The organism is Mesorhizobium bavaricum, from assembly GCF_056781655.1.
Genome location: NZ_CM165566.1, coordinates 6,454,952 through 6,512,092, shown reverse-complemented (window position 1 = coordinate 6,512,092; position 57,141 = coordinate 6,454,952). Strand labels below are relative to the sequence as shown.

Here is a 57,141-nt window from a genome sequence, read left to right as displayed (position 1 = left end):
GATCGGCGAGTGGCCTGGGTAGGATCGCGGTCACACCGGTGCGCACTGGTCCCTTGCCGACGACGAGCGCGCCATCGCCCGAAATCAATGTTGCATAACCGACCGTTACACCGGGCACATCGGTGATCGCGTTGAACGGCCCGGGCCTCCCGTCGAAGCCGATGCCGAAACGTCGCGCGCGCGGCTTGCCGGAAGGCGTTGCCTGATGGTTCGGATTGTCGGTCATCGTCTCAGAACAGCGATCCCTGATTGCCGGGCGCCTTAGCCTTGGCGGCTGGCTTGGCCACGGTTTTCGGTCTTGCCGTGCCGCTGGTTGCAATCGCATCGGCGGTGCCGTCGGCGAACTCCAGCGAAAGTGCCATTCCCGACGCCACCTCGGCCGCATGTTTGATCACCGCCCCGTCGGCGTCCTTCACCAGGGCGAAGCCGCGCGCCAGAACAGCCTTGTGCGAAAGCGTGGTCAGCAGGCGGTCGGCCTGGCTCAGCTGTGCGCGCAGGCGCTCGAGCCGCACGGAAATCACCCGATCCTGCCGCCGTGCCAATACTGCCAGCGTGTCGCCTTGCAGTTTGTGGCGTCTTACGATCGGCGCCGGCGACAGCCGCTTCGCGGTGCGCGAAAATCGCGCCCGACGTTCGCGCACCATGGCAAAAAACGCTGCCTGCGCGCGAGCGAGGTCGCGCCCGGTCAGCGTGCGGGCTTCATTGATGCGCCGCGACAGCGTGGCCGGCGTCAGCCTTTGGCCTTGAAGCCGCGCCCGCTTGCGATCGACGCTGACAGACAGCGCCCGGCCGAGCCGGCTTGTCGCCTCGTCGAGGCGGCGGCGCGGCAGCGCCAGCAATTGATCGGGCGAGGGCAGCGCGCGGGCCGCCGCACGGGCTGCCTGCCGCTTGCGCTCGAAATTGCGCAAGACCGCCGCCTTGAGCCGCGCGCCGAGGCTGACAAGCGTCGCTTCGAGGTCGGCCTTAACCGGCACGGCAATTTCAGCGGCACCTGTCGGGGTCGGCGCCCGCACATCCGCGACGAGGTCGATCAGCGTCCAGTCGGTCTCGTGGCCGACAGCCGAGATCACCGGAATGGTGGAAGCGGCGACGGCGCGCGCCAGCGCTTCGTCGTTGAAGCCCCAAAGGTCTTCGAGGCTGCCGCCGCCGCGCGCCACGATCAGCAGATCGGGGCGCTGGATGGCGCCATCCCAGGCCAGCGCGTTGAAGCCGTTGACCGCGGCGGTCACTTCCGCGCCCGCCGTCTCGCCCTGCACGCGCACCGGCCAGACCAGCACATGCAATGGGAACCGGTCCTTGATGCGGTGGATGATGTCGCGGATGACGGAACCTGTCGGCGAGGTGACGACGCCGATGACGCGCGGCATGAACGGCAGCAACCGCTTGCGGCCGGTGTCGAACAGACCCTCGGCCTGCAGCCGGCGCTTGCGCTCTTCCAGCAGCGCCATCAGGGCGCCGGCGCCGGCGGGCTCCAGATTGTCGATGACGATCTGGTAGTTGGACTTGCCGGGATAGGTGGTGAGCTTGCCGGTGGCGATCACCTCCATCCCCTCTTCGGGGCGGAATTTCAGCCGGCCCATCGTGCCCTTCCACACGACGGCGTCGAGCCGCGCGCGGTCGTCCTTCAGCGCAAAATAGGCATGACCGGACGAATGCGGACCGCGATAGCCGGATATTTCGCCACGCACCCGCACATTGCCGAACACGTCCTCGACCGTGCGCTTCAGCGCGCCTGAAATCTCGCTCACCGTGTATTCGGTGGCATTGGTGCGTGATTCGGATGCTGCCTCGCTCATCGGCTGATTGAGCGGCTGTTGCCCGTCCGCGTCAAGGCGGCAGCCCGCGTTCGACTCAGAACGGATTTCATAACGCGATCTTAAGCCTGCTTTGATTGAGTAAGCGATCCCGGAGATAGCCACTACGCATGAGCATACGCGCGCACCGCAGCCCATTGACGTTTCAGGTTACCATGACCGTGCTGGCGCTTGCCGTCTTCGCACTCGCCATGGTTGTCGGCTTCGGCTTCTACGCCACGATGCAGGCTGACCGGGTTTCGCTTGAGCGGCAGAAGATATTTCTCGCCGATGGCCTTCAGGATCAGATCTCAGCGGTGGAGCGCGAGCAGGAGAGCATCACCGTTTGGGACGATTCCGTCATCAATGCAAAGGCCGGCAACGAGCAATGGATGGTCGAGAACATCAGCGTCTGGATGTACACCTATTACGGCCATGACCGGGTCTATGTCCTGGATGCCGCCAATCATCCGGTCCATGCGATGCGCGAAGGCAAGGTGGTGGCGTCGGCCGTCTACGACGAGGATGAGCCCGTCCTGCGGGCAACGGTCGAAAGGCTGCGCGGGCTGATCGCCCAGCCGTCGGATGCGGACCAGGCCGGCGGCCCGGCCAAGATGGTCGCCGAGGACCTGGTGTCGCTTGGCGGCAAGCCCGCCATCCTCAGCATCGCGCCGCTGGTGCCGAGTTCGGACCGTGTCACCCAGGCGCCAGGTAGCGAATATCTCCATGTCGCGATCCAATTCATCAACGACGCCGTCATCGGCAAGATCGCCAAAAAATATCTGCTCGATGGCGCACACCTGCTGCCTCTGTCGCAACCGGTCGGCGCGGCCTCCATTCCGCTGATTGACTCACATGGCCTGATCCAGGGCTATATCGGCTGGGATCAGGAGCGTCCCGGTCTGACGCTCGTGCGCAAGGCCGCTCCCGCCCTGATCCTTGCGGTCTTGGTCGCCGCCAGCATGCTTGCGTTCCTGCTGCGGCGGCTGCGCCGCGCATCGTCGGCATTGCAGACCAGCCAGAGCGAGGCCCAGTATCTCGCCTTTCACGATACCCTCACCGGTCTCCCCAACCGGGCTCTGTTCGAGGACCGGCTGCGTCGTGCGCTGCTGACGGCCAGCCACGAGGCGGTGAAGGTGGCTCTGCTCTATCTCGATATCGATCGCTTCAAGCATGTCAACGACACGTTCGGCCATCCCGCCGGCGACGAACTCGTGCGCCAGACGGCCGCCCGGCTTCAACAGACAATTCGTGACGTCGATACGGTGGCTCGGCTCGGTGGCGACGAGTTCGCCATCATCCTGATCGATGTCCGCAACATTCGGGATGCCGAGGATGTCTCGGAAAGGGTGCAGCAAGAACTGCAGCAGCCCTTCAAGCTGATGGACGACCAGGTCTTTGTCAGCGCCAGCATCGGTATCGCCTTGTCGACAGGGCCCGAGGCCGACGCCGACGACCTGCTGCGCAGGGCCGACATCGCGCTGTATGAAGCCAAGAGGAATGGCCGCGGCCGCTACCAGGTGTTCGCCGGCGACATGGACGACCTGTTGCTGCGCAAGCGCAAGGTCGAAAGCGAACTTCGCAAGGCCTTGGCCGGTGGCGGCGGCATCAAACTGGCATATCAGCCGATCTTTGCCGCCGACGGCAGGACGATCCTCGGTGCCGAAGCGCTGATCCGCTGGGCGCATGAAATCCATGGCGCCTTGCCGCCGCAACAGTTCATCGCCATTGCCGAGGAACGCGGTTTGATCGGCGAGCTCGGCAAATGGGTGCTGCTCGAGGCCTGCCGCTTTGCGGTCGGCACGCAATTGCCCTGGGTGGCCGTCAATGTCTCGCCGCTCCAGCTGCGCGACGCCGGCTTTGCCGACAAGGTGGCGTCGATCCTTGCCGAGACCGGGCTGGCGCCGGCGCGGTTGCAGCTCGAGATCACCGAAAGCGTGCTTCTGGAAAACAACGACACCACCAGGATGGTTCTGGCGGCCTTGCGCCAAACGGGCATCGGCGTCGCGCTCGATGATTTCGGCACCGGCTATTCATCGCTGAATTACCTGCGTCGCCATGCCATCGACAAGCTCAAGATCGACCGTTCCTTCGTGCGGCTTCTCGACGATGACCGTAGCTCTGCCGCAATCGTCAAGGCGTTGATCGACCTTGCCATCGCTCTGGATGTCGAGGTCACCGCGGAAGGCGTCGAGACCGAGGAGCAAAAGGCATTGCTTGTCGGCATGGGCTGCCATCAGTTGCAGGGCTATCTGCTGTCACCGCCGCTCGAGCCCGTTCAATTGCTGGCCCTCGCAGGCCCGTCGCGCGGCGAGGATGAGCCGGCTTCGGCGCTTGGTTGACCTCCCTGGCAGGCAGGATCCGGCCTACCATCCCGGCAGGATCTGGTTCGGCTTGGTTCGCCTCATCTTGGCAAAGGCCAGTGCCGCGAAGTCGAATGTCCCCGCCTCTTCGCCGATCGGTACCGAGATATTGTCCAGGCTTTCCGAAATATGGCGGGCAAGCGCATCGACGATCTCCGGTCGCGACGTCTGGCCGCGCATGATGCCGATGCGGCAATCGGGCAGGGCACCGAAGCCGTCGGCTTCACCCAGCACCCGCATGCCGGGCCTCAGCGCACATTCCGGCAGCACCGAGATCGCCAGGCCGGAAAGCACCGCGGCGGTGATGACGGTTGCCGAGAAGCTGGTGAACAGGATGCGATAGTCGCGCCTCTGCTGGTCGAGCACATCGACGGCAGCGCGCCGCCAGATGCAGTTCGGCCGGCCAAAGGCCATCGGCAGCGTCTGCTGCTCGTGCGTCGCATGGTTGGCCGAGGTGACCCACAGCAGTGGCTCGCGCCGCACCACCTCCGACTGGCCACGTACATCGTTGTGCGTCACCAGCGCCAGGTCGAGATTGCCGCGCTTGATATGCTCGACCAGCCCCGGCGTCGGCTCGCAGATGACGGTCAGTTCGACGCGCGGATTGGAGCGTGTGAACCGTGCCATGATCTCGGGCAGGAAACGGTCGGCATAGTCGTCGGGCGTGCCGATGCGGATCGTGCCTTCAAGCCGCCGGTCGTCGAAGGCGGCCAGTGTTTCGCGGTTGAGATAGAGCAGCCGCCGCGCGTAGGAGAGCAGCTTGTCGCCTTCCTCGGTCAGTCGGTTGGTGCGCCCGTCCTTCTCGAACAGCGGCTTGCCGATCCGCTCCTCCAGCCGGCGCATCTGCATCGATACCGCCGACTGGGTGCGGTGCACCTCTTCGGCCGCCCGCGTAAAGCTGCCGGTATCGGCAATCGAGATGAAGGTCTGCAATTGATCGAGATCGAGCGGCGCTTTCATCGGTCCAATCCATCACTAGTGTTGATGCTAAAGATTAGAAACATTCGTTGGATTAATCAATCGGCTGATGGCAAATTGCGCTTGTCCACATGAAGGCATGTGAATCGAAGCCGGAACGGCCGCTGTATGCAGCGCCGATCGCAAGGCTTTGCCCGCCCTACAGCGCCGCGCGTCCTTTGGACGCGCAAAGGACGCTGTAGAAATTTGAGTTTGCGCATGATCCTTTTCCGAACCTTCGGTTCGGGGTCATGCGGCAGTCTGAAGGAGACCGACATGACCACGTTTGATTTCGCCACCGAGACCTCACGCATCACCTCGCGTCCGGCCGTTGCGACGCGCGTGGCAAACACCGTCTCCAACATCTACCGCGCCTGGAAAAACCGCCGCGCCTTCTATCGCCTTGGCGAGATGTCGGATTCCGAACTCGCCGACATCGGCCTGACGCGCGCCGACCTGCATGTCGCCATCGATGTGCCGTTTGGACGCGACCCGACGGCGATGTTGCGCGAAATCGCCAGCGATCGCGTCGAAACGATCGAGGATATCGCCCGCAAGGTGGCCTGATCGTTTGGCTTGATTGCTATCGTTCCGTTCGCCGTGAACCTTTTTGAGGTTCGACGCGACTGACGAGTATGCGGGCCCCCACTCCCTGCCGGATCCCCGCCGGCCGGCCTGCAGTCTGCCCGGTCCTCCCAGGACCGGGCTTTTCTTTTTCTGCTTGGCCGAAGGTCCGCTGCCAGCTACCGCCGGTCCATATCCCGCTTGAACTGGTCGAAGATCGTTTCCACGCCCTTCTGGTACTCGTCACGCTGCTGGGCGCCGGTCTCGAACATCTTGCCGAACAGGTCGTCGAAAGGATTCCTCGGCCGGCCACTCGGATTGGTCTGCGGCTGCGGCGCCTGTCGCTGTGGCGGCGCCTGTGGCTGTTGCGGCGCCGGCTGTCCGCCCCCGCCGAAGCCGCCACCACCGCCTTGCCGCAGCATTTCCTCGAAGATCTTTCCCAGAGGATTGTCGCCATAGGGGCTCTGCGTCTGTTGAGGCTGTGGCTGTGCCCGGCCTTGCGGCTGCGGCGTGCCACCGCCGAACATGTCCTGCAGCACCTTGCCGAGCGGATTGTCGCCGTAGGGATTGGGCGCCGGCTGTGGCTGGCTTTGCGGCTGCGGCGTCCCGCCGCCGAACATGTCCTGCAACACCTTGCCGAACGGATTGTCCATCGGGTTCTGCGGCTGCGGCGCCTGGCGTGGCTGCGGAGCCGGGGCCTGCATGCCGCTCTGCCGCATCATCTGCTCGATGATCTCGCCGAGCGGATTGTTGCCGCCGCCGCCAAAGCCGCCGGCGGCCTGCATCTGGTTTGTCGTCTGCTTGAACAGCCCGCCCATGACCATCGAGGCGATGGCCGGCAGCATCTGCTGCAGGATCTGCTGGCTGACGCCGCTCGCCTGCGCCGCCTGGCTGGCCACGGCGCGCGACAGGTCCTTCGAGCCGAACAGATGTCCCAGAATGCCGTTGCCCTCATCGACGCCTTGCGGCGAGAAGGCTCGGGTAGCGTCCTCGAAATATTTGGCGTGCTGGCCGCTTGCCATCGCCGTCATGAAGGCGCCGAGCCCATAGGGGTCGGCAGTGTTGCGCTGCAGCCCCTGCGAAAAGGCCGGCAGTAGAGCGGCAACGGCCGCCTGTGTCTGCTGCATCGAAAGCCCGTATTGTTGGGCAAGGGCCTGCATGCCATTGCCGTTCTGGGCCTGCGCCAGCATATCGAACAAAGTAGGCATCGGCTTCTCCTCCGGGAAATCCTAGGGTGGAGAGCCTAATTCGTTTCGATGACCGATTGAAGCGGCTTTTGCCAATCACTTGGCCGCGCCGACTTCGCAGGATCAATAGGCGTATTCCATGAACACCGGCTCGATCGAGCCGCCCCAGCGCGTGTGATACGCGGAGAGCATCTCCTCGGCGCTGGTGGTGCCGCGCGCGACAACTTCGTCCAAAGTGTTGAGGAACGAGGTCTCGTCATAGCCGTCGCGGTTCTTGCGGCCACGGTTCTTCAGCCCCATGCGCGAGATGACCATCACGTCGCGGGCGATCTCGCGCAGCGTGGTGTTGCGGAAGGGCGCGGAAATGCCTTGTTCCGGCACCGCGTTGCGCATCGCCAGCACTTCCTTGTAGCTCCAGCTTGAGGTCAACGCCTCCGCCGCGTCGAGCGCGGCCTCGTCATAGAGCAGCCCGACCCAGAAGGCCGGCAGCGCGCAGATACGCCGCCACGGCCCGCCGTCGGCGCCGCGCATTTCCAGAAAACGCTTCAGCCGCACGTCCGGGAACAGCGTCGACAGATGGTTCGCCCAGTCGCCCATTGTCGGCAGCCCGTCCGGCACTTCATTGCGCGCGGCCCCGGCCATGAACTGGCGGAAGGTGATATGCGTCATGTCGTGATAGTGGCCGTCGCGGATGACGAAATACATCGGCACGTCGAGCGCCCATTCGACATAGTCGGCGAAACCGAAATCGGGCGAGAAGCAGAATTCGAGCAGGCCCGAGCGCTGATTGTCGGTGTCGCGCCAAATGTCGCCGCGCCAGCTTTGCAAGCCGTTCGGGTGGCTGTCGGTGAACGGCGAATTGGCGAACAATGCCGTCGACAGCGGCTGCAGCTTCAGTGACACCTGCATCTTGCGGCGCATGTCGGCTTCGCTCTCGAAGTCGAGGTTCACCTGGATCGTACAGGTGCGGTACATCATGTCGAGGCCTTTGGTGCCGACCTTGGGCATGTAGCGCGTCATGATCTCGTAGCGCGACTTCGGCATTTTCGGCGTCTCGGCCAGCGACCATTTCGGGCTGCCGCCGAGGCCGAGAAAGCGGATGCCCATCGGCTCGGCGATCTCGCGCACCTGCGCCAGATGCGCATTGCCCTCGCGGCAGGTCTGGTGGATCGTCTCCAGCGGCGCGCCGGACAGCTCGAACTGGCCGCCGGGTTCCAGCGAAATCGCGCCCTGGCCGGTCGGCTCGACCAGGCCGATGATGCGCCCGTCATCGATGATCGGATCCCAGCCGAGCTTTGACTGCATGCCTTCGAGGATGGCGCGGATGCCGCGCTCGCCGCCATAGGGCACGGGCGCGTTACCGTCGACATAGAATGGGAATTTCTCGTGCTCGGTGCCGATGCGCCACTTGTCGCGCGGCTTGTTGCCTTCGGCCAGATGCTCGACGAGCTCATCGACGCCTTCGATCGGGCGGAAATCGGTTGTGTCGCGCGCCATTTACAAGCCCTCCGGGACGGTTGGACAACCGCCGGCGCTAAATGGACGAAATGTCAGCAGACGATCAAGCGAAAAATCCTGAGCCAGAGGTCAAGAGGAATTGAACGGTACAGTCCTGTCCGTCCCTTGCGGGAGATGAAGTCTCACCAGTCTCCGACCGTTGCCTGGATCACCGCAAGGGCGGCCACCGCCGCCGTGTCGGCGCGCAGGATGCGCGGGCCAAGCGGAATGGCTGTGACGAAGGGCAGCGCCCGCAGCGTCTTGCGCTCGTCGTCGGAGAACCCACCCTCCGGCCCGACCAGCAGCCCAAGCCTCTTTTCTTTCACCGCCTGCAATGCGGGCAGCGGATTGTTGGTCGAGGCGTCCTCGTCGCAGAAGATCAGCCGCCGCTCCCTGTCCCAGCCGGCCAGCAGGCGGTCGAACTTTTCCGCTTCGCGCACGTCCGGGACCGCCAGGATGCCGCATTGCTCGGCGGCTTCGACGACATTGGCGCGCAGGCGATCGATCGAAGGCTTGGCCACTTGCGTGTGCTGGGTGATGACCGGCTGCAACATGCCGGCGCCCATCTCGACCGCCTTCTGCACGAGATAGTCGAGCCGCCCCTGCTTCAGCGGCGCAAAACAGTAGATGAGGTCGGGCAGCGGCGGCTGCGGCCGTTGCAGTGCCAGGACCTTCAGCCGCACCGCCCTTTTTGATTTCGTGGCTATGGCCGCCGACCACTCGCCGTCGCGGCCGTTGAAGACAAGAATTTCGGCGCCTTCGCCGAGCCGCAGCACATGCAGCAGATAGTGGCTCTGCTGCTGACCGGCATCGAACTCGACATCCGTCCCGAGGTCGTCGGGCACGAACAGGCGTTGCATCTTGTAATTGGCGCGCATCGCCGAGGAATGGGCGAGCCGGCCGCCGCCGTCAAGCCTCGGCGGATGGATGCCACGCCGGTCGAAAGCCATGCCGCAGGACGGCGAGCGTCGTGGCCGGCGTCAGCAGCGCAAGCGGCTTGCCGTGCAGGCCAACGGCGGGTGGGCCATATCCTGCGAACGACCAGCGCAGTGCCTTGCCGGCGCGCAAGGCATAGGCATTACCGCCATCCGCAACCATCGCGCCATCCGGCAGGCCGGCGGGCACTTCAAGGGTCACCATCGACGGCTTGCCGCCCGACGCCAGCCGCTCCCTATGCAGCCGCTTGTCGACCTGCGGCGCGCGCGGTTCGGCAATGCCGAAGGCTTCGCCGAAGCGGCCGACGAAATCCTGGGCCCGTTCGCGCTGGCAAAAGAAACAGGGGCGATGCCCGGCAGCCAGCGCCGTCACCTCGTCGAGGAAGAACAGCTCGGTCCAGCTGGCCTTGCCGCCCAAATGGTCGTCGCTTTTCCGGTTGCGGCCCATCGGATCGCGCCGCACATTGCGGAACTGGCAGACGCAGATGATCCAGGCCGGAAGCGTCCACCGCTTTCTCAGCAGCGTCTTTGTCTCGGGATCGTGGATGATGCCGCGATTGCCGGTGAACAGGCCGCGCTCGGGCACGGCGTGGATGGCACCGAACGGATCGACCCGGTTCTGCAGTGGCATAGCTTTCTCCCGCAACACGCATCTTGGCTGCAATGCAGGCGGCATGATATCGCTCGTCGCATCATTTTCATGTCAGCAGGGTTTTTCATGCGGGTGCTGGTCGTCCAGAACTACGACAATACCGGCCTTGGCCAGGTTGGCGCCGCTCTTGCCGAGGCGGGTGCCGATCTCGATCTGCGCCTCCCCTACAAGGGCGATCCCTTGCCGGACGACGCGGCCGGGCACGATGCCATGGTGGTGCTCGGTGGCGGCCAGAATGCGCTGGCCGACGACGAGTATCCCTATTTCCCGGCATTGCTCGAACTGACGCGCGATTTCGCCGACAAGGACCGCGCCGTGCTCGGCATCTGCCTCGGCAGCCAGCTGGTTGCCCGCGCCTTTGGCGGCGAGAACCGCATCGGCGGCGCCAACGAGTTCGGCTGGCGCGGCGTGTCGCTGACGCCCGATGCCAAGGCCGATCCGGTGCTCGGCGCGTTGCCGCAAAAATTCCCGATCTTCCAGTGGCACGACGACACGTTCGTTTTGCCTGAAAACGCCGTCCGCCTCGCCGGCAACGATGTCGCCGAGAACCAGGCGTTTCGCGTCGGCCGCGCCGTCTACGGCTTCCAGTTCCATTTCGAGGCTGATCGGCCGATGGTGCAGGACTGGAGCACGTCCTTTGCACCGATCATCGCCGTGCGCCATCCTGACTGGGCCGGCGAGCTCGATGGCGAAATGGCCCGCAACGGGCCTGACGCCGATGCTGCGGGCCTCGCCATCGCCCGCGCCTGGGTGGCGACGATCTGAGCGTCTGTCCTTCGCGCCCTCCCGCGTGACATAATTGGCACGCGGCGGTGAAACCGCCTGGGGACAATCCGTTTCATCCTTGGCTTGTGTCAGCCCGTCATCCTAGAAGGCGCGCGCTCTGCATCGGCTGTGCAACCGCGATGAACCTTTTGTGTGACCCGCGCGACACACCGCCGATACAGAACATGCCTAGAAGCGCAAAATCGTCGAAACTTTGAAGCGAATTCTCCGTTTCAACGCATTGGTAACCGCCCGGTGCACAGATGCAGAAAGCTCAACAAGAGATGACCTCCGTGAAAGCAGCGCTTCTGTCCTTTGCCATGTTGTCCGCCATCGTGCTGTGCGGCCTCGGCATCTATTCCGCCGACGCAGCCAACAATCACAACGCCGTCGACGGTTACGGCGTCACCGCCTCGCTTCGCTAAGAGCCGGAAGCGTCTTTCGCGTCCTCGGACGCGGAGGCTCAAGCTTCCTTGACGGTCATTGTCAGGATGCGTTTGTCCGGGCCGTCCACGACGAGCGCGCTCAGCATCCCTGATTGCCAGGCAAGCGTGTCGACATTGACGCGGTTGGCCATCACCTCCGCCTCCGGCACCGGCGTATGGCCGTGCACCACGATCTTCGGGAACAGGCCCGGATAATTGTGGAAGGCGTCGCGGATCCAGATCAGATCCTGCGGGTTTTGCCTTGCAAGCGCGATGCCCGGCCTGATGCCAGCATGGCAGAAGAAGAAATCGCCCAGCGCCAGCGAAAGCCGCAGCGATCGCAGAAAATCGATGTGAGTTTGCGGCACCGCTTCGACCAAGGATTGATGTCCTTTGCGCACGGCGGCCTCGGCGTTGCCGAACCACATGCTGGTGCCTTCGGTGATTGCCACACCGTAGGATAGCGCCGTCTGGATTCCGCCGAAACGGATGAAAAGCCCTTCCGGGTCGGGCTTCTTGAGAAAGTCGAGAAAACCGATGTCGTGGTTGCCGGCCAGCATCAGATGGCGCGGGTCGCGCTCACGCGCTTCGATCAGGAAGTCGATGACGCCCTTTGAGTCTGGTCCGCGATCGACATAGTCGCCAAGATGGATGACGCGCCAGTCGGCAGGCGCCTCCTGCTCGATTTCGGCCTCGATGCGTTGGTGCATGGCGGCCAGCAGGTCAAGCCGGCCATGCACGTCGCCAATCGCGTAAAGACGCACACCTTCCGGCCCATGCGCGTCGAGAAAATGGATGCCGGGTTCTGCCAACTCTGCGCTGTCTCCGTGGTCACGCTGTCACGGACTAGCGCCGGAGCTGATCCTTGCCCATGTCGGTGACCAGACGCTTTCCGCACAACGCCAGCGTGATGTCCATCTCCTTGCGGATGATTTCCAATGCCTTGGTAACCCCTTCCTTGCCAAGGGCACCCAGGCCGTAAAGAAATGGCCGGCCGATATAGGTGCCCTTGGCGCCGAGGCAGAGCGCCTTTAGAACATCCTGGCCTGAGCGAATGCCGCCGTCCATGTGGACTTCGATCCTGTCGCCGACCGCATCGGCGATTTCTTCCAGCGCCATGATCGAAGACGACGCGCCGTCGAGCTGCCGCCCGCCATGGTTGGATACGATGATCGCGTCGGCGCCGGTCTTGGCCGCCATCAGCGCATCTTCCTTGTCGAGAATACCTTTCAGGATCAGCTTGCCGCCCCAGCGTTCCTTGATCCAGGCGACGTCCTTCCACGACAGATGCGGATCGAACTGCTCGGTCGTCCATGAAGACAGCGATGCGACGTCGCCGACGCCCTTGGCGTGGCCGACAATGTTGCGGAAGGTGCGGCGCTTGGTGCCGGCCATGCCCATCCACCAGCGCGGGCGGATGGCGATGTCGGCAATGTTGGCCAGCGTCATCTTCGGCGGTGCCGAAAGCCCGTTGCGGACATCCTTGTGGCGCTGTCCGAGGATCTGCAGATCGAGCGTCAGCACTAGGGCCGAGCACTTCGCCGCCTTCGCCCTGTCGATCAGGTCGAGCACGAAATCCTTGTCGCGCAGCACGTAGAGCTGGAACCAGAACGGCTTTTTCGTCACCGAGGCGACGTCTTCGATCGAGCAGATGCTCATCGTCGACAAAGTGAACGGCACGCCGAATTCCTCGGCTGCCTGCGCCGCCAGCATCTCGCCATCGGCGTGCTGCATGCCGGTCAGACCGGTTGGCGCCAGCGCCACCGGCATTGCCACCTTTTCGCCGATCATGGTCGATTCCAGCGACCGGTTGCTCATGTCGACCAGCACGCGCTGGCGGAACTTGATCTTGGCGAAATCCTCCTCGTTGGCCCGGTAGGTGCTTTCAGTCCAGGCGCCGGAATCGGCGTAGTCGAAGAACATTCTTGGTACGCGCCGGCGCGCGAGCTCCTTGAGATCGGCGATGGTGAGGATTTGGCTCATGAGGGTCCCTGCCTATCAGTCCTAGGAGCGTCTGCGTGTGGGTTCGATCTCGCCCGCCTCGGAGCGTTGTCTGAGCCTCAACCGCGACACGCGTTGCCAGTCGCCGCTGCGCTCGGCCTCGGCCATCGACCGCTCGACATAGATCATGTGGTCCATCGCCGCCTGCCGGGCAGCGGCCGGGTCGCCGGCCTTCACCGCTGCATGGATGGCCCGGTGCTGGGCAAGCAGGGCGTCGCGCGCGCCGGGCACGGTGAACACCAGCAGCCTGTTCTGGAACACGCCTTCCGACAACAGCCGGTAGCAGGAGCGCAACGTGTGCAGGAGCAGGATGTTGTGCGCGCACTCGCAGATCGCGTGGTGGAATTCGACGTCGATTTCGGCCTCGTCGTCGAAATCGCCGGTCCGGTGCGCCTCATCCATGCGTGCCATGATGCGGTCGAGCAGCGCCAGATCCTCCGGCGTGGCACGCCGCGCCGCATACTCGGCCGCGACGCCTTCGATCTCGCGGCGGTATTCCAGATAGTCGGCCACGGCCTTGCGATGCGTCGAGATCAGGTCCGCCACCGGCTTGGTGAACAGCTGGCCGATGATGTCGGCGACATGCGTGCCGCCGCCGGCCTTGGTCGTCAAAAGGCCACGCCCTTCGAGCGCCTTCAGCGCATCGCGCAGGATCGGCCGCGACACGTCGAACTGGCGTGCAAGCTCGCGCTCGCCCGGCAAACGGTCGCCGGTGCGCAGCACGCCTTCGAGGATGAGGCTCTCTATCTGCTGCACCACCTCGTCGGCGGTGCGCGAATGCTCGATCCTGGAAAAAATGTCGCTCAACAGAATGCCTGGAAGGTGAACCGGGTTCGTGCAGGATAAAGCCAGCGTCGCCAACTGGTCAAATTATTTATCCAATTGGTCGAAGCGCGTCGATTTTGCCGCGCAACGCCATATTGTCTTCGGCTAAACTTTGCTGTTTGCGTCATCTGGCGATTGGCCCTAGAGGGACGCAATGTAAGAGGGTTCACGGAAACCCGGGGAACAAGCCGTGTCAGACGACCCGACCAATCTCGAGTTCCAGCCGCGTGCCAAGGGCAGCGTCATGGGCTTTCCGGCGCATGAAGGCCGGCCCGGCGCGCTCGGCGAGGTCCATGCCCGGCCGCATCCGCTGATCGAAAAGCCGCGCGTGCTGGTGCAGCTCGCCTTCATGACGGAGGGGGGCTCCGGCGTCGACCATGCGGTGCTGTCCGAATTGTCGCGACGTCTCGGCATCGCCGCACCCGACCGCCAGGCCCGCCACCACGCCATGAAATCGGGCAAGGGCTCGCTGCGCTGGGAGCGGCATACCGAATTCTCGACCTATCTGTGGGAAGGGCCGCTTTCCGAAAGCGGCAGGACGCAGGAGCATTCGCCGTTCGGCAACGGGTTTTCGCCGCCAGGCACCGTCATCTCCGGCATCAGGCTCGAAATCCGCAAGTGGACGCAAGCGAGCGAGCGGCTGATCGCCAGCTTCGACCCGACCAGCCTGTGCTATTCGCTGGTCGAACGCGGCAACGCCGCCATCGTCACCGATTTCCGCCAGGATGGCGACGGCATGACCCGCATGCTGGTGCTCGATCGTGGCCTGACGCCGGCGCGTACCGGTGCGCTGTCGCAACGATTGATCGACATCGAGACCTACCGGACGCTGGCCATGCTTGGCCTGCCATTGGCGCTGACACTGTCGGGCCGCGCCCGCCGCATCGAGGACAGGCTGGCGCAGACCACGCTGGAAATGAAGGTCGCCGAGACCCGCGACAGCCAGACGCTGCTGGCCGACCTGACCGAGCTTGCCGCGGAGCTGGAAGCCGACGCCGCGTCGAGCCTTTACCGCTTTGGCGCCAGCCGCGCCTATGACGGCATCGTCGGTGAGCGGCTGGAGGCGCTCGAGGAAGAAGCCGTGCCCGGCTACGACACCTGGGGTGGGTTCCTGCAGCGCCGCGTCGCACCGGCCATGCGCACCTGCCGCTCGGTCGAGGAGCGGCAGGCCAATCTGTCGCGCAAGCTGACCCGCGCCACGACGCTGCTGCGCACCTGGGTCGATGTCGAGGTCGAGAAGCAGAACCGCGACCTGTTGGCGTCGATGAACAACCGTGCCCGCCTGCAACTGCGCCTTCAGCAGACCGTCGAAGGCCTCTCGGTCGCCGCCGTCTCCTATTATGTGGTCGGCCTCATCGGCTATGTCGCCAAGGGCGCCTCGATCTTTGGCCATGCCTTCGCGCCGGAGGTCGTCACCGCCGCTTCGGTGCCGGTCGCCATCCTGCTGGTCTGGTGGGGCGTGCGCCGCGTGCGCCGGATGCATTCCGAACCCGGCAAGCTGGCGGGCGAATAGCAGGCCTACGTCACCCCAAGGTCAGACAGCGGCAGATTGCCGCTACGGAAGCTTGTCTCGACCCTGATGCTGCATTCTCACCGCCGCAGGATTTGCAACAAACGCGCTTCACTGGTAAAAGATTTTGACCAGTCAAGCAAAACGAGGCTGCTGATGTCCGGCCTGGCCATGCCGAAACCAGACGACGCCACGATGCGCCGGCGCGACGAGATCGTCGCCGACATGCGCATCATCGTGCCGGGTGAGGGCGTCGTCGACGCCGCCAATTCCATGCGGGCCTTCGAGAGCGATGGCCTGACGGCCTATCGGCAGCTGCCGCTGGTCGTCGTGCTGCCGCAGACGGTGGCGCAGGTTTCCCGCGTGTTGAAATACTGCAACGACCGCAACATCCGCGTCGTGCCGCGCGGTTCCGGCACCTCGCTGTCCGGCGGCGCGCTGCCGCTCGAAGATGCCGTCCTGCTTGTCATGAGCCGCTTCAACCGCATTCTTGCGATCGATTTCCCCAACCGCGTCGTCGTTGCCCAGCCTGGCGTCACCAATCTCGGCATCACCACCGCCGTCGAGCAGGAGGGCTTCTACTACGCCCCCGATCCATCCTCCCAGATCGCCTGCTCGATCGGCGGCAATGTCGCGGAAAATTCCGGTGGCGTGCACTGCCTGAAATACGGCCTCACCGCCAACAATGTGCTCGGCATCGAGATGGTGCTGATGAGCGGCGAGGTGGTGCGGCTCGGCGGCAGTCACCTCGATGCGGAAGGTTACGACCTGCTCGGCGTCATGACCGGCTCCGAAGGCCTGCTCGGCGTCGTCACCGAGGTCACCGTGCGCATCCTGAAAAAGCCGGAGACCGCCCGCGCCTTGCTGATCGGCTTCCCGACCAGCGAACAGGGCGGCCAATGCGTCGCCGACATCATCGGCGCCGGCATCATTCCGGGCGGCATGGAGATGATGGACCGCCCGGCGATCCATGCCGCCGAGGATTTCGTCCATGCCGGCTATCCCCTGGATGTCGAGGCGCTGCTGATCGTCGAACTCGACGGGCCGAGCGTCGAGGTCGATCATCTGATCGGCCTTGTCGAAGCTATCGCCTACAAGAACGGTTCGACCACCTGCCGCGTCTCGCAGTCCGAGCAGGAGCGGTTGAGCTTCTGGGCCGGCCGCAAGGCGGCGTTTCCGGCCGTTGGTCGCATCTCGCCCGACTATTACTGCATGGACGGCACCATTCCGCGCAAGGAGCTGCCGCGCGTGCTGGCCGGCATGCGCGAGCTGTCGGAGAAATACGGTCTCGGCGTCGCCAACGTCTTTCACGCCGGCGACGGCAATCTGCATCCGCTGATCCTCTACGATGCCAATGTGCCGGGCGAACTCGACAAGGCCGAGAGTTTCGGCGCCGACATATTGCGGCTCTGCGTCAAGGTCGGCGGGGTCTTGACGGGCGAACACGGCGTAGGTGTCGAAAAGCGCGACCTGATGCCGGAGATGTTCAACCAGATCGACCTCGACCAGCAGATGCGCGTCAAATGCGCCTTCGATCCCAACCACCTTTTGAATCCCGGCAAGGTCTTCCCGCAGCTGCGCCGCTGCGCCGAACTTGGCCGCATGCACATTTCGGGCGGCAAGCTGCCGTTTCCGGACATTCCGAGGTTTTGAGGGGACATGTCGGAAATTCCGCGCCCATGACCGCCTTCACCCCAACCAATTCGGACGAAGTCTTGTCCGCCGTCGCCTGGGCCGTGGCGGAAGACTCGCCGCTTGAAATCCTTGGCCATGGTTCCAAGCGCGGCGTCGGCCGACCGCTGCAGAGCGAACACACGCTCGACCTGTCGAAACTCACCGGCGTTACGCTCTATGAGCCGGCCGAACTGGTGCTGTCGGCCAAGGCCGGCACACCGCTGGCCGACATCGAAAAGCTGCTGGCGGAAAACGGCCAGCAGCTCGCCTTCGAGCCGATGGATTACGGCCCGCTGCTCGGTGGCGAAGCTGGCAAAGGCACCATCGGAGGCGTGCTCGCCGCGAACCTTTCCGGCCCGCGCCGGCTAAAGGCGGGCGCGGCGCGCGACCATATTCTTGGCATCAATGCAGTTTCCGGCCGTGGCGAGGCCTTCAAGTCCGGTGGCCGCGTGGTCAAGAACGTCACCGGCTACGATCTGTCGAAACTGATGGCCAACAGCTGGGGCACGCTTGCCGCGTTCACCGACGTCACCTTCAAGGTGCTGCCCGCCGCCGAGACCGAGGTCACGCTCGCCATTCGCGGCCTGCTCGACGACGCGGCTGCCGCAGCCATGGCGCTGGCGCTCGGCTCCAGCGCGGAATTGTCGAGTGCCGCTCATCTGCCGGAGCGGATTGCCGCGCGTGTAGCCGGCGGGGTGCTGGGCAGCGAGGCCGCGACTTTGCTGCGTGTCGAAGGGTTTGGCCCTTCCGTCGCCTATCGCATCGCCGCATTGAAAACGCTGCTCGCCAAGGCTGGTCCGCTGGAGGAGATTTCCGGCGAAACGTCACGGGTGATCTGGCGCGATGTGCGCGATTGCAGGCCCTTCGCCGATGGCAGCGAGAAACCGATCTGGCGCGTGTCGATGACGCCGGGACAGGGCCACCAGATGGTGTTGACGCTGCGCATGCAGGCCGCCGTCAGCGCCTTCTACGACTGGCAGGGCGGGCTGGTGTGGTTGCGCATGGAGGAGGGTGATACGGAAGCCGCTTTGCTGCGTGGGCTGTTGAGAAAACACGGCGGCGGCCATGCGACATTGGTGCGCGCGGCACCCTCCCATCGCGTCGCCTTGCCAGTGTTCGAACCGCAGGCGCCGGCATTGGCGGCACTCAGCCAGCGCCTGAAGCAGGAATTCGACCCGAAGAACATCCTCAATCCCGGCCGCATGGCCTAGGACCAACGCGATGCAGACCAATTTTTCACTTGCCCAGCTAGCCGATCCGCATGTCGCGGAATCGGAAAAAATCCTGCGCAAATGCGTGCATTGCGGCTTCTGCACCGCCACGTGCCCGACCTATGTGACGCTCGGCAACGAGCTCGATTCACCGCGCGGGCGCATCTACCTGATCAAGGACATGCTGGAAAACGGCCGTCCGGCCGACAAGGAGATCGTCACCCATATCGACCGCTGCCTGTCCTGCCTCGCCTGCATGACCACCTGTCCGTCAGGCGTCAACTACATGCATCTGGTCGACCATGCCCGCGCCCACATCCAGGCGACCTACAAGCGGCCGCTGCTCGACCGCCTGACCCGCGCCATGCTGGCCTTTGTGCTGCCCTATCCCGCGCGTTTTCGCACCGCACTCAAGCTGGCGAAGCTGGGCAAGCCGTTCATTGGCCTGTTCGAAAAGGTCCCGGCGCTGAAGCCGCTCAGCGCAATGCTCAAGCTCGCGCCGGCATCGATCCCCGAAACATCGCCGATGGCCTCGCCGGGTATCCATGCCGGGCAAGGGACCAGAAAAGGCCGCGTCGCAATCCTCACCGGCTGCGCGCAGTCGGTGCTTGACCCCGCCATCAACGAGACGACGATTGCGCTGCTGACGCGGCTCGGCGTCGAGGTCGTGGTGCCGCCTGGCGAGGGCTGTTGCGGGGCGCTGGTGCATCACATGGGCCGGGAGCAGGCAGCGCTTGCCTCGGCCAGGCAAAATGTCGATGCCTGGACGCGCGCCATCGAACAGAGCGGGCTCGATGCCATTGTCATCACCGCGTCCGGCTGCGGCACGACGATCAAGGACTATGGCTTCATGCTGCGGCTGGACCCGGCCTATGCCGACAAGGCCGCGCGCGTGTCGGCGCTGGCCAAGGACATCACCGAGTATCTGGCCGGTCTCGACCTGCCCGAGCCGGTGCACAAGCCCGGCACCGTCGTCGCCTATCATTCGGCCTGTTCGATGCAGCACGGCCAGAAGATCACGCGTCAGCCGAAGGAATTGCTGGCCAAGGCCGGCTTCATCGTGCGCGAGCCGCGTGAGAGCCATCTGTGCTGCGGTTCGGCCGGCACCTACAACATCCTGCAGTCCGAGATTTCGGCCAAGCTGCGCGACCGCAAGGTGACAAACATCGAGGCGACAGGGGCCTCGATCGTTGCCACCGGCAACATCGGCTGCATCACACAGATTGCTTCCGCGGCGAAGCTGCCGGTGGTGCATACAATAAAGCTGCTCGACTGGGCCTATGGCGGGCCGAAGCCGGAAGGCGTTGCGGAAGACAGCCTGATCGCCGCGGAGTAGGCGCTGTCCCAGCGCTTACTCGGCCGCGAGCCTGTCCGCGGTGCCGTAGGTTGCCTCGTAGAGCGCGCGCTGGCGGCTCAGCGCCACCATCGTATTGCGCAGCAGGATCGCCACCGTGATCGGGCCGACGCCGCCCGGCACCGGGGTGATCCAGGAGGCGACTTCGCGCACGCTTTCGGTATCGACGTCGCCGACGATACGGCTGGACCCGTCAGGCCCGATCTCGGAATTGATACCGACGTCGATGACTGCCGCACCCGGCTTGACCATATCGGCCTTGATCAGCCGCGGCTTGCCGACGGCGACGAACAGCGCATCGGCGCGCCTTGCATGGGCAGCGACCGATCGCGTCATGTGATGGCAGACCGTCACCGTCGCGCCTTCGCTCATCAACAGGAAGGCGATCGGCTTGCCGACAATTTCCGAATGGCCAACGATGACGACTTCCAGCCCCTTGAGGTCAAGGCCGGTCTCCTTCAGCAACTCGACCGAGGCGGCGGCGGTGCAGGGCGCGAGGTCGAGCTGGTTGTAGACGATGTTGCCGATCGAGACCGGATGCATGCCCTCGACATCTTTCAGCGGATGCACCGCCGCCTGCAGCGTCCTGATCGGGATATGCGCCGGCACCGGCCGCTGGATGATGATGCCGGTGACGCGCGGATCGGCATTCAGCCCGTGGATGGCCGCTTCCAGCTCCCCCGATGTGATGGTGGCGGGAAAACGCCGTTCCTCGAAATCGATGCCGGCCAGTTGCGCCTTGGCGCGCTGGTTGCGCACATAGACATCCACCGCCGCGGTGTCGCCAACCGTGATCGAGATCAGCTTGGGTGGAAAACCCTCTGCTTTGGCAATCGCCGCATCCTCGCGCACGGCGGCGATGATGCGCTGGGCAACCGGGCCGCCCTTGAGATAGCGGCTGTCGTGGGACAGGGACATGGGGGACAGGGACATGGGTGGACTCTTTTGCTTGGTTGCCGCCGACATAGCAAAAGAACATCGGCAAGGGCAGCATGAAAAGCGAACCGTCATGCCTGTTGCGCGACGCGCCGAGGAAACAGTGTCTCGTTACGCGTCAGGCTGCGGTTGAAACGGAAAGGGCAGCACGGTTTCCCGCACTGCCCTTTCTGACTGACCGCATCCCCATACGGCCCGTCCCCCGTTGTCCTCAGACTGGCCTCGAAAGCTGGTTGCTTTGCCGGCCAAGTGATTCGCTACCGGAACTATATCACCTCGACCGTGGTTCCGACATTGACGCGCTCATAGAGGTCGACGACGTCCTCGTTGCGCATGCGGATGCAGCCAGACGACACTGCGCCGCCGATCGTCCACGGCTGGTTGGTGCCGTGGATGCGATATTCGGTCGTGCCGAGATAGAGCGCGCGTGCGCCCAACGGGTTCTCCATGCCGCCGGCCAGATAGGTCGGCAAATAGCGGCCCTTGGCGGCCTCGCGCTTGATCATCTGTGCTGGCGGGCGCCAGTCCGGCCACTCGCGCTTGTTGGTGATCTTGTGCGTGCCCGACCATTCGAAGCCGGGTTTGCCGGTGCCGACGCCGTAGCGCCGCGCCTTGCCGTTCTTCTCGATCAGAAAGAGGAAATTCTGCGTCGTATCGATGACGATCGTGCCCGGCTTCTGCGGGCCGTCATAGGCGACTTCCTGCGGCAGGTAGATCGGGTTGATCTGCGGACGCATGGCCATCCGCTTGGGCGGCGGCTGCACGGCCGCCGTCTGCACCCGGTCGGGTTGCGCCGGCTGCGCATAGCGCAGGCGCGGCTGCTGCACGACCTGCCGGTTCTGGCGCACGATGCCGGGAGCATGGCCAAGCTGCAGCACCCAGGGTGCGGATAGGTCGGGGCTCACCATCACCGGCGGCCTGTCGGCATAGCGGTCGCCGGCGGTTGAAGGTGTGACGCCTGTGGCAAACACAGCCACGGCGCCGAGCACGGGAAACAAAACTGTCTTCATCGGAACGCACCTTGATCGTCTGATACAACCAGGTGGAAACGCCCCCCGGTTCAGCGATCTTTGGCGTGGAAGCAGCAACCGAAACATGAATCGGAATGCGTAAAATGCGCTGTTGTCAGTAAACCTTTTGGTGTGGTTACCGCCGGGTTCAGGAATCTGGTAAAGCCACAGTAAATGCAGCGCACAAGCGCATTAACGAACGGATTTTTGGCTATGGAAAAGGAAAACACCGGTCTGCTTGCCGGTCCCGACGGGGTCGCGCGCTGCTTCTGGCACGGCAATCTGCCGGACTACCTGCACTACCACGACCATGAATGGGGCCGCCCTGTCGCGGACGACCGCAGGCTGTTTGAAAAGATCTGCCTCGAAGGCTTTCAGTCGGGCCTGTCATGGCTGACCATCCTGCGCAAGCGCGAGAATTTTCGCGAGGCCTTCGCCAATTTCGAATTCGACAAGGTCGCTGCCTTCACCGACAGGGATGTCGAGCGCCTGCTTGGCAATGCCGGCATCATCCGCCATCGCGGCAAGATCGTCTCGACCATCAACAACGCCAAGCACGCCCGCGAGATGGCCGATGAATTCGGCTCGCTGGCCGCCTGGTTTTGGAAGTTCGAACCCGGCAAGGACGAGCGGCCCGAGATCGTCGATCTCGCCCATCTGCGCGCCAACCCGACCACGGCGGTCTCGGTTCGCATTTCGAAGGAATTGAAGAAGCGCGGCTGGAGCTTTGTCGGACCGACCACGGTCTACGCCTTCATGCAGGCCATGGGCCTGGTCAACGACCATCTCGAGGGCTGCGTCTGCCGCAGGCAAGTCGAGAAGGAACGGAAGGCTTTCAAGCGGCCGAAATAGGCGCGGGCGGGGTAATCTCAGGTGCCGTTGACGCTGGCCAGGAAAAGCCCGGCGACGATTGCCACCACCGTGGCCACGGTCGGGTAGATCACCAGCAGGCCGGCCATCAACGCGTCGCGCATCGATGGCCCCTTGCCGGTGTCGGCCGGTATCTCGAACGGACCGGCAGCCTGGCTGACCATTTTCTGAGCGTGGATGTCGGCCGCGCGCAGGCGCGCGGGCAGATCGCCTGCACCGCTGTCGACGGCATGGAATTTTGCTGCGCTGGTCATGTCCCGAACCCCTTCGTGTCGACGCGGGTTATCGGCTGCGATTGTGTCGGCACGATGCCGCGCTTATGGCGGGATTGTTTCATTTCCGCTGCGTTCTTGTTTCAGGGTGGTTCGGTTCCTTCCTGTTCCCGGCGGGAGAGGCAAGGCTGCAAAGCCTTGCCGCACAAAGCTGCATCGGTTAGGACACGCGCGCTGCGGAAGTAGGAAATTTCCTACCGCACAGCGCCACGAAACACCGAGTACCCATCCCATGGCCGACAAATCGGAAAAGACGAAAGCGCGACTGCCGCGCGGTTTTGCCGACCGCAGCGCCGAAGACATCCGCGCCGTCGAGAAGATGATGTCGACGATCCGCTCGGTCTTTGAGCTCTATGGTTTCGAACCGGCCGACCAGCCGCTGATCGAATACACCGATGCGTTGGGAAAATTCCTGCCTGACCAGGACCGCCCGAACGAAGGCGTGTTCTCCTTCCAGGATGACGACGACCAGTGGCTGTCGCTGCGCTATGACCTGACCGCGCCGACGGCGCGCTTCGTCGCCGAGAATTACGAGCGGCTGCCAAAACCCTATCGCAGCTATCGCTCCGGCTGGGTGTTCCGCAACGAGAAGCCGGGCCCCGGCCGCTTCCGCCAGTTCATGCAGTTCGACGCCGACACGATCGGCACGCCCGGCGTGGCCGCCGACGCCGAAATGGCCATGATGATGGCCGACGTGATGGAAGCGCTCGGCATCAAGCGCGGCGACTACGTCATCCGCGTCAACAACCGCAAGGTGCTGGACGGCGTGCTGGAGGCGATCGGCCTCGGCGGCGACGAGAATGCCGGCCGCCGGCTGACGGTGCTGCGGGCGATCGACAAGCTCGACAAGCTCGGACCGGATGGCGTGAGACTTCTGCTTGGACCGGGGCGTTGGGACGGCGGCAAGGAAGGCGAAGGCGACTTCGCCAAGGGCGCGGGACTGAATGATTTGCAAGCCGAAGCGGTCCTTCGCGCGACAGCGAAGAGTGAACAGGCCGGCCAGGATTCCAGCGTCAGCGCGAACGCGGTCTACCAGGAAGGCGTCGGCGAGCTCTCGACGATTGAAGCCTTGGTCAGGGCGGCTGGATACGCCGAAGACCGTATCGCCATGGACCGCTCGGTGGTTCGTGGTCTCGAATACTATACCGGCCCCGTTCTCGAGGCCGAACTGCTGGCCGAAATCCCCAACGAGGACGGCCAGATCGTGCGCTTCGGCTCGGTCGGCGGCGGTGGCCGCTATGACGGCCTCGTCTCGCGCTTTCGCGGCGAGCCGGTGCCGGCAACTGGTTTCTCCATTGGCGTCTCCCGGCTGATGACGGCGCTGAAGAACCTCGGCAAGCTCGACAGCGCGGATGTGATCGCGCCCGTCGTCGTGCTGGTGATGGACAGGGACACCGACAGCCTTGGCCGCTACCAGAAGATGGTCGCCGAGTTGCGCGGCGCCGGCATCCGTTCCGAAATGTATCTCGGCGGCGCCGGCATGAAGGCGCAGCTGAAATATGCCGACCGCCGCGGCTGCCCGGTCGCAATCATCCAGGGCGGCGACGAGCGCGCCAAGGGCGAGCTGCAGATCAAGGACCTGATCGAAGGCGCGCGCATGTCGGCCGAAATATCAGACAACGCCGAATGGCGCGCCGCGCGCCCGGCGCAGGTGACGGTGGCGGAAAGCGAACTGGTCGCCGAAGTGAAGAAGATCTTGGCGGCGCAGGCCGAGGAGAGGGCGAAGTGACAAGCGCCGCGCTGGCTCTCCCTTCTCCCCTTGTGGGGCCCGAAGGAAGGGGCGAGACCCGTGGCTCGCCCCCGGGCGGTGGCCTCGCGCAGCGAGGTCGGATGAGGGGTGTTCCAGGGAACGGCACCGTCTCATTCCGTCCAGCACCCCTCATCCGTCTTGGCGCTGCGCGCCAATCCACCTTCTCCCACAAGGGGAGAGGCGAAGGTGGCGCTTCATGACCTCCCGCTACCCCGCGATATCAGCCGACATCATCAACCTTTTCGCCACGCGCAACACGCATGCGGTCGAGGTCGCCGTGCTGCAGCCGGCCGACCCGTTCCTCGACATGGCGGGCGAGGATCTGCGCCGGCGTATTTTCCTCACCGAAAGCGAGACCGGGCAGGCGTTGTGCCTGCGGCCGGAATTCACCATTCCGGTCTGTCTCGACCACATCAGGTCGCAGGCCGGCACGCCGCGCCGCTATTCCTATCTGGGCGAGGTGTTTCGCCAGCGCCGCGAAGGCGGCAACGAGTTCTTCCAGGCCGGCATCGAGGATCTCGGCGACCGCGACACCGCTGAGGCCGATGCCCGTTCGCTCGCCGACGCACACGCGCTTCTCGCCCTGGTGCTGCCGGGTCAGGCCTTGGCAATCACGCTCGGCGACCAGACCATTTTCGAGGCGGTGCTGGCAGCGCTTGGGCTGCCGCGCGGCTGGCGCATGCGTCTGGCGCGGGCCTTCGGCTCGGCGCCGATGCTGGAGGCGGCACTCGCCGATCTCGCCAACCCGCCGCGCAACGGCCAGCTCTCAGGTCCGGTCGCTTCCCTTGTCCTCGACGGCGATCTGGAAGGTCTTTCCGCCCACATCGCGGGCGGCATGGAAGAGGCCGGCCTGTCGGCCTCCGCCGGGCGCTCGCCGGCCGACATTGCCAGGCGGTTGATCGAGAAGGCCGAATTGCGCAGCGTGCGGCTGTCGAACGAGGCCTTCGCGGCGCTGAAGGGTTTTCTGGCGATCGATGTGCCGCTCGATGGCGCGGCACAGGCGTTGGACGCCTTCGCCAGAGGTGCCGGGCTTTCGCTTGATACCGCGCTGGAGAAGTTCGCTTCCCGCGCCAAGGCGATCGAGACGCACGGCCTGCCGGCCGGAAAAATCCGTTACGATGCCGCTTTCGGCCGTCCGCTCGACTACTACACCGGCCTGGTCTTCGAAATCGCGGCCCAGGATGGCGACCGGCCGCTGGTTGGTGGCGGCCGCTACGACCGGCTGCTGACGCTGCTTGGCGCGAAGACGCCGATCCCCGGCGTCGGCTTTTCCGTCTGGCTCGACCGCATCGACGCACTGCGGGAGCCGGCGCCATGATCACCCTGGCGATCCCGTCGAAAGGCCGGCTGAAAGAGCAGGCGCTGGAGGTGCTGGCCAAGGCCGGGCTCGCCGTCAGCCTGCCCAGCGACGAGCGCGCCTATCGCGCCCGCATCGAAGGCGCGGAAAGCATCGAAGTGGCGTTTCTGTCGGCTTCCGAAATTGCTGGCGAGATCGGCCAGGGCGCGGTCGATCTCGGCATCACCGGCGAAGACCTGGTGCGCGAGAACCTCGCCGATTGGGAGGCACGCGCCGAAATCGTCGCTCGTCTCGGCTTCGGCAGTGCAGATGTCGTGGTGGCCGTGCCTGACATCTGGCTCGACGTCGACACCATGGCCGATCTCGATGACGTTGCCGCCGATTTCCGCCAGCGCCATGGCAGGCGGCTCAGGATCGCCACCAAATACTGGCGGCTGACGCAGCAATTCTTCTCGCAGAAACACGGCATCCAGGTCTACCGGATCGTCGAGAGCCTCGGCGCCACCGAAGGTGCGCCGGCTGCAGGGTTGGCCGATGTCATCGTCGACATCACCACCACTGGCTCGACGCTGCGCGCCAATCATCTCAAGGTCCTCGGCGACGGCCTCGTCCTGCGCTCGCAGGCCTGTCTGGTAGCGTCGAGGAAGACGCGTGCCGCGGCCGATGAGGCGTTGTTGCGCGACATAGCCGCGAAGATGGCGGCGGCGGTCGGGTAGCGGTGGAGGCTTCCTGCCCTCCACTACCATCAGGGCTTCGAACTCAGCTTAACAAAAGGCCTGAAAACGGCCAGTCCGACGGTGTCGGTCGCCTTTGTGCCGGTCGCTTTTTCGATAGGAATTTATTCTTGACATGGTGAGGGCAGCTATGCTAGATATTCGTCCATGGTGCTGATTTGCGCCAATGACCCGCCGCACAGGTGGGTTTTTGCGTTTGATGCTTCGTCAACCAACGCGCCGGCGAAGCTCCGAGGAAACCCGCTAATCCGGATTCGTTGCACTGCCCCGTACCATCGGCGGGATTTCCACCGTCCCGGCAGGCTGATAGGCTCGACCCATCCCGGGAGGAGACAGCGATGCCGATCAATCTCGACGAGCTGAAGAATGCCACCAATTTGCGCGGACGTGGATCGCGCAATGGCAGTGTCTTCGTAGCGCCCGTCGACGGCAGGGCGCATGTCTCGGGCGAGCGCACGACGCCGCTGCTCGACAAAACCATTCCGGCGCTGTTTTCCGACACCGCCAGCAAATACGCCACGCAAGACGCCGCCGTCTTCGTCGACCAGGACAAGCGCTTCACCTGGAGCGAACTGTCGGACACGGTGGACGCTCTGGCCGCCGGCTTCCTGGCGCTCGGCCTGGAAAAGGGCGATCGCGTCGGCATCTGGTCGCCCAACCGTTGGGAATGGCTGGTGACGCAGTTCGCCACCGCCCGCATCGGCCTCATACTGGTCAACATCAACCCCGCGTACCGGCTGACCGAACTGGACTATGCGCTGAACAAGGTCGGCTGCAAGGCGCTGGTGACGGCGGCCAAGTTCAAGACCTCCGATTACCTCGGTATGATCGAGACGCTGGCGCCGGAAATCGCCACCGCCACGCCCGGCAAGCTCAAGGCGAAGAAGCTGCCGGCGCTGAAGATCGTCATCCGCATGGGCGAGGACAATTCGCCCGGCATGTTCAATTTCGGCGACGTGCTGGCCATGGCCGGGCGCGACGAGCATGACAGCCTCGACCGCATCTCCGAGGGGCTGAAGCCCGGCGAGGCCATCAACATCCAGTTCACCTCGGGCACCACGGGAGCGCCCAAGGGCGCGACGCTGACCCACAACAACATCGTCAACAACGGCAATTTCGTCACCTCGGCGATCAAACTGACCGTCGACGACCGGCTGTGCATCCCGGTGCCTCTCTATCATTGCTTCGGCATGTCGATGGGCACGATGGGCTGCGTGTCGAAAGGCGCGACCATGGTTTTCCCGGGCGAGGGGTTCGATCCCGGCGCCACGCTGAAAGCGGTGGCTCAAGAGCGCTGCACCGGCCTCTATGGCGTGCCGACCATGTTCGTCGCGCTGCTCGATCATCCGGATTTTTCATCCTTCGATCTGTCCAGTCTGCGCACCGGCATCATGGCCGGCTCGCCATGCCCGATCGAGGTGATGAAGAAGGTGGTGTCGCTGATGCATATGGCGCAAGTGACCATCGCCTATGGCATGACCGAGACCAGCCCGGTGTCGTTCCAGAGTGGCGTCGATGACCCGCTGGAAAAGCGCGTCTCGACGGTCGGGCGCATCCACCCTCACGTCGAGGTCAAGGCGGTCGATGCCGATGGCGCCACCGTCGCCGTCGGCGCGCCGGGCGAGCTGTGCACGCGCGGTTATTCGGTGATGAAGGGCTATTGGGACGACGAGGAGAAGACCCGCGAGGCCATCGACACCGACGGCTGGATGCACACCGGTGACCTCGCCACCATCGATGCCGAGGGCTATTGCAACATTGTCGGCCGGGTCAAGGACATGGTCATCCGCGGCGGCGAAAACGTCTATCCGCGCGAGGTCGAGGAATTCCTCTACCGCCATCCCAAGGTGAAGGAGGTGCAAGTCTTCGGCATTCCCGACGCCAAATATGGCGAGGAGCTGTGCGCCTGGATCGTGCTCAAGCCAGGCCAGATCGCCACCGAGCAGGAGATCAAGGCCTTCTGCGCCGGCCAGATCGCCCATTACAAGGTCCCGCGCTACATCCGCTTCCGCACCGAATTGCCGATGACGGTGACCGGCAAACCGCAGAAATTCTTGATGCGCAATGCGATGGTGGAGGAGCTTGGGCTGGTGACGCAGAAGACGGCGTGAGGGGGGCAGCGCTTCGATTGTCGGTGCACTAAATGCAGCCAAGGATCACGGATCCCTGCGGCATCGTCTGGAAGTGCGGGTGACGTTGTTTGTGGGAGTCGAACGCCGGCCGTTGGGGCGCTGCCGGATATTGCCAAGGTGCCCGATATGGGGCTTCCGCAAGGCTCGCAGAAACGCCTAGGGGGAGGGGGCTTGAATGAGTGGTTTCGGACGATCGGTGACGTCTTATGCGATGCCCTTGGCCGCTTTGGTGATGGCTGTCGCAGTCAGGGCAAGCGGGCTGTCGGTAGACGAAGGTTCACTGAACGTCAGGATCCTTGTCGGAGCGCTTTCGACTGCGATCATGTTCACCACCATTTTCGTCGTGCTCGACCATGCCGAGGCGGTGGCTCGGCGTGTAGGAGAGCCCTACGGCACATTGGTGCTGACTTTTGCCGTGACGGCAATCGAAGTGTCGATAATCGTTTCCATGATGCTGCATGGAGAGAACAACCCTACGCTTGCACGTGAGTCCGTCTTTTCAACGGTGATGATTACATCCACCGGCGTCGTCGGTACGTGTCTCGTGCTTGGCGGCTGGCGTCATCGCAAGCAGGCAATTGTTCGACAAGGGACCAGCGCATATTTGGCGGTTCTGATCGCACTAACCGTCATGACGCTTATTCTGCCAACCTACACGCAAACCACGGGGCCGGGCACATTTTCAGCAGCACAACTCGGCTTTGTGAGCGTACTTTCAGTGCTGCTCTATGCAAGTTTTGTGTTCGCGCAGACTGTCCGGCACCGAGACGACTTCGTCCAGGGAGAAGCGCACGACGTTTCGATGCGGACCGCCCCTCATGGGGGCATCTCCGCGAGCATTTTGCTCCTGTTAATCGGGCTGATTGGAATTGTCATGCTCGCCGAGCAGGTCGCCGCAAGCGTTGAAGACACGCTCGTTTCCTACCAGGTGACCCAGGCTGACAGTATTGTCGGAGCGTTGATCGCCGGGTTGGTTTTGATGCCAGAGGCCATTTCTTCGGTTCGCGCTTCTCTCAACAATGAGCTGCAACGCGGCTTGAATGTTGCGATGGGTTCGGCTTGCGCCACAATTGGTTTGACAATACCGGCGGTCGCAGCTGCCAGCCTGCTGACGGGAAGAGGGTTAACTCTCGGGCTTCCAGCAACTGACACAGTACTTCTGATTTTAGCGCTCTTCATATGCAACGTCAGCTTTAGTACCGAAAGAACGACATTCCTGACTGGCATGGTCCATATCGTGGTATTTTTTACGTATATATTTCTTATATTTGTACCATGATCGATTTGCGCCGAGATTGCGGTTGGCTGTGACTTAAGGAATTCGGAATCGGAGGCGGCACGCGAATGTTGGACAATTACGAGGTGGACGGGTTTGGCGTGATTCACCAGATCGACTTCACCCCGATCAGATACGACAAGCAATACATTTCCTATTACGAGGACCTGAGTGACCGGACCATCAAGCTCGGATATCAGCGACTTGGCTGGGCGCTGGGAATCACCGGCGAGATTCCTCGGTCCGTGCTGGAGATTGGTTATGGCACGGGCACATTCGTCGAAGCCGCGAAAATAACCGGGGTCGCCGACTGCGCCGGCTGCGACATCGCCAGGTTTCCGCTGCCCAAGGGCGTTCGCTTTGTCGATTGGGATGAGGCGCTCGCCAGCTCGTGGGATCTCGTCGCCATGTTCGACGTGCTGGAGCACATCCCGGATCTGGGTTTCCTCGCCCGCCTTCAGGCCCGCTACCTGGCCGTCGCCGTTCCTTATTGCCGCTGGCGCGAGCTCGGTGCCGACGGCGACGCGTGGTTCCGGACGTGGCGTATGCGTCTCCCCAACGAGCACCTGCACCACTTCGACCGTGACTCGCTGGTGGCGCTCCTCGCGCACAACGGCTTCCAGTGCATGACACTGAACTGCTTCGAGGACGGGATTAGACTGCGGCCCGGCGAAGCTGGTCCGAATATTCTGTCCGGCTTCTTCAGAAAGCTATAGGCGGGTTTTCCCACCAACACGACCAAGCGTGCGAAAACGGGCGAGTCAGGTAAGGTTTTCTCGTTGGCGGCAGGATCAGCAAAAGGCGCGGGCCACGGCCCGCGCCTTTTTCGTATTCACGCTTCCAGAACTCAGTCCTTCTCGAAGACGCGCGCCTTGGCGACGACGCCTGCGAGGGCGCCGCCGATCAGCGGTGCGACGATGAACAGCCAGAGTTGGCCGATCGCAGCAGTGCCGGAAAACAGCGCCGGGCCGATCGAGCGGGCCGGATTGAGCGACGTACCGGTGACCGGGATGATGGCGAAGTGCAGTCCGGCCAGCGTCAGGCCGATGACCAGCCCGGCGAACGCCGTCGAGTGCTTTTCAGCCGTAACGCCGAGGATCACGGTGACGAAGGTGAAGGTCCCGATCAGTTCCCACAGGAACGCCGAACTCACGCCCCATTTCGCCACGTCCCAGCCATTGGCGCCGAAGCCGCCTGTGTGTCCGCCGGTCTGGCCGGAGACGATGATCCACAGCGCGAGCGAGGCGAGGATGGCGCCGATGATCTGCGCGATCCAGTAGGGGATGACGTCCTTGGCCGGCAGCCGGCCGGCAAGGAAGACACCGAGCGTCACCGCCGGATTGAGATGCGCGCCAGAAATGGGACCGATCGCATAGGCTGCCGCAATGAGGCCGATGCCGAACGCCAGACCGATGCCTTCCTGGCCGAGCGGCAGCGCGCCGCCGAAGCCGCCTGTCACCACAGAAGCCGTACCGATAAACACCAATAGAAATGTGCCTAGAACTTCCGCCAGATAAGTCTTCATTGCCCTCTCCTCGTATCGATCCGCTGGCCTGCGTTTTCGCGGCGCGAATCATGGTGGCAAGAGTATTCCCTGCCGAAAAACTTGGAAAGCAGCGCAGTTGCGCCAGATCGCATGCTTGCAGGCGCCAGTTACGAACATTAGAGACCCGTTATCTATGATCGATCTCTTGTTGCCGGTCAGGGACATTTACTGGTCGGGCGGATGCGCCGTTCTTGGTTGGGATAACCTCGTCGCCATGAGACGGAAGCGGGGTTCAATCCAGACGTGAAAGGCTCCCTTTCTTTGTTCTGACGCAATTCCCCGGCGAAAGCGCTGCGCGCTTTCCCTGGAAAACCGTTTCACACTTTTCCTGGAATTGCTCTAAGAGCAGGCCCGGAGATCCTGTTTTCGATTTGATGGAATGACGAATGCGACTGGGTGGACGGCTGGCTGCGGCCATCGAAGTGCTGGAAGACATCGGACGGCGTCACCGGCCGGTCGCCGACGCGCTGAAGGACTGGGGCCTGTCGCATCGCTTCGCCGGGGGCGGCGACCGCGCGGCGATCGGCAACATCGTCTATGACGCCTTGCGCCGCAAGCGTTCCGCCGGCTGGCTGTTGGGGGAGGACACGCCGCGCGCCATCGGCTTCGGCGCGCTGCTGCTCGAATGGGGCCAGACGGCGCTGTCGCTCAACGATGCGCTTGACGGCGACAAGTTCGCGCCACCGCTGCTGACTGCCACCGAGCTTCAGGCAATTGCCGATCGCCGGCTGGCCGATGCGCCGGCCGTGGTGCGGGCCGACATACCGGATTGGTGCGCGCCGCTTTTCGAGAAAACCTTCGGCGCGACCTGGGCCGACGAGGGTGCGGCGCTGGCGACACGCCCGCCGCTCGACCTCAGGGTCAACACGCTGCAGGCTAATCGCGACAAGGTGTTGGCCGAACTGACGGGAACCGGCGCGAAACCTGCGGCAATAGCGCCGCAAGGCATCCGCATCCCGCCGATCGATGGCGACGGCAGGCATCCGAACGTTCAGGCCGAGCCGGCCTTCCAGAAAGGCTGGTTCGAGGTCCAGGACGAAGGCTCGCAGGTGGCGGCTGCCCTTGCCGGTGCCCAGGCCGGCATGCAGGTGCTTGACTTCTGTGCCGGCGCCGGTGGCAAGACGCTGGCGCTGTCGGCTTCGATGGACAATCGCGGCCAGATCTTTGCCCACGACGCCGAGAAGGCACGGCTGGCGCCGATCTTCGACCGCATCCGCCGCTCGGAAAACCGCAATGTGCAGGTCGTCACCAAGCCGGCCGAACTCGCTCCGCTCACGGGCCACATGGACATCGTGCTGGTCGACGCGCCCTGTACCGGCAGCGGCACCTGGCGGCGCCGTCCCGATGCCAAATGGCGGCTGACGCAGAGACAGCTCGACGCCCGCAAGGGCGAGCAGGCGGCGATCCTCGATGCGGCCAAGGCCTACGTCAAGTCAGGCGGCCTGCTGGTCTACATCACCTGCTCGGTTTTCGACGAGGAGAATGGCGAGCAGGTCGCGGCCTTCCGCGACCGCAACAGCGGTTTTGTCCCGGTCGATCACCGCGCGCTCTGGGACAGCCGTTTTCCCGGCCATGCGGCGGCCGTGCGCATCGGTCCGGCAGGCGACATCTCGCTGTCGCCGGCGCTGAGCGGCACCGATGGCTTCTATTTCTGCGCCATGCGCAGGGCGAATTGACGCTGCCGTTGACAGCTGGCGATGGCGCTCCAGTTGCAGATGCGCGGCATCGGGCCGCCATCACGGGGTGGAATTCTTGCAAAGACATCTGTCGCTTCTGCCCTTCCTCATCCTGGTGTTGGGTGGAGGCCTGCTGATCGGCTACGTGACGCTGCCGGGTGCCTGGTATGCGTCGCTGGCCAAGCCGCCCTTCAATCCACCCAACTGGGTCTTTGGGCCTGCCTGGACACTGCTCTATGTGCTGATCGCCATAGCCGGTTGGCGGACATGGCAGCATCAGCCCACAGGAACTGCGAAGAAGATCTGGGGCGTCCAGCTCTTTCTGAATTTCCTGTGGTCGCCGACCTTCTTCGGCGCCAGGATGATGGGACCAGCGCTCGTGGTGATTGTGCTTCTTCTCGCCAACATTGTGCTGTTCATCGCCAGCGCCTGGAACCGTGACCGGACTTCCGGCTGGCTGTTCGTTCCTTACGCGGCCTGGGTAGCTTTCGCCACCTTGCTCAACGCATCGCTTCTCTGGCTAAACTAAGTGCCTTCGGCTCGTTTTGTTGCAGTGCAGCAAAAGCATTTGCCTGTCGCCCATGCCTCTGCAATAAGTTATCCGCATAAAGGAAGGCGACGGCCATGGCATCAAAGATCGTACCCGCCCCGGACTATGAGGACCGCGTCAGGACCTCCTTCGCGCGCCAGAAGGCCATGGCGACGATCGGCGCCGAGCTGACGCTGGTGACGCCCGGCATCATCGAGATCGAGATGCCTTATTCGGCGGCACTGACCCAGCAGCATGGCTTTCTGCATGCCGGCGTCATTTCGACGGCGCTGGACTCGGCCTGCGGCTATGCCGCGTTCTCGCTGATGCCGGAAAACTCCAGCGTGCTGACCATCGAGTTCAAGGTCAATCTGCTGGCGCCGGGCAGGGGCGAGCGCTTCCTGTTTCGCGGTTCGGTGACCAAACCCGGCCGCACCATCATCGTCGCCGATGGCCAGGCCTATGCCTTCGCCGCCGACGGCGAGGCCAAGCTCATAGCCACGATGACCGGCACGATGATGACGGTGGTCGGCCGCGATGGGATTGAGGGATGAGTGGCCGGTTCGCCGCAGGCGAATTCATCGTGCCCGTGGCACGATGACAAGCCACGAACGCCGGGAGCTGCCACAGGCAGCGGGTCCCGGCGAGCGGCGGCGCAGATAAGCAGACAATCGGAGCAGGCAGGGGTAAATCATCGTGACCGGCAAAGTGTCTCGCCTCTCAGGCAAGGACGTCCTCTTCGTGATGGCGGCGCATGCCGAATACGGCCCGCACCTGAAGCGAATGTTCGCACCTTTCATGACCGGCGTTGGGCCGGTCGAGGCCGGTGTCAGGCTTGGCGCCCAATTGTCCCTGATGAAGTCCCAAGAAGCCCTGCCGGATCTCGTCGTCTCGCTCGGCTCCGCCGGCAGCCGGACGCTTGAGCAGACGGAAATCTACCAGGTCGTCTCGGTCAGCTACCGTGACATCGACGCCTCGCCGCTCGGCTTCGAAAAGGGCGCAACGCCCTTTCTCGACCTGCCGGTGACCGTGCCGCTGCCGTTCCGGATTCCGGATGTAAAGGCGGCAACGCTGTCGACCGGCGGCGCGATCATCACCGGCACTGCTTACGATGCGATCGCCGCCGACATGGTCGACATGGAGACCTTCGCTTGCCTGCGCGCCTGCCAGCTGTTCGACATCCCGCTGATCGGGCTGCGCGGCATTTCCGACGGGGCGGCGGATCTCAGGCACGTCGGCGACTGGACCGAATATCTGCACGTTATCGACGAGAAGCTGGCCGGGGCGGTCGGGCTGCTGGAACGGGCGCTTGGCGAAGGTCTGCTGGGCGCCTGACCGCAAATCGGATCAATCCGCCAGGCTCGCCGGATCGCCGAAATCGATGCGCGAAATGCGGCCGCGCACGGCGCCGTTCGCATCGACATAGTCGATTGCTCCCGGCGAATGATCGAGTTTCCAGGAGCCGGTGGGACCATCTTTCCATTCAACCTTGTAGCCGTCGTCGAGCAGCGTCCAAAGCCCATGGAAAAGGGTACCATCCGGCAGCAGCATATGCGCCCGGTTCTCATTTTCGTAGTGGATGAAGGCGTCCTTGCCGCCCATGTCGATGACATGCGTGGTGCCGATCATGATAACGGCCAGCGTGTTCTTGTCGAGAATTGTCATGGTCCCTGTCCGTGTGCTTGAGTTCGAAAGAGCCTCGACGGGATGTGCATCGTCAAGTACCTTGACTATATGGAGTCGGAAGAAAATGGTCAAGGAACTTGACGAAAAAACCGAAGCATTGCCCGATCACGTCGGCTGGCGGCTATGGCAGGCAAGCCGTGCCTGGCAGGCCGAATTCGCTGCCGGCATGCGGGCCGCCGGCCACGGCTGGTTCACCGAGGCGCGCGCTGGATTGCTTGGACACATCAGCAGGCGTGGCATGCGCCAGTCGGCGTTGATCGAACGCTCGGCAATCTCCAAGCAGGCGATCCAGCAACTGCTCGATGGCCTCGAGGCGGAGGGTATCGTCGAGCGTCTGCCCGATCCGCAAGATGGCCGCGGCAAGCTGGTGCGCTACACACGCAAGGGGCTGGATGCCTTGCGCGACGGCGACCGGGTCAAGATGGAGATTGAGCGGCGCTATGTCAGTCGCATTGGCGAGAAGCGGTTCACCGCGCTGATGGGCGCTTTGCGGGCGCTCGAGGCCGGACAGGCTGCGGCAATGGACGAAGACGCTGGCGCCGAAGGTGAAGGCGTGGAATCGAAGTGACGGCAACGCCTCGCAACCCATTGCGCCGACTCATTTCTTTCTCTAAACGCTCGCCATGAAAACAGCCAATCATCCCGACACCGTCCTGATTGTCGATTTCGGCAGCCAGTTTACGCAGCTTATCGCCCGCCGCATCCGCGAGGCTGGCGTGTTTTCCGAGATCGTGCCGTTTCAGTCGGCCGAGGCGGCGTTCAAGCGCATCAATCCGAAAGCCGTGATCCTGTCCGGCGGCCCGGCCTCGACCAGCGATATCGGCAGCCCGCGCGCGCCGCAGATCGTCTTCGACGCCGGCGTGCCGGTGCTCGGCATCTGCTACGGCCAGATGGCCATGTGCGTGCAGATGGGCGGTGTCGCCGAGAGCTCCGATCATCGCGAGTTCGGCCGCGCCTTCGTCGAGATCGAGAAGGACAGCCCGCTGTTCGAGGGCCTGTGGGCACCGGGCCAGCGCCATCAGGTGTGGATGAGCCATGGCGACCGCGTCATCTCCTTGCCCAAGGGCTTCGAGGTGTTCGGCAAGTCGGAAGGCTCGCCCTTCGCCATCTTCGGCAATATCGAGCGCAAGATGTACGGCATCATGTTCCACCCCGAGGTGGTGCACACCCCGGACGGCGCCCGGCTGCTGAGAAATTTCGTTCACAACATCGCCGGCATCGAGGGCGACTGGACGATGCGCGCCTATCGCGAGCACGCGGTCGAGGCGATCCGCAAGCAGGTCGGCAAGGGCAAGGTGATCTGCGCGCTGTCGGGCGGCGTCGACTCCTCGGTCGCGGCCCTCTTGATCCATGAAGCGGTTGGCGACCAGCTCACCTGCATCCTCGTCGACCACGGGCTGATGCGCAAGGACGAAGCCGCCGGCGTGGTGGCGATGTTCCGCCAGCATTACAATCTGCCGCTGATCCTGGTCGACGCCGCGGACAAGTTCATCTCGGCGCTCGAAGGCGAGGCCGACCCGGAGAAGAAGCGCAAGACCATCGGCCGGCTGTTCATCGAGGTGTTCGAGGAGGAGGCGAAGAAGCTCGGCGGCGCCGATTTCCTGGCGCAAGGCACGCTCTATCCCGACGTCATCGAAAGCGTCTCCTTCACCGGCGGCCCGTCGGTGACGATCAAGTCGCACCACAATGTCGGCGGCCTGCCCGCGCGCATGAACATGCAGTTGGTCGAGCCGCTGCGCGAACTGTTCAAGGACGAGGTGAGGGCGCTCGGCAAGGAGCTCGGCCTGCCCGAAAGCTTCATCGGCCGGCATCCGTTTCCTGGCCCCGGTCTCGCCATCCGCTGCCCGGGCGGCATCACCCGCGACAAGCTGGAGATCCTGCGCGAAGCCGACGCCATCTATCTCGACGAGATCCGCAAGGCCGGCCTCTACGACGCCATCTGGCAGGCCTTCGCCGTGCTGCTGCCAGTGCAAACGGTCGGCGTGATGGGCGACGGCCGCACCTACGAGTTCGTCTGCGCGCTGCGCGCCGTCACCTCGGTCGACGGCATGACGGCGGATTTCTACCACTACGACATGGCGTTCCTGGGGGCCGCCGCCACCCGCATCATCAACGAAGTGCGCGGCATCAACCGCGTCGTCTACGACGTCACCTCGAAGCCGCCCGGCACAATCGAGTGGGAATGATTCAGACCCACTCAAACGCCGCCGAAAATACGCCGATCTGCGACGTAACGTACTGAAAACAAAAATAAATCCTTTCAGCAGGACGACACGAAGGCGAACGTTGGAGCTACCTCAATGCCCGATTAGAAGCGGACAGTGGCGGTCGCTTGACCTGCGCGGGGCCGCCAATCGGCGGCCCCGCAGGCTGCTGCCTCAGTGGCCGTTGGCCGCGATCGAAACCGACTCCCAGTCCTTCCAGGTCTGGAGGCGCTTGGCGTAGACGTCGACGATGGTCCTGGTTGGGGTGAGCCCGAAAAAGATCCGGGTGGGAGGCTCGGCGGCATCAACGACCTGCAGGATCGCCGGACCCGTCGCCATCGGTTTGCCAATGAACTCCGCAGGCACGTTGGCCCAGATGTCTGCCTGGGCACGGCGCAGGGGGTCATACTGCGGCGCCGGGTTGGCGTGGGCAGCCGAGCCCCGGCCCCAGTCGGTGGCATAGCCGCCCGGTTCCACCAAGGTCACTTTGATGCCGAACGGGGCAACCTCCTGCGCCAGCGACTCGGTGAGGCCTTCGACTGCCCACTTGGAGGCGTGATAAGCCCCCAGATTGGGGTAGGCGATCAGGCCACCGATGCTGGACACCTGTATGATGTGGCCATGTCCCTGCTTGCGCAGGATGGGCAAGACGGCTTGGGTGACGTTCAGCACACCGAAGAAATTCACTTCGAGCTGATGGCGCACCTGCTGCTCCGTGACTTCTTCGACCGCACCGAACAGGCCGTAGCCGGCATTGTTGACGACAACGTCGAGACCACCAAATGTTTTGGCAGCCTGTTCGACAGCGGCAGTTGCGGCGGCGCGATCGGTCACATCCAGCCGCAGGGGCAGGACCGCCTCGCCGAACTGAGTAACGAGATCCTGCAAGGCCTCAGGCTGCCGGCTCGTCGCGGCAACCCTGTCGCCACGCTTGAGTGCGGCTTCCGCCCAAACGCGGCCAAAGCCACGGTTGGCGCCTGTAATGAACCAGACTTTCGACATCGATCTACCTCATGGTTGCGTGCCATTGGGCACTTCTCTTGAGGTAGGCGCGCGCCCTGTCACATTCATTTGCAGGTTGCGCCAGAAAACTGGCGATGGCCGCCAATCTCTAGTTCAGGCGAGGGGCCTCGATGTTCTGCTCGCGCCACTGTGCGGGGGTGACACCTTCCCACTCGCGGAAGGCGCGATAGAACGAACTGGTATCCTGATACCCCAGGAGATAGGCAATCTCGTCGGCCGCATTCGCGCCACTGGCCAGCATTTCGCGACCGAGTTCCTGGCGGGAAGCCTCCAGGAGCAGCCTGAAGCTTGTCCCAGATTCCGAAATACGGCGCTGCAGCGTGCGCTCGCCCATCCCCAGGGCGTTGGCCACGTCCGATAGTTCGGGCTTGCCGCTGGCCAACCGCCGCTTCAGGACAATCTTCACCTGTTCCGGCAACGAGCTTTGCGCATCGATCTCGTCGAGTGAGGCCAACAGTGCCGGCGTAAGGATGGCGAGCAGTTCGGGATTGTGCCCAGCGAACGGTCGATCCAGATCATCAGCACGCAGCACCATCTGGTTCTTGGGCGCCCCGAACGTTATTGGCGCTTCGAAGTACTCTTGGTGCGCCCGGGTCGTCGGGCCTGCTCGGGTCATGTCCACGCGCAGCGGGACGATGTGACGACCTGTTCCGCGTCGTCCCAGTTCAAGGATTGCTGCAAACGTCACATCGGCCGCTACGTCAGGCTCCGGGCCAACGGCGTGGATCCAGGCGAAGCTGACAAAAGCCTCACCATCACGTTCTATCACGCGCAGCTCTTCCGGGGTGCAAAGCCGCTTGAACCTTGAAAGTCGATTGAGGCCGTCGCGGAAATCCTTGGCGAAGAAGGCCGACATGGTCGCGGGGGGATGGACCGATGTATCTGCCGCGACTGTGATATGCAGCCCGATCGCAGGGTCGCCCGACAGCTCCTCCAGTGCTTGCCAGAGTTCGAAGTATTGGGCGGTATTGACAGAAGCGCCTTCGGAAATGTGGAGGGTCGCAGGCAACCGAGCTTGCCTCAACAATGCCGCTGGTGAGATGCCAGCCCGCTCTACAGCGCGCCAAAAGGCCTGTGGGACTTTGCATCTGTCGATTGGTAGCCGTGTCATGGCAGTCTTTCACTCGCCCGTAATGGCGGCATATGAGCGCCGCTGTCCTATCGTCGCCTAGCCCGGCCCCAGTTCGATCACAGCGTACCCGAATCCGCCACCGATCCAGTCATCCATCTGCCCTACCGGGTCGTCCATTGTGTGACCGGCAGGGTGGACCGTAACGGTTGCATGCTCAACTGCGTGCCGCTACCGCGTCGGGCGGCGTGAGTGCTGGTGAGGACCCTGCGCAGCTTGGCGGCCTGCTGGTCGATGGCCTGCGGGCCGTTGCCGGTGAGCAGCCGCACGGACGGCTCGTAGGCCAGTAGCGGGGCGGCGATGTTGAGGGAGGTCGCGAGTTTGAAACCGGCTTCCTTGATGGCCTTGTCGACGAAGTAGGAGAGTCGTGTCTTCTTCCCTGGGACGCGTGGGTAGAGGAACCGCAGCGCGAACAGCTCGCCAATCGTGGGGACGGTCGAGATGGTGGCGGCGAGGAACGGGTTGTCGCTGACGAGGTAGGGGTGGCCCTGAGCATCGACTCGTTGACGGGTGGAGGTCACCGCCACGGGCGCGTGGCAGATCAGCGAGATGATGACGCCGTTCTCCCGGGCTACGTGGAGGGTTTCGCCGAGCCACGGGTTGTCACGGAAGTCGACCATGGGGGCGTGACCGCCGGGGGTGTGGATGAAGTCAAAGTCGGCGAAACTGAACGGGTCGGCCGGGTCGCGGTGACGCTGGACGAGTTCCTGCAGCGAGTGGAAGGTGCCCTCGGGCAGCTTGTCGAGGCGGCGGATCAGTTCGGGGCGGTACGCGGCGAGCTCCGGTTCGCTGTTGGGCAACAGTTCGGAGACCGGGACCCGGCCGAGGTGCCGTTCCAGCAGTCGGACTTCCTGTTCGCGGCGGGCGACCAACGCGAGGTGGCGCTGCCGGAAGCTGTTGACGTCGAACGAGCGGCGGCGCTGCTGCATACGGAGGGGGATCGTGATGGCGCCGGTCTTCTCGATGGATTGCACGGACAGGGCCATGCCGTTGATGTCGAGTTGCGGGGCATTGCCGTCGGGGGTGGCGAAGGTGAACTCGTAGTCGTTCTCGAACTCCTTGAGCACCTGGGCCATTTCGACCAGGAAGAACCCGGTCGAGATCGACTTGACATCGGCCGGTTCGGCCAGCGGCAGCTGGCGGCCGGACGAGATGAGGATCAGTGCGCGGCGCTTGGTGGTGGGCATGACTTGTTCCTTTCAATGCTTTCGGCCGGGGTGAGGGTCGGGCCGTCCCTGCCATTCATCGGCGGATTTAGGCACGTCTCCTGTCGCATTCACTTACAGGTTGCGACAGAAAACTTGCGATGGCCGCCAATCTCTCGGTGTTCTGCTCGCGCCACTGTGCGGGTGGCGCCTGTCACCTGAGCACGCGTCAGTACGCGCGGCTGGTCGACGAGTGGGGGTCCGCGATTGGGCTGACACCTGAGGAGTACGGCACTCGCCGCCTGGCGTCCTTTCTGTGGCCAACGCGTGACGAACGATGGTGCGTGGCCCGCAACAAGACGACACGGGCAGACGCCTCGATGGGCGACCAAGAGAGACATTGGGATGCGGTCGAAGTCTTCGAGCAGCTTGCGGCTCTTTGGTGGCCATTCAGAGAATCACAGCCGGATTTTCCAGAGCCGCGGCGCGACGCAATGCTCAATTCTTTTGCACAGTGCGCACCCTTTTTTGAGCATTCGGAATTGCCGCCCAATTTTTTCTGATCCGAAACATACGGTTAGCAGTTGGCACGGACATTGCTTCATCAAAACTAGAGTTGGTGGCTAGGGTTCCGGCGCTCTTTTTTGAGCGTGCTGGTCCGAGAGCTGCCACCGGTGCGGGAGACATCCCACCGGGTGCACGGCGGGACAAAAGCCCGGGAGACCTCGTTAGCCAAGGGATTGGCGGCGCGATGGTCCATGCCGATCCCTTTTTGAGAGACGCAAAAAGGGGAATTTCCATGCAGACGTTTTCAAGAATGCTCTCGACCGCCGTTCTGGCCGCTTCGTTGGCGTTTGGCACAGCTTCTATGGCCACGGCCGCACCGAAGACCGACTTCAAAGTCGCCTGGTCGATCTATGTCGGCTGGATGCCATGGGGTTATGCAGCCGATCATGGCATCGTCAAGAAATGGGCGGACAAATATGGGATCAAGATCGAGGTCACGCAGTTCAACGACTATGTAGAGTCGATGAATCAATACACTGCGGGCGCCTTCGACGCAGTGACGCTCACCAATATGGACGGCCTCTCCATTCCTGCTGCCGGCGGCGTCGATACGACGGCTGTCATCGTCGGCGACTTCTCGAATGGCAACGATGCCGTCATCCTCAAGAACAAGAGCACTCTCGCGGACATCAAGGGCCAGAACGTCAACCTCGTCGAATATTCGGTGTCGCACTATCTGCTGACCCGCGCGCTAGAAAGCATCGGCTCGACCGAGCGCGACGTGAAGGTGGTCAACACCTCCGACGCCGACATGGTCGCTGCCTACAAGACCGCCGATGTCACCGCGGTCGTCACCTGGAATCCTCTGGTTTCGACCGTTCTCGAAGATCCAAGCGCCAGGAAGGTTTTCGACAGCTCGCAGATTCCGGGCGAGATCATCGACCTGATGGCCGCCAACACCAAGGTGCTGACGGACAATCCGAACTTCGGCAAGGCGCTCGCCGGCATCTGGTATGAGACGGCGGCTTTGCTGACGGCGCAGACGGACGAGGGCAAGGCGGCCCGCGAAGCGATGGGCGTCGCATCGGGTACCAATCTCAAGGGATTCGAGGGCCAGCTCGCGGCAACCAAGCTCTTCGACAAGCCGGCGGATGCCGTCGCCTTCACCGTTTCGCCAAGCCTGCCGAAGACGATGGACCTCGTTCGCAACTTCCTCTTCGCGAAGGGGCTGTTGGGCAATGGGGCGCCATCCGCGGACATCATCGGCATCGAAATGCCGGACGGCAAGGTTCTGGGCGACAGCGGCAACGTCAAGTTGCGCTTCACCGGGGCCTATATGAAGGCCGCGGCCGAAGGCTCGCTCTAGGCACCGCTTTGACCGGGTGGCGCGATGAACGGCGCCGCCCCTTCCCCTCATCAGCGGAGCTTTGTTCATGCGCTGGATCAACACGAGACCGGGCAGGGGCACGCAGCTTGCCTTGATGTTGCTGCCTTTTGTGCTGCTCGCCGTCGCTTACGCCTTCGGGTCGGCCGCTCGCCTGGCGGAAAACGCCAATGACAAACTTCTGCCAGGCCTTGCCGGCTTTGCCGATGCGATTGACCGAATGGCCTTCGTCGCCGATCAACGCACGGGTGACTACCTGCTCTGGTCGGATACGCGTGCGAGCCTCATTCGCCTGTTCGCCGGCCTCGGCCTCTCGACCGTCATCGCGCTTCTGATCGGCATGGCCATCGGCATGCTGCCCTATTTGCGGGCTTTGCTTTCCCCCTTTGTCGCCGTCATCTCGATGGTTCCACCCCTGGCGCTGCTTCCGATCCTCTTCATCGTCATGGGATTGGGCGAGACCTCCAAGATTGCGCTCATCGTCATCGGCATCGCACCTACGATGATCCGCGACCTTGCTCTGCGGGTGCTGGAAGTGCCCCGGGAGCAGATCATCAAAGCCGAGACACTGGGCGGATCGTCATGGCAGATCGCGCTCCGCGTCCTGCTGCCGCAAATCCTGCCGCGGCTTATCACGTGCCTGAGGCTGCAGATCGGTCCCGCCTGGCTGTTTCTCATCGCCGCGGAGGCGATATCGTCCGATTCCGGACTTGGCTACCGCATCTTCCTGGTCCGCCGCTACCTGTCGATGGACGTCATCTTCCCCTACGTCGTCTGGATCACCTTGCTTGCCGTTGTCGCCAATTACGGCCTCGACCGCATCCGCATTGCCGTCTTCCCGTGGTCGGAGTTGGAGAAGCAGGGATGAGCGAACTCGTCATCCGAGACGTCTGGAAGGAGTATGACGACCAGATCGTCCTTGAGAACGTGTCGTTGACGGTCGCATCCCGCGCCTTTGTCGCTCTTGTCGGGCCGTCGGGCTGCGGCAAGTCGACGTTCCTGCGCATGTTGCTCGGCCAGGAACAGCCGACCAGGGGCACCATCCTGATAGACGGCCAACCGATGCCCACGGAACCGGGACCGGATCGAGGGATCGTCTTTCAGCGTTATTCCGTGTTTCCGCATCTGACGGTGCTGGGGAATGTCCTGCTTGGCAAGGAATTTTCCAACTCACCCCACAAGGCGAAGCTCTTCGGCGCGGCGCGGCGCCATGCTGTCGAAGAGGCCCGGGACTTCATAACGGAAGTCGGTCTTTCCGGTACCGAACAAAAATACCCTGCGCAGCTTTCAGGCGGCATGCAGCAGCGCCTGGCGCTCGCCCAGGCGCTGATCATGAAGCCGAAGGTCTTGCTGCTCGATGAACCGTTCGGTGCGCTTGATCCCGGCATCCGCGCCGAGATCCACACGCTCATGAAGCGGCTGTGGCATGAAACCCAAATGACCGTCGTCATGGTCACGCACGACATGCGCGAGGCCTTCACCCTTGCCAGCCGCATCGTTGCCTTCGAGCGGCGACGCGACCGCCCCGAGGAAAAGCGGCGCTACGGCGCGACGATCACCAATGACATTTCCATCTGGCCGCCGCGGGAAGCGGGCGTGCCTTCGATCTTCAGCCCCGACCGGGACGGCCCGGTCGCTTTCCTGGGGCATCGCCGGGACGACCTGGAATTGTCAGGAGAAGGCCATGAAGCACACTAGACGTTCGCCTCAGGAAATCGCCGTCAATCGGCAGCGCTACGAAGAGCATCAGAAGAAAGGGCTGGAATTCGCGCCGAAGGCATTGCCCGCGCCGAGCCCCATGCCCGCGCCTCCGGTCGATCCCGCCACCGTCATCCATGCGGAAGAGATTCCCGGCGGTTGGTACTGGTCAACGCTGCTGAGGCGCGGCGAAGCGATCCGCATCGATCAAGGCGAAGGTCGATCGACCGTCGCGCTTGTCGCCTGGAACGCCAACGATACCAGCGAGCGGCTGAACCTTGTCGATACAGCCAAGGTGCAATGGACCACCGCGCTCGGCAAGGGACGGGTAATCTTTTCGGACATGGGGCGCGTGATGTTCTCGCTGACCGAGGACAGTTCAGGCGCCCATGACTGTCTCATGGGCGGATCGACGGCCGCGACCAACGTGGTCAAATATCCGGGCACAAGCACGCGCAATACCCGTGACAATCTGATCCTGCTTGCCGGCAAGCTTGGTCTGACCCGACGGGATATCCCGGCCATCCTCAATCTGTTCGCGCCGGTGCGCATCGACGACGCCGGCGCATTCCAATTGCGCGGCAAGCTCTCCAACAGCGGCGACTACGCCGAGCTGCGCGCCGAGATGGATATGATCGTCGGCTTTTCCAATTGCCCGCATCCGCTCGACCCCGATCCGATCTATCAGCCCAAACCGATCACCATCACCCGCTTCCGCGCAGCGGCACCTGCCGCCGACGATCTCGCCCGCACCGCGACCGCGGAGGCCGTGCGCGGTTTCGAAAACAACGCTTTGATGCTGGCCTGAGGGGAGGGCGAATGATGAGCGATTTCATCCAGACCGCCGCCTCGCGCAGCATCGACAATGCCGTTCAGGATCACTTAATCCCGGCCGAGGCGCCATGGTCCGGCATCGTGCGGAAGGGCCAGACGATCCGCATCGAGGACAGCTACGGCCAGCAGGCGATCGACACGCTGTTTTACCGTGCCGATGATTTCTCCGAACGCTACTCCAACCAGGACACGATGCGGGCGCAGGGCGCCGCCTATATCGGCGTCGGCACCAGGATCATGTCGAACGAAGGCAATGTCATGCTTGTCATGTCGGCCGACAGCTGCGGCCGTCACGACACATCCGCCGGCGCCTGTTCCTGCGAGAGCAACACCGTGCGCTTTGGCCATGGCACGAAATACCTGCATGCCTGCCGCGACAACTTCCTGCTTGAAGTGGCCAAGCACGGCATGAGCAAGCGCGATATCGTCCCGAACATCAATTTCTTCATGAATGTCCCAATCAAGCCGAATGGCGAAATGACCATCGTCGATGGCATCTCTTCGCCTGGCGACTACGTCGAGCTGGTCGCCGAGATGGATGTGCTTTGCGTCATCTCCAACTGCCCGCAGATCAACAATCCCTGCAACGGCTTCGATCCTACGCCGATCCGCGTGCTGATCTGGGATGCTGCCCCGGCGGTCGGGGCCTGAGCGATGTTCACCAAGGTTCTGATCGCCAACAGGGGCGAAATCGCGGTCCGGGTCATCCGGACATTGAAGACAATGGGCATAGCATCGGTCGCGGTCTATTCGGATGCTGACCGTTTCGCTATGGCGACGCTTCTTGCCGACGAAGCTGTTCGCTTGGGGCCCGCGCCGGCCGGTGAAAGTTATCTCGATGTCGATGCGGTCATCTCCGCCTGCAAGGCAACGGGTGCGCAAGCTGTCCACCCCGGCTACGGTTTCTTGTCGGAGAATATTGGCTTTGCCGAAAGGCTAGCCACGGAGGGGATCGCCTTCATCGGTCCGCGGTCCGAACATCTCTCCGCCTTTGGTCTGAAACACACGGCGCGGGAGCTTGCAAGAACAAGCGGCGTGCCGCTGCTGCCGGGCACCGGCCTGCTGCAAAGCGCCGAACAGGCGCTGACGGAAGCCGAAGTGATCGGCTATCCCGTGATGCTGAAAAGCACCGCGGGCGGCGGTGGCATCGGCATGCAGCTATGCGCCGATCCGGCAAGCCTGCAGGCGTCGTTCGAGAGCGTGCAGCGCACCGCACGCGCTAGCTTCGGCGATGCGCGCGTCTATATCGAACGTTTCGTGGCCGATGCCCGTCATGTCGAGGTGCAGATCTTCGGCGATGGCAAAGGCCGGGTGATTGCGCTTGGCGAACGCGACTGCTCGCTGCAGCGGCGAAACCAGAAGGTTGTCGAGGAAACGCCGGCACCGGGCCTGTCCGCAGCGACGCGCACCAGGCTGCACGAGGCGGCCGTCGACCTCGGAACCTTGGTATCCTATGCCTCGGCCGGAACGGTCGAGTTCATCTACGATCCCGTCCGCGAGGAATTCTATTTCCTGGAGGTCAATACCCGCCTGCAGGTCGAACATCCCGTCACCGAAGCCGTTTTCGGCATCGACCTCGTCGAATGGATGATCCGCCAGGCCGCCGGCGAGGATGTCTTGTCCGGTGCTGGGAGCCTTGTGCCGAAGGGCGCTGCGATCGAGGTTCGCGTCTACGCGGAAATGCCGCATGCGGATTTCCGGCCGAGCGCCGGGCTGCTGACCGAGGTTGCCTTCCCGCAAACCGCCCGTGTCGACAGCTGGATCGAGACCGGCACGGAGGTGACGCCGTTCTACGATCCGATGCTGGCGAAGATCATCGTTGCCGCGCCCGACCGGCCGGCCGCGATCGAGAAGCTGAAGGCGGCGCTTGCCGAGACGTCGATCTCCGGTATCGAGACCAATCTCGGCTATCTGCGCGAGATTGCGGCGTCCCAACTGCTGGCCAGCGGCAAGGTGGCAACGACGGCATTGCGCGATTTCGCCTTCGTGCCTCAAGTGATCGAGGTGCTGGCGCCGGGCGCGCAGTCGAGTATCCAGGAATTGCCAGGTCGTCTCGGCCTCTGGCATGTCGGCGTGCCGCCGAGTGGGCCTATGGACGAGCGCTCATTTCGCCATGCCAACCGGCTTGTCGGCAATGCCGACACGGTTGCAGCACTCGAGTTGACGGTTTCTGGCCCGACCCTGCGCTTCTTCGCCGACACGGTCGTTGCCCTTGCCGGCGCGCGCATGTCGATGCGTTGCGACGGAGAGCTGTTGTCGCACGATGTGGCGGTGCCGATCCGTGCCGGGCAGGTGCTGTCGATCGCCAGTATCGACGGTGCCGGCCAGCGTGCCTATCTCGCGGTCGAGGGCGGGTTCGCAGCACCGCTCGTGCTTGGATCCCGCGCCACCTTCGGTCTCGGCCAGTTCGGCGGCAATGCCACCGGCACGCTGAAGACGGGACATGTGCTGCATCTTGCCCGGCAAATACCGTTGGAGCCGGCAAAGGCGCCGGACGAACCTGCGGCGCTGACCCGAGCCTGGGATGTCGGCGTTCTCTATGGTCCGCATGGCGCGCCAGACTTCTTCGCGGAAGGCGACATAGACACCCTGTTTTCGACGGCCTACGAGGTGCATTTCAACAGTGCCCGCACCGGCGTTCGTCTCGTCGGGCCGGCACCAAAATGGGCGCGCAGCGACGGCGGCGAGGCGGGGCTCCATCCTTCCAACCTGCATGACAATGCCTATGCGATCGGCGCGATCGATTTTACCGGCGACATGCCGATCATCCTCGGTCCCGACGGTCCAAGCCTTGGCGGTTTCGTCTGCCCGGCGGTAATCGCGCGCGACGAGCAATGGAAGATGGGCCAGTTCAAACCGGGCGATCGCATCCGGTTTCATCCGGTATCGAGGCCAGGGGATGCGCTTGCGGTGCCAGCGATCCACCGCGCCCTGGACGACAAGGGATCTCCGATCGTCGGTCGGCGCGAGGATGGCCCCGTTTCCGTCGTTTATCGCCGGCAGGGAGATGACAATCTGCTGGTCGAATACGGCCCGATGATGCTCGATATCGCGCTGCGGCTCCGTGCCCATCTGCTGATGCAGGCGGTCACGGAGGCGCGTTTGCCCGGAATCATCGATCTAACGCCGGGCATCCGCTCGTTGCAGATCCACTATGACGGAACCACACTCACACGAAAGCGCCTGCTCGGGCTGTTGGCGGATATCGAGGCATCGCTGCCGGCGGCGCAGGCAGTGAAGGTGCCAAGCCGCATCGTGCATCTGCCGCTCTCCTGGAACGATCCGGATGCCGAACTTGCGATGCGCAAATATCAGGAACTGGTACGGCCGAACGCGCCCTGGTGCCCTTCGAACATCGAGTTCATCCGCCGCATCAATGGGCTCGCCGACGAACAGGCGGTGAAAGACATCATCTTCAACGCCAACTACCTCGTGCTTGGCCTCGGCGATGTCTATCTCGGCGCACCTGTCGCAACGCCGATGGACCCGCGCCACCGCCTCGTCACGACCAAATACAACCCGGCCCGAACCTGGACGCCGGAAAATGCCGTCGGCATCGGCGGCGCCTATATGTGCATCTACGGCATGGAGGGGCCGGGCGGCTATCAGCTTTTCGGCCGGACGATTCAGGTCTGGAACACCTGGCGGCAGACGCCTGTTTTCACCAAGGGCAAACCCTGGCTACTGGACTTCTTCGACCAGATCCGCTTCTTCCCAGTCTCTCACCAGGAACTGCCGGAAGCACGCGCCGCCTTTCCGCATGGTGGCTATCCCGTTCGTATCGAGGAGACGGAATTCTCTTATGCGGCCTATGAACGGGAACTCAAGGCCAACGCCCAGTCCATCACCGCTTTCAAAGGCGTCCAGCAAGCTGCTTTCGATGCCGAGCGCCAGCGCTGGAAGGACGATGGGCACGACAGCTTCGTCAACCACGAGGGGACGGGCGAGAGCCTCGACGGCGATATACCCGCCGGCTGCTTCGGCGTCGCCAGTGCGGTGCCCGGCAACATCTGGAAACTGCTGGTCGAGCCGGGCGCGTCGGTCGCGGCCGGCGATACGCTTGCCATCATCGAGTCGATGAAAATGGAAATCAACGTCACCGCCCACGCCGCCGGCCGCGTTCGCGACCTGCGCGCCGGGCCCGGCCGAAACGTCAAGGCAGGCGACATCATCGTCGTCCTGGAGGAATGCTGACATGCTGCCGACCATTCTCGATCTTTCAAGCCTCCGAGCCGCATACGCCGCCGGCATGACGCCGCTCGACGTCATCGAAGCGGTGATCTCCCGGCGTGCCGCCTCCAACGATCCGGCGATCTTCATCACGCCGGCACCCGACGAGGATCTGCGGGCCGCCGCCTGCGCGCTGATGGCGAACGCGCCGGAGCCGAACAGCCTGCCGCTCTGGGGTATCCCCTTCGCCGTCAAGGACAATATCGACGTTGCCGGCCTGCCGACCACTGCGGGCTGTCCGGCCTACGCTTATAGTCCGCAGCGAGATGCCACGGTCGTTGCCCGGTTGAAGGCGGCCGGCGCCATCGTCATCGGCAAGACCAATCTCGACCAGTTCGCAACGGGGCTTAACGGCACGCGCTCGCCGCACGGCGCGCCGCGCTCGGTCTTCGATGCCGAGTATATCTCCGGTGGCTCGAGCTCCGGGTCGGCAGTCACGGTCGCCGCCGGCCTCGCGACCTTCGCTTTGGGCACCGACACCGCTGGTTCCGGCCGTGTTCCTGCCGCCTTCAACAATCTCGTCGGCATCAAGCCGACGCCCGGCCTGCTGCCGAATACCGGCGTCGTCCCGGCATGCAGGAGCGTCGATTGCGTCACGATCTTCGCGGCAACGGTTGGCGACGGTGTTGCCGTCCGCAAGGTCGCGGAAGGCTTCGATGCCGCCGATGCCTTTTCGCGAGAGGCAAAGCCGGCTTCATTGCCCATGTCCGGCTTGCGTGTCGGCGTTCTCGAGGGCGCTGAACGGGAATTCTTTGGCAATACAGTCGTCGAGGGGCTCTACGATCAGGCGATCGAGAGGGCGAAGGCCTTGGGTGCAACCATCGTGCCTTTCGACTATGAGCCCTTCCGTGAAGCCGCGGCCCTGCTCTACGACGGTCCCTGGGTGGCGGAGCGTCTCGCCGCTGTCGAAGGTTTCCTTGCGACCAATGCCGACGATTTCGATCCGACGGTGCGTGCCATCATCGATGGCGCCAAGGGCAAGACCGCGGTCGATGCCTTCAACGGCCGCTACAGGCTGGAGAAGTTGCGCCGCAAGACCGAGGCGGAATGGCAGAAGGCCGACGTCCTGCTGCTGCCAACCGCGCCGACGACCTACAAGGTCGCCGACATGCTTGCCAATCCCATTGTCCTCAACGGACGGCTCGGCCTCTACACCAATTTCGCCAACCTCTTGGATTGTGCGGCAATCGCCGTTCCAGCGGGTTTTAGCGACAGCGGGTTGCCGGGCGGCGTGATGCTGGTTTCTCATGCGTTTACCGACGACGCGCTGGCGCCCTTCGCCGACGCGCTGCACCGTGCTGCCGTCTCCGGTATGGGCATCGACCGCAATGCCATCCTTCCGGAGGCAAGCCGTGTTGTTGTTCCCGGTGAAGGCTTGATCGAGATTGCGGTGGTCGGCGCGCATCTGAGTGGCATGCCGCTCAACCACGAACTCACCGGTCCCGGCGGCCGGCTGGTGAAGGCCTGCCGCACGGCTGGCGATTACCGGCTTTACGTCTTGCCTAACACCACGCCGCCGAAGCCCGGCCTCATCCGTCAGCCTGGATACAAGGCGCAAGGGCTCGAAGTGGAGGTTTGGGCGCTGCCCGCCGATGCCTTCGGTCGGTTCGTGCAGAAAATTCCCGGCCCTCTCGGAATTGGAAAAGTGGAGCTCGATGACGGCACCTGCGTTTCAGGGTTCCTATGCGAGGCTCATGCTGTCGCCGAGGCCCGCGAGATCACCGATCTCGGCGGATGGAGGGCGTATCTGAGCGCGGAGAGATGACGGATAGCGATTTAGGGGACAAACCAATGAAGCTCGTACGGATGATCCTGCGCCTGATCTACGACGGAATGAACGCGCGTGCATCACCAACGAGACAATCGGAGCCCATGTCGCGCCGGGCAGTCAACCGCCCGGGCTGTTTCGGCGGCCATAAAAAGGAGTGAGACGATCGCGACGTAGTTCCTGCGGCCCAGAGGCCTCTTGCCACATCGCACAGATTCTTGAGGCGGCCAGATTGACGCCTGGATAGGTTACTCCGGCTGCGCGCCTTCTACCTTCATACATGCCAGCTGTTCTTCAGGTCCGCCCGGCGGTCGAAAGACCTGCTTTAGCGGAGCGCCGGCTGGTACGGGCTTCCTTCTATACCCGCCTCGAGAACCTGAATGACTCAACGGGCCCTCTGAGGTGACGGGAGCGGAATCTCCCGGGAAGGCGCGGAAAGACTTCGCAGCGGGTCAAAAGGTGTCGTGGTGTAGTCAGCCGATGAAAATTGCCCAGATGCCGGGCAGCAGGCGGCTTGCGTCGCTCGGCGCAGCGTCACCGATCGGCGCGACGCGGCCTTTCGGAATCGGAAGTCAGGACCTAAAGCCGTCTCGCAGTCCCGAGCGGGAAATGGCTCTAAGCTCCGGAAGGCCGTCCTTCGATTCCGGTTCCTGATTGGCCTTCTGCCTTCGCCAAACTGACCTCCAGGCGCTCGATCAGCGCCCGATAGCGCGCATGATCGCGCAGAGAATTCATATCCACGTCCTGCGCCATCCAGTGCACTTGCCGCAATCCAAGCTGCGGCACGCAGTGCTCCAGCGTGTCGATCGCCTTTTCCACGGCGCCGATCGCCGCTAGGAAACACGCGACATTGTAATGGCTATTATAGTCCTCCGGGTCGATGGTGATCGCGCGCTCGGCCCATTGGAGGGCGCGTTCGTCCAGGCCGAGATTGTGGAGGACGTAACAACCATAGGCATAGGCTGCGCCATCGTCCGGATAGAGCTGCATGGCTTTCTCGATGCGGGCAAGCAACTCTTCTGAAAGCCTGTGAGCTTCCACCTCGTCGCCCAGCGTCTTGCGGCAATCCCACAGCATGCACATCGCACCATAGCTGTTGCGATCAACCTCCGCCGCCTTCTCATAGGCGGCCGCGGCCTCTCTAAACTTGCGCTCCATGCGCAGCACGTCGCCCAAGGTCCTGTGCGCCTCGTAGAGATCGGGATCGAGCGCGATTGCGCGCCGGCAGGCGGCGCCTGCGAGCTCGATTTGCTCCTTCTGGAAATGCGCCATCGCGTGGGCCACGTGAGCTTCCGCGAGCGTCGAGTCCAAGGCCAGCGCGCGCTGCGCCTCGGCGCTCAAGGTGACAAGCTTTGCGCTGGGATCTCCCGATCTCAGCAACATGCCCTCAGCTAGCGCTAGCCCGGCCCGCGCCAAAGCGTATTCGGGATCGATCTCCAGCGCCCGCTGGTAGAGCCGTCGGGCGGAAAGGTGATTGCGACGGCCCAGGCGCAAGAAATGCTGCCGTCCCATGAGGTAATATTGATAGGCTTCTACGTTCTCCGTCGTGCGCTTGCCGATGGCAGCATACTCGGCCGGCATCAGCCGGATCTTCAGGGCATCGACGATGGCCCGCGCGATCTCGTCCTGGAGCGCAAACATATCGTTGAGATCACGGTCGTAGCGTTCGGCCCACACATGGTGCCCGCTCGTCCCGTCGATCAGCTGCGCGGTGATGCGAACGCGACTACCCGCCTTGCGTACGCTGCCTTCCAGCACATGCGAAACGCGCAATTGCCGCGCCGCTTCGCTGACATCCATCGACTTGCCTTTGAGGGCAAAGGTCGTGTTGCGCGCCGTGACGGCCAGCGCCCCGACCTTGCTGAGGTCCGTAATGATGTCCTCGGTGATGCCGTCAGAGAAGTATTCCTGCTCTGCGTCGCCGCTCATGTTGGTGAAAGGCAGCACGGCGATCGATGGTCGCTTGCGGAACGGAAGCGCATCCTTGACCGACGGCGCGGACGAGCTGGTGGGGGATTGCTCAATGGACATGACACGGTAAGCGCGTATCGGCTCCGCAATGTTGTGAACCCGTTGTTCGCCGATATCCGTATAGACGTATTCGAGTTTGCCTTTTACTTGATCGTAAATGGCGCGCCCGATGCAAACGCCGCCAGGCTGCGCTAACTTTTCAAGCCGTGCCGCGATGTTCACACCGTCTCCGTATATCGTGTCGTCTTCGACGATCACGTCGCCGAGGTTTACGCCCATACGGAACGCCATGCGCCGGTTTTCGGGGAGGCCCGCGTTCTCGCCGCCCAGTTCGCGCTGCAGTTCGATCGCACACTGCACGGCGTTAACCGCGCTCCCAAACTCGATCAGCAGGCTGTCCCCGGCCGAGCCGACGATGCGTCCGTGGAACCGCGCGATTTTGGGCTCGAATACCTCAGCTCGGAGCCGCCTCAGCCGTCCCAGCGTTCCCGACTCGTCGGCTGCCATCAGCCGCGAGTAACCTGCCACGTCGGCGGCCAAGATCGCCGCAAGCCTGCGTTGCTCTTCTCGCAAGGGATGGACCTCCCGCCAGTTGGAACAATCTTAGCCTAAGAAACGGCGCGAGCGAGCCCTTGTTCGGATGCCTGGAATCCGAAATTGGCTTAGGAAGCATATCGTAGCGAAATTCGACTGCGCGGCAGGTCGCGGAACCTTTCGGAACGATGCGGGAAGATTTCTGATTCGAGCCCACGAAACAATCAATGAAACCAACTACTTGAGCGCATCCTCCGGGCCCACCAAAACGACCGATTAAGTGGCTGATTTTTACGAGATTTTTCAAAGGGACCCACGACGTGGACTCGAACCCCCTCATTTCTGACCAAGCACTTATTGGTCGCATGTCAAAAAAACGGTCTTCTTTTGCTATCCGATGTCAGGTTGGTGGTGTCGCGATAACGGTCGATCGCCGGACAGAGTTGTGTCGCCTATTGGCTGGGCGCACGCATTTCTCTGGTCGCGGTGAAGGTCAGCTTTGCGCCTCATTTCGGACGCTGAACTCGAAATCCTCATTACCCGAAAGCCGACATGGATTGCCGCTGACGTTGTCATTGCTGATCTGACAACGCTCAACAACCTGGCTCGATTGCGAACGCCCAACGCTTACGATTGCCATATCCTAGCTGCCAACCGCTCGAGGCATGGTCTTGAGGATTGCGTGCAGCCCTTCATGCCCCAGGGACGGTGCTGCCTGCGCTCAGATGTCGGGTTATTGCCGCCCGGGCGGCGTGCGACACTATTGTTCGAAAGGCTCTCCCAGCGATGCCACGCCGTTGAGCTTGAGCAGACGTCGGTTCGAAGAAATGATGCCCAGCACGACGATTGTCACGAGATAAGGCAGGCTCGATAGAAGTTGCGAGGAAACGTCCAGTCCGGTGGCCTGGGCCGCCAGGCTTGCCAGGGAGACGGCGCCGAAGAGGCAGGCGCCGAGGAAGATACGGCTGGTGAGCCAGGTGCCGAAGACGACGAGCGCGATCGCGATCCAACCGCGCCCGGCAATCATGCCATCGGCCCACAGCGGCGTGTAGACCACGGCCGCGTAGGCACCGGCGAACCCTGCAAACGCGCCGCCGAAAGCGACGGCGGCGAAACGCACGGCGATTACCGGATAGCCGAGCGCATAGGCCGCCTTGGGATTTTCGCCGACGGCGCGCACGACAAGGCCGGTCTTGCTGTAGACGAATACCGCCCAGATGGCGACGGTCGCGGCCAGCGAGAGCCACACGATGACGTCCTGGGCGAACAGGCCGCCGATGACCGGGATATCTGAAAGCCAGGGCAATGAAAGCTTCGGTAGGCCTTTGACCGTGAGGCTCTCATAGCTCTTGCCGAACAGTGCCGAGAGGCCTTGGCCGAGTATGCCTATGGCGAGTCCCACTGCGACCTGGTTCGCGCGGAGCCCCAGCGCGATGACGGCAAAGACAAGGGAAAGAGCCGCGCTGGCGAGGCCCGCGGCGAGGAAACCCAGGAGGTGACCGCCGCCGTGATAGACGATGATGAAGGCGACGACCGCCCCCATGGCCATCATTCCCTCTACGCCGAGATTCAGGACGCCGGCCCGCTCGGCCACCATTTCGCCCAGCGCGGCCAGAAGGAACGGCGTGGCCGCCGCCAGCATTCCGGCGACGATGAACTCGAGGGCATTCATGGAGTGCTTCCGTGAGCAGCATGGCGCCATTCGAGCCGGTATCGGACGAAGGCAATCGCGACGAGATAGGCGAGCAACAGGCTGCCCTGAAAGACCCGGACCGCGGCCACCGGCAGATTTGCCGAGACCATGGCGTTGTCGCCGCCAATATAGAGGGCCGCCATGAGCAGCGCGGAAAAAATGATGCCTATCGGGTGAAGGCCGCCGAGATACGCAACGATGATGGCGGCATAGCCGTAACCGGTCGAGATGGAGCGCTGCAATTGGCCGAGTGGCCCGGCCACCTCCGCCGCCCCGGCGAGGCCCGCCGCGAAGCCACCGATGAGGAGGGAAAGCCAGATCGCGCGTCCTTCGTTGAAGCCGGCGTATGCGGCCGCGCGCGGAGCAAGGCCGCCGACCTGCAGCTTGTAGCCAGCGAAACTCCTCTGCATGAAGACCCAGGCCGCGAGGGAGAACGCGAAGGCGATAAGCAGCGAGACGTTGACGCGGGTGCCGGGGATCAGGATCGGCACCGTCGCGTCGTACTGGAACATCACCGACTGTGGGAAGTTGAAGCCGGCCGGATCCTTCCAGGGGCCCAGAAGCAGATAGTTGAGAAGTTGCGCGGCAACGAGCGCCAGCATCAGTGATACGAGAATCTCGTTTGCGTTGAGCCGCACGCGCCAGAACGCCGTGAGCGAGGCCCAAAGCGCGCCGCCCAGTGCGCCGAGGACGAGCATCGCAGGCCAAATCCACTGGCCGGTTGCCTGCGGGAGCCAAATGGGAATGGCCGACGCGAAGATTGCGCCGAGAATGAACTGGCCCTCGGCGCCGATGTTGAAGATCTTTGCGCGAAAGCCGATGGCAAGCCCCTGCGCAATCAGCAGCAGCGGCCCCATCTTGAGCAGGACTTCCGAGAACGAGGCCCAAGACAGGAAGGGCTCCAGAAGCATCGCTTGGAAAACGGCGACCGGATCGCGGCCCATCAGGAGGTAGAGCCCGAGATTGAGCAGCGTCGCCACGCCGAGCGCGGCTGGCGGGGCGACCAGCTTGATTGCAAGCGAGGCGTGTTCCCGGCGCACCAGAACGGGAAGGAACGGCCGGGACAGGGCGCTCATACAGGAACCTTTTCGGCGGTTGAATGGGCGCCGATCATGTATCGGCCGATCTCCTCGGGTCTGGTGTCGCGGGTCACCAGCGGCTGGCTCAGCCGGCCCTGATGGATCACCTGGATCGCATCGCAAAGCTCGAACAGTTCCTCCAGTTCCTCCGAGATGACCAGGATGCCCATGCCTTCGTTGCGCAGGGCGACAAGGCGCTGGCGGACGGCGGATGCGGCGCCGACGTCCACGCCCCAGGTGGGCTGTGCGACAAACAGCAATTTAGGGGACAGCATGATCTCGCGTCCCACGATGAACTTCTGCAGATTGCCTCCCGAAAGCGCGCCGGCCTCCGCTTCGCAACCGGGCGTGCGCACGTCGTTTTGCCGGATGCAGTCCTCGGTGAAGGCTTTGGCACGGGCAGTGTCGACAAGGCCGCGTTTCAACAAGCCGAACGGATGGGCGGTCAGGAGGCTGTTGAGGACGACATCTCCGGCACCGCGCCGCGGCCGAGCCTTTCCTCCGGAACGAAAGCG

49 protein-coding genes, 2 pseudogenes and 1 riboswitch (2 of these 52 only partly in view) are annotated in these 57,141 nt (G+C 63.5%); of the genes and pseudogenes, 29 read left to right on the top strand and 22 right to left on the bottom strand.

Features of this window, described 5'->3' with window-relative positions; all coding sequences use genetic code 11:
* Positions 1-226, bottom strand: the 5' end (the start) of a protein-coding gene (locus AC1RZR_RS31545; protein ID WP_481827066.1) for a DmpA family aminopeptidase. Its footprint begins 893 nt before the window's first position; only the first 226 of its 1,119 coding nucleotides appear in the window; it begins with the start codon at positions 224-226; its stop codon lies beyond the left edge, outside the window.
* Between the two features lie 4 nt (positions 227-230).
* Positions 231-1,796 carry an exodeoxyribonuclease VII large subunit gene (gene xseA / locus AC1RZR_RS31540; RefSeq protein ID WP_481827065.1) on the bottom strand — a complete coding sequence of 522 codons (1,566 nt, stop codon included), beginning with the start codon at positions 1,794-1,796 and terminating at the stop codon, positions 231-233.
* 128 nt (positions 1,797-1,924) lie between these two features.
* On the opposite strand from xseA, the gene AC1RZR_RS31535 reads away from it, so the two are divergent.
* Complete coding sequence (locus tag AC1RZR_RS31535; protein WP_481827064.1) at positions 1,925-4,135, top strand: bifunctional diguanylate cyclase/phosphodiesterase; 2,211 nt, start codon at positions 1,925-1,927, stop codon at positions 4,133-4,135.
* A gap of 24 nt (positions 4,136-4,159) precedes the next feature.
* On the opposite strand, the gene AC1RZR_RS31530 is transcribed toward AC1RZR_RS31535, so the two are convergent.
* A complete protein-coding gene (locus tag AC1RZR_RS31530) occupies positions 4,160-5,116 on the bottom strand; it encodes a LysR substrate-binding domain-containing protein (protein WP_379093163.1) in 957 nt (318 codons plus the stop codon).
* A 273-nt stretch (positions 5,117-5,389) separates the two neighbouring features.
* On the opposite strand from AC1RZR_RS31530, the gene AC1RZR_RS31525 reads away from it, so the two are divergent.
* Positions 5,390-5,680, top strand: coding sequence for a DUF1127 domain-containing protein (locus AC1RZR_RS31525; protein ID WP_379093160.1), 291 nt, complete (start codon positions 5,390-5,392; stop codon positions 5,678-5,680).
* 176 nt (positions 5,681-5,856) lie between these two features.
* On the opposite strand, the gene AC1RZR_RS31520 is transcribed toward AC1RZR_RS31525, so the two are convergent.
* From AC1RZR_RS31520 to AC1RZR_RS31505, 4 genes are all read right to left on the bottom strand, one after another.
* Complete coding sequence (locus AC1RZR_RS31520; RefSeq protein ID WP_481827063.1) at positions 5,857-6,885, bottom strand: DUF937 domain-containing protein; 1,029 nt, start codon at positions 6,883-6,885, stop codon at positions 5,857-5,859.
* A 102-nt stretch (positions 6,886-6,987) separates the two neighbouring features.
* Positions 6,988-8,361 carry a glutamate--cysteine ligase gene (locus AC1RZR_RS31515; protein WP_477271124.1) on the bottom strand — a complete coding sequence of 458 codons (1,374 nt, stop codon included), beginning with the start codon at positions 8,359-8,361 and terminating at the stop codon, positions 6,988-6,990.
* A gap of 143 nt (positions 8,362-8,504) precedes the next feature.
* Positions 8,505-9,239, bottom strand: a complete 735-nt coding sequence (locus AC1RZR_RS31510) for a 16S rRNA (uracil(1498)-N(3))-methyltransferase (protein ID WP_481829166.1) — start codon at positions 9,237-9,239, stop codon at positions 8,505-8,507.
* Positions 9,240-9,270: 31 nt separating this feature from the next.
* Positions 9,271-9,927: a hypothetical protein gene (locus AC1RZR_RS31505; protein WP_481827062.1), complete on the bottom strand. Its 657-nt coding sequence runs from the start codon at positions 9,925-9,927 to the stop codon at positions 9,271-9,273.
* Positions 9,928-10,014: 87 nt separating this feature from the next.
* On the opposite strand from AC1RZR_RS31505, the gene AC1RZR_RS31500 reads away from it, so the two are divergent.
* Positions 10,015-10,713, top strand: a complete 699-nt coding sequence (locus AC1RZR_RS31500) for a type 1 glutamine amidotransferase (protein WP_481829165.1) — start codon at positions 10,015-10,017, stop codon at positions 10,711-10,713.
* Between the two features lie 293 nt (positions 10,714-11,006).
* A complete protein-coding gene (locus AC1RZR_RS31495; RefSeq protein WP_257784452.1) occupies positions 11,007-11,138 on the top strand; it encodes a hypothetical protein in 132 nt (43 codons plus the stop codon).
* 38 nt (positions 11,139-11,176) lie between these two features.
* Here the strand turns inward: AC1RZR_RS31495 and AC1RZR_RS31490 are convergent, their stop codons facing one another.
* From AC1RZR_RS31490 to AC1RZR_RS31480, 3 genes are read right to left on the bottom strand one after another with little or no spacing between them, the layout of a single operon-like run.
* Positions 11,177-11,950 carry a metallophosphoesterase gene (locus AC1RZR_RS31490; protein ID WP_477271120.1) on the bottom strand — a complete coding sequence of 258 codons (774 nt, stop codon included), beginning with the start codon at positions 11,948-11,950 and terminating at the stop codon, positions 11,177-11,179.
* 34 nt (positions 11,951-11,984) lie between these two features.
* On the bottom strand, positions 11,985-13,121 hold the full coding sequence (locus AC1RZR_RS31485; RefSeq protein ID WP_477271118.1) for an alpha-hydroxy acid oxidase: 1,137 nt from the start codon (positions 13,119-13,121) through the stop codon (positions 11,985-11,987).
* 21 nt (positions 13,122-13,142) lie between these two features.
* Positions 13,143-13,946, bottom strand: a complete 804-nt coding sequence (locus AC1RZR_RS31480; RefSeq protein WP_477271116.1) for an FCD domain-containing protein — start codon at positions 13,944-13,946, stop codon at positions 13,143-13,145.
* Positions 13,947-14,154: 208 nt separating this feature from the next.
* On the opposite strand from AC1RZR_RS31480, the gene AC1RZR_RS31475 reads away from it, so the two are divergent.
* The 4 genes from AC1RZR_RS31475 to glcF all read left to right on the top strand — a co-directional run bounded on the left by AC1RZR_RS31475 (position 14,155) and on the right by glcF (position 19,695).
* A complete protein-coding gene (locus AC1RZR_RS31475) occupies positions 14,155-15,477 on the top strand; it encodes a DUF3422 family protein (protein WP_477271114.1) in 1,323 nt (440 codons plus the stop codon).
* A 153-nt stretch (positions 15,478-15,630) separates the two neighbouring features.
* Positions 15,631-17,127, top strand: coding sequence for an FAD-linked oxidase C-terminal domain-containing protein (locus AC1RZR_RS31470; RefSeq protein WP_481827061.1), 1,497 nt, complete (start codon positions 15,631-15,633; stop codon positions 17,125-17,127).
* A gap of 26 nt (positions 17,128-17,153) precedes the next feature.
* A complete protein-coding gene (locus tag AC1RZR_RS31465) occupies positions 17,154-18,359 on the top strand; it encodes an FAD-binding protein (RefSeq protein WP_481827060.1) in 1,206 nt (401 codons plus the stop codon).
* A 10-nt stretch (positions 18,360-18,369) separates the two neighbouring features.
* Positions 18,370-19,695 carry a glycolate oxidase subunit GlcF gene (gene glcF / locus AC1RZR_RS31460; protein ID WP_481827059.1) on the top strand — a complete coding sequence of 442 codons (1,326 nt, stop codon included), beginning with the start codon at positions 18,370-18,372 and terminating at the stop codon, positions 19,693-19,695.
* A 15-nt stretch (positions 19,696-19,710) separates the two neighbouring features.
* On the opposite strand, the gene AC1RZR_RS31455 is transcribed toward glcF, so the two are convergent.
* Both AC1RZR_RS31455 and AC1RZR_RS31450 read right to left on the bottom strand, forming a co-directional pair.
* A complete protein-coding gene (locus AC1RZR_RS31455; RefSeq protein WP_481829164.1) occupies positions 19,711-20,631 on the bottom strand; it encodes a bifunctional 5,10-methylenetetrahydrofolate dehydrogenase/5,10-methenyltetrahydrofolate cyclohydrolase in 921 nt (306 codons plus the stop codon).
* Between the two features lie 284 nt (positions 20,632-20,915).
* A complete protein-coding gene (locus AC1RZR_RS31450; RefSeq protein ID WP_481827058.1) occupies positions 20,916-21,659 on the bottom strand; it encodes a L,D-transpeptidase in 744 nt (247 codons plus the stop codon).
* A gap of 213 nt (positions 21,660-21,872) precedes the next feature.
* On the opposite strand from AC1RZR_RS31450, the gene AC1RZR_RS31445 reads away from it, so the two are divergent.
* Positions 21,873-22,511, top strand: a complete 639-nt coding sequence (locus tag AC1RZR_RS31445; protein ID WP_379093118.1) for a DNA-3-methyladenine glycosylase I — start codon at positions 21,873-21,875, stop codon at positions 22,509-22,511.
* Positions 22,512-22,528: 17 nt separating this feature from the next.
* Here the strand turns inward: AC1RZR_RS31445 and AC1RZR_RS31440 are convergent, their stop codons facing one another.
* A complete protein-coding gene (locus tag AC1RZR_RS31440) occupies positions 22,529-22,783 on the bottom strand; it encodes a hypothetical protein (RefSeq protein WP_481827057.1) in 255 nt (84 codons plus the stop codon).
* A 250-nt stretch (positions 22,784-23,033) separates the two neighbouring features.
* Here AC1RZR_RS31440 and hisS point away from each other — a divergent pair, with 250 nt between their 5' ends.
* The 6 genes from hisS to AC1RZR_RS31410 all read left to right on the top strand — a co-directional run bounded on the left by hisS (position 23,034) and on the right by AC1RZR_RS31410 (position 30,706).
* Positions 23,034-24,530, top strand: a complete 1,497-nt coding sequence (gene hisS / locus AC1RZR_RS31435) for a histidine--tRNA ligase (RefSeq protein WP_481827056.1) — start codon at positions 23,034-23,036, stop codon at positions 24,528-24,530.
* Between the two features lie 217 nt (positions 24,531-24,747).
* The gene (locus AC1RZR_RS31430) at positions 24,748-25,869 is read left to right on the top strand and encodes an ATP phosphoribosyltransferase regulatory subunit (protein ID WP_481827055.1); all 1,122 of its coding nucleotides are present in this window, start codon (positions 24,748-24,750) and stop codon (positions 25,867-25,869) included.
* On the top strand, positions 25,866-26,564 hold the full coding sequence (hisG, locus tag AC1RZR_RS31425; RefSeq protein WP_481827054.1) for an ATP phosphoribosyltransferase: 699 nt from the start codon (positions 25,866-25,868) through the stop codon (positions 26,562-26,564). The genes AC1RZR_RS31430 and hisG overlap by 4 nt, the downstream gene beginning before the upstream one ends.
* A gap of 356 nt (positions 26,565-26,920) precedes the next feature.
* Entirely contained in the window at positions 26,921-28,693 is a 1,773-nt protein-coding gene (locus AC1RZR_RS31420; RefSeq protein WP_481827053.1) for an AMP-binding protein, read from the top strand.
* Between the two features lie 196 nt (positions 28,694-28,889).
* Positions 28,890-29,993 carry a calcium:cation antiporter gene (locus AC1RZR_RS31415; RefSeq protein ID WP_477271095.1) on the top strand — a complete coding sequence of 368 codons (1,104 nt, stop codon included), beginning with the start codon at positions 28,890-28,892 and terminating at the stop codon, positions 29,991-29,993.
* A gap of 65 nt (positions 29,994-30,058) precedes the next feature.
* The gene (locus tag AC1RZR_RS31410) at positions 30,059-30,706 is read left to right on the top strand and encodes a class I SAM-dependent methyltransferase (RefSeq protein WP_481827052.1); all 648 of its coding nucleotides are present in this window, start codon (positions 30,059-30,061) and stop codon (positions 30,704-30,706) included.
* Positions 30,707-30,837: 131 nt separating this feature from the next.
* On the opposite strand, the gene AC1RZR_RS31405 is transcribed toward AC1RZR_RS31410, so the two are convergent.
* A complete protein-coding gene (locus AC1RZR_RS31405) occupies positions 30,838-31,515 on the bottom strand; it encodes an MIP family channel protein (RefSeq protein WP_477271091.1) in 678 nt (225 codons plus the stop codon).
* Between the two features lie 407 nt (positions 31,516-31,922).
* Between AC1RZR_RS31405 and AC1RZR_RS31400 the strand changes: the two genes are divergently transcribed.
* The 4 genes from AC1RZR_RS31400 to AC1RZR_RS31385 all read left to right on the top strand — a co-directional run bounded on the left by AC1RZR_RS31400 (position 31,923) and on the right by AC1RZR_RS31385 (position 35,076).
* Positions 31,923-33,212: an RsmB/NOP family class I SAM-dependent RNA methyltransferase gene (locus tag AC1RZR_RS31400; protein WP_481827051.1), complete on the top strand. Its 1,290-nt coding sequence runs from the start codon at positions 31,923-31,925 to the stop codon at positions 33,210-33,212.
* A gap of 76 nt (positions 33,213-33,288) precedes the next feature.
* Positions 33,289-33,741: a TspO/MBR family protein gene (locus tag AC1RZR_RS31395; RefSeq protein ID WP_481827050.1), complete on the top strand. Its 453-nt coding sequence runs from the start codon at positions 33,289-33,291 to the stop codon at positions 33,739-33,741.
* A 95-nt stretch (positions 33,742-33,836) separates the two neighbouring features.
* Positions 33,837-34,295 carry a PaaI family thioesterase gene (locus AC1RZR_RS31390; RefSeq protein ID WP_481827049.1) on the top strand — a complete coding sequence of 153 codons (459 nt, stop codon included), beginning with the start codon at positions 33,837-33,839 and terminating at the stop codon, positions 34,293-34,295.
* Positions 34,296-34,485: 190 nt separating this feature from the next.
* Positions 34,486-35,076, top strand: coding sequence for a 5'-methylthioadenosine/S-adenosylhomocysteine nucleosidase (locus AC1RZR_RS31385; RefSeq protein WP_481829163.1), 591 nt, complete (start codon positions 34,486-34,488; stop codon positions 35,074-35,076).
* A 12-nt stretch (positions 35,077-35,088) separates the two neighbouring features.
* Here AC1RZR_RS31385 and AC1RZR_RS31380 read toward each other — a convergent pair whose 3' ends face one another.
* Positions 35,089-35,406 (bottom strand): hypothetical protein, encoded by a 318-nt coding sequence (locus tag AC1RZR_RS31380; protein WP_481827048.1) that lies wholly within the window; start codon positions 35,404-35,406, stop codon positions 35,089-35,091.
* A gap of 85 nt (positions 35,407-35,491) precedes the next feature.
* Between AC1RZR_RS31380 and AC1RZR_RS31375 the strand changes: the two genes are divergently transcribed.
* A complete protein-coding gene (locus AC1RZR_RS31375) occupies positions 35,492-35,995 on the top strand; it encodes a MarR family winged helix-turn-helix transcriptional regulator (protein ID WP_481827047.1) in 504 nt (167 codons plus the stop codon).
* A gap of 55 nt (positions 35,996-36,050) precedes the next feature.
* Entirely contained in the window at positions 36,051-37,613 is a 1,563-nt protein-coding gene (gene guaA, locus AC1RZR_RS31370; RefSeq protein ID WP_481827046.1) for a glutamine-hydrolyzing GMP synthase, read from the top strand.
* Positions 37,614-37,805: 192 nt separating this feature from the next.
* Here guaA and AC1RZR_RS31365 read toward each other — a convergent pair whose 3' ends face one another.
* The 3 genes from AC1RZR_RS31365 to AC1RZR_RS31355 form a co-directional block, all read right to left on the bottom strand.
* Positions 37,806-38,633 carry an SDR family NAD(P)-dependent oxidoreductase gene (locus AC1RZR_RS31365; protein ID WP_481827045.1) on the bottom strand — a complete coding sequence of 276 codons (828 nt, stop codon included), beginning with the start codon at positions 38,631-38,633 and terminating at the stop codon, positions 37,806-37,808.
* Positions 38,634-38,742: 109 nt separating this feature from the next.
* Positions 38,743-39,765 carry an AraC family transcriptional regulator gene (locus AC1RZR_RS31360; protein WP_481827044.1) on the bottom strand — a complete coding sequence of 341 codons (1,023 nt, stop codon included), beginning with the start codon at positions 39,763-39,765 and terminating at the stop codon, positions 38,743-38,745.
* Positions 39,766-39,887: 122 nt separating this feature from the next.
* Complete coding sequence (locus AC1RZR_RS31355; protein ID WP_481827043.1) at positions 39,888-40,970, bottom strand: type 1 glutamine amidotransferase family protein; 1,083 nt, start codon at positions 40,968-40,970, stop codon at positions 39,888-39,890.
* Between the two features lie 173 nt (positions 40,971-41,143).
* On the opposite strand from AC1RZR_RS31355, the pseudogene AC1RZR_RS31350 reads away from it, so the two are divergent.
* The 8 genes and pseudogenes from AC1RZR_RS31350 to atzF form a co-directional block, all read left to right on the top strand.
* Positions 41,144-41,233: pseudogene (locus AC1RZR_RS31350) on the top strand (integrase); the annotation flags it as partial.
* A gap of 307 nt (positions 41,234-41,540) precedes the next feature.
* Positions 41,541-41,652, top strand: a riboswitch (guanidine-I (ykkC/yxkD leader).
* Between the two features lie 75 nt (positions 41,653-41,727).
* A complete protein-coding gene (locus tag AC1RZR_RS31345; RefSeq protein WP_477271071.1) occupies positions 41,728-42,801 on the top strand; it encodes a putative urea ABC transporter substrate-binding protein in 1,074 nt (357 codons plus the stop codon).
* Between the two features lie 67 nt (positions 42,802-42,868).
* Entirely contained in the window at positions 42,869-43,687 is an 819-nt protein-coding gene (locus AC1RZR_RS31340) for an ABC transporter permease (protein ID WP_477271069.1), read from the top strand.
* Positions 43,684-44,517 carry an ABC transporter ATP-binding protein gene (locus tag AC1RZR_RS31335; protein ID WP_477271067.1) on the top strand — a complete coding sequence of 278 codons (834 nt, stop codon included), beginning with the start codon at positions 43,684-43,686 and terminating at the stop codon, positions 44,515-44,517. Before AC1RZR_RS31340 ends, AC1RZR_RS31335 begins: the two co-directional genes overlap by 4 nt.
* On the top strand, positions 44,504-45,325 hold the full coding sequence (locus tag AC1RZR_RS31330; RefSeq protein ID WP_481827042.1) for an urea amidolyase associated protein UAAP1: 822 nt from the start codon (positions 44,504-44,506) through the stop codon (positions 45,323-45,325). The genes AC1RZR_RS31335 and AC1RZR_RS31330 overlap by 14 nt, the downstream gene beginning before the upstream one ends.
* A gap of 14 nt (positions 45,326-45,339) precedes the next feature.
* Positions 45,340-46,002, top strand: a complete 663-nt coding sequence (locus tag AC1RZR_RS31325; protein WP_481827041.1) for an urea amidolyase associated protein UAAP2 — start codon at positions 45,340-45,342, stop codon at positions 46,000-46,002.
* Between the two features lie 3 nt (positions 46,003-46,005).
* On the top strand, positions 46,006-49,545 hold the full coding sequence (gene uca / locus AC1RZR_RS31320; RefSeq protein WP_481827040.1) for an urea carboxylase: 3,540 nt from the start codon (positions 46,006-46,008) through the stop codon (positions 49,543-49,545).
* A 1-nt stretch (position 49,546) separates the two neighbouring features.
* Positions 49,547-51,346, top strand: a complete 1,800-nt coding sequence (atzF, locus tag AC1RZR_RS31315; RefSeq protein ID WP_481827039.1) for an allophanate hydrolase — start codon at positions 49,547-49,549, stop codon at positions 51,344-51,346.
* A 618-nt stretch (positions 51,347-51,964) separates the two neighbouring features.
* On the opposite strand, the gene AC1RZR_RS31310 is transcribed toward atzF, so the two are convergent.
* The 4 genes and pseudogenes from AC1RZR_RS31310 to AC1RZR_RS31295 all read right to left on the bottom strand — a co-directional run.
* On the bottom strand, positions 51,965-53,893 hold the full coding sequence (locus AC1RZR_RS31310) for an adenylate/guanylate cyclase domain-containing protein (protein WP_481827038.1): 1,929 nt from the start codon (positions 53,891-53,893) through the stop codon (positions 51,965-51,967).
* Positions 53,894-54,614: 721 nt separating this feature from the next.
* A complete protein-coding gene (locus tag AC1RZR_RS31305) occupies positions 54,615-55,526 on the bottom strand; it encodes an ABC transporter permease (RefSeq protein ID WP_477410935.1) in 912 nt (303 codons plus the stop codon).
* Positions 55,523-56,623 (bottom strand): ABC transporter permease, encoded by a 1,101-nt coding sequence (locus AC1RZR_RS31300; RefSeq protein ID WP_353019018.1) that lies wholly within the window; start codon positions 56,621-56,623, stop codon positions 55,523-55,525. Before AC1RZR_RS31300 ends, AC1RZR_RS31305 begins: the two co-directional genes overlap by 4 nt.
* Positions 56,620-57,141, bottom strand: a pseudogene (locus AC1RZR_RS31295) (ABC transporter ATP-binding protein) (it continues 998 nt past the right edge of the window). Before AC1RZR_RS31295 ends, AC1RZR_RS31300 begins: the two are co-directional and overlap by 4 nt.

Coding starts and splice junctions, on each gene's coding strand:
- xseA (WP_481827065.1), bottom strand. CDS start 1,796: ATGAGCGAGGCAGCATCCGAATCACGCACCAATGCCACCGAATACACG.
- AC1RZR_RS31535 (WP_481827064.1), top strand. CDS start 1,925: ATGAGCATACGCGCGCACCGCAGCCCATTGACGTTTCAGGTTACCATG.
- AC1RZR_RS31530 (WP_379093163.1), bottom strand. CDS start 5,116: ATGAAAGCGCCGCTCGATCTCGATCAATTGCAGACCTTCATCTCGATT.
- AC1RZR_RS31525 (WP_379093160.1), top strand. CDS start 5,390: ATGACCACGTTTGATTTCGCCACCGAGACCTCACGCATCACCTCGCGT.
- AC1RZR_RS31520 (WP_481827063.1), bottom strand. CDS start 6,885: ATGCCTACTTTGTTCGATATGCTGGCGCAGGCCCAGAACGGCAATGGC.
- AC1RZR_RS31515 (WP_477271124.1), bottom strand. CDS start 8,361: ATGGCGCGCGACACAACCGATTTCCGCCCGATCGAAGGCGTCGATGAG.
- AC1RZR_RS31510 (WP_481829166.1), bottom strand. CDS start 9,239: ATGCGCGCCAATTACAAGATGCAACGCCTGTTCGTGCCCGACGACCTC.
- AC1RZR_RS31505 (WP_481827062.1), bottom strand. CDS start 9,927: ATGCCACTGCAGAACCGGGTCGATCCGTTCGGTGCCATCCACGCCGTG.
- AC1RZR_RS31500 (WP_481829165.1), top strand. CDS start 10,015: ATGCGGGTGCTGGTCGTCCAGAACTACGACAATACCGGCCTTGGCCAG.
- AC1RZR_RS31485 (WP_477271118.1), bottom strand. CDS start 13,121: ATGAGCCAAATCCTCACCATCGCCGATCTCAAGGAGCTCGCGCGCCGG.
- AC1RZR_RS31470 (WP_481827061.1), top strand. CDS start 15,631: ATGTCCGGCCTGGCCATGCCGAAACCAGACGACGCCACGATGCGCCGG.
- AC1RZR_RS31465 (WP_481827060.1), top strand. CDS start 17,154: ATGACCGCCTTCACCCCAACCAATTCGGACGAAGTCTTGTCCGCCGTC.
- glcF (WP_481827059.1), top strand. CDS start 18,370: ATGCAGACCAATTTTTCACTTGCCCAGCTAGCCGATCCGCATGTCGCG.
- AC1RZR_RS31455 (WP_481829164.1), bottom strand. CDS start 20,631: ATGTCCCTGTCCCACGACAGCCGCTATCTCAAGGGCGGCCCGGTTGCC.
- AC1RZR_RS31450 (WP_481827058.1), bottom strand. CDS start 21,659: ATGAAGACAGTTTTGTTTCCCGTGCTCGGCGCCGTGGCTGTGTTTGCC.
- AC1RZR_RS31445 (WP_379093118.1), top strand. CDS start 21,873: ATGGAAAAGGAAAACACCGGTCTGCTTGCCGGTCCCGACGGGGTCGCG.
- AC1RZR_RS31440 (WP_481827057.1), bottom strand. CDS start 22,783: ATGACCAGCGCAGCAAAATTCCATGCCGTCGACAGCGGTGCAGGCGAT.
- hisS (WP_481827056.1), top strand. CDS start 23,034: ATGGCCGACAAATCGGAAAAGACGAAAGCGCGACTGCCGCGCGGTTTT.
- AC1RZR_RS31430 (WP_481827055.1), top strand. CDS start 24,748: ATGACCTCCCGCTACCCCGCGATATCAGCCGACATCATCAACCTTTTC.
- hisG (WP_481827054.1), top strand. CDS start 25,866: ATGATCACCCTGGCGATCCCGTCGAAAGGCCGGCTGAAAGAGCAGGCG.
- AC1RZR_RS31420 (WP_481827053.1), top strand. CDS start 26,921: ATGCCGATCAATCTCGACGAGCTGAAGAATGCCACCAATTTGCGCGGA.
- AC1RZR_RS31415 (WP_477271095.1), top strand. CDS start 28,890: ATGAGTGGTTTCGGACGATCGGTGACGTCTTATGCGATGCCCTTGGCC.
- AC1RZR_RS31410 (WP_481827052.1), top strand. CDS start 30,059: ATGTTGGACAATTACGAGGTGGACGGGTTTGGCGTGATTCACCAGATC.
- AC1RZR_RS31405 (WP_477271091.1), bottom strand. CDS start 31,515: ATGAAGACTTATCTGGCGGAAGTTCTAGGCACATTTCTATTGGTGTTT.
- AC1RZR_RS31400 (WP_481827051.1), top strand. CDS start 31,923: ATGCGACTGGGTGGACGGCTGGCTGCGGCCATCGAAGTGCTGGAAGAC.
- AC1RZR_RS31390 (WP_481827049.1), top strand. CDS start 33,837: ATGGCATCAAAGATCGTACCCGCCCCGGACTATGAGGACCGCGTCAGG.
- AC1RZR_RS31385 (WP_481829163.1), top strand. CDS start 34,486: ATGGCGGCGCATGCCGAATACGGCCCGCACCTGAAGCGAATGTTCGCA.
- AC1RZR_RS31380 (WP_481827048.1), bottom strand. CDS start 35,406: ATGACAATTCTCGACAAGAACACGCTGGCCGTTATCATGATCGGCACC.
- AC1RZR_RS31375 (WP_481827047.1), top strand. CDS start 35,492: ATGGTCAAGGAACTTGACGAAAAAACCGAAGCATTGCCCGATCACGTC.
- guaA (WP_481827046.1), top strand. CDS start 36,051: ATGAAAACAGCCAATCATCCCGACACCGTCCTGATTGTCGATTTCGGC.
- AC1RZR_RS31365 (WP_481827045.1), bottom strand. CDS start 38,633: ATGTCGAAAGTCTGGTTCATTACAGGCGCCAACCGTGGCTTTGGCCGC.
- AC1RZR_RS31360 (WP_481827044.1), bottom strand. CDS start 39,765: ATGACACGGCTACCAATCGACAGATGCAAAGTCCCACAGGCCTTTTGG.
- AC1RZR_RS31355 (WP_481827043.1), bottom strand. CDS start 40,970: ATGCCCACCACCAAGCGCCGCGCACTGATCCTCATCTCGTCCGGCCGC.
- AC1RZR_RS31345 (WP_477271071.1), top strand. CDS start 41,728: ATGCAGACGTTTTCAAGAATGCTCTCGACCGCCGTTCTGGCCGCTTCG.
- AC1RZR_RS31340 (WP_477271069.1), top strand. CDS start 42,869: ATGCGCTGGATCAACACGAGACCGGGCAGGGGCACGCAGCTTGCCTTG.
- AC1RZR_RS31335 (WP_477271067.1), top strand. CDS start 43,684: ATGAGCGAACTCGTCATCCGAGACGTCTGGAAGGAGTATGACGACCAG.
- AC1RZR_RS31330 (WP_481827042.1), top strand. CDS start 44,504: ATGAAGCACACTAGACGTTCGCCTCAGGAAATCGCCGTCAATCGGCAG.
- AC1RZR_RS31325 (WP_481827041.1), top strand. CDS start 45,340: ATGAGCGATTTCATCCAGACCGCCGCCTCGCGCAGCATCGACAATGCC.
- uca (WP_481827040.1), top strand. CDS start 46,006: ATGTTCACCAAGGTTCTGATCGCCAACAGGGGCGAAATCGCGGTCCGG.
- atzF (WP_481827039.1), top strand. CDS start 49,547: ATGCTGCCGACCATTCTCGATCTTTCAAGCCTCCGAGCCGCATACGCC.
- AC1RZR_RS31305 (WP_477410935.1), bottom strand. CDS start 55,526: ATGAATGCCCTCGAGTTCATCGTCGCCGGAATGCTGGCGGCGGCCACG.
- AC1RZR_RS31300 (WP_353019018.1), bottom strand. CDS start 56,623: ATGAGCGCCCTGTCCCGGCCGTTCCTTCCCGTTCTGGTGCGCCGGGAA.